At 26.3% G+C, this 57,671-nt stretch carries 51 protein-coding genes and 2 tRNA genes (1 of these 53 only partly in view); 10 read left to right on the forward strand and 43 right to left on the reverse strand.

What is annotated here, in order from left to right; translation table 11 throughout:
• From BM027_RS04495 to BM027_RS04540, 10 genes are all read right to left on the reverse strand, one after another.
• On the reverse strand, window positions 1-502 hold a 502-nt coding region (locus tag BM027_RS04495; RefSeq protein ID WP_175559943.1), incomplete at its 3' end, for a 4Fe-4S binding protein.
• A gap of 20 nt (window positions 503-522) precedes the next feature.
• On the reverse strand, window positions 523-774 hold the full coding sequence (locus tag BM027_RS04500; protein ID WP_090089172.1) for a hypothetical protein: 252 nt from the start codon (window positions 772-774) through the stop codon (window positions 523-525).
• A 398-nt stretch (window positions 775-1,172) separates the two neighbouring features.
• Window positions 1,173-2,435, reverse strand: a complete 1,263-nt coding sequence (locus tag BM027_RS04505) for an FAD-dependent oxidoreductase (RefSeq protein ID WP_139209533.1) — start codon at window positions 2,433-2,435, stop codon at window positions 1,173-1,175.
• A gap of 8 nt (window positions 2,436-2,443) precedes the next feature.
• Window positions 2,444-3,472, reverse strand: a complete 1,029-nt coding sequence (locus BM027_RS04510) for a helix-turn-helix domain-containing protein (RefSeq protein ID WP_090089175.1) — start codon at window positions 3,470-3,472, stop codon at window positions 2,444-2,446.
• 103 nt (window positions 3,473-3,575) lie between these two features.
• Window positions 3,576-4,505 (reverse strand): exonuclease domain-containing protein, encoded by a 930-nt coding sequence (locus BM027_RS04515; protein WP_090089176.1) that lies wholly within the window; start codon window positions 4,503-4,505, stop codon window positions 3,576-3,578.
• 137 nt (window positions 4,506-4,642) lie between these two features.
• Window positions 4,643-5,467 carry a phage replisome organizer N-terminal domain-containing protein gene (locus BM027_RS04520; protein WP_090089178.1) on the reverse strand — a complete coding sequence of 275 codons (825 nt, stop codon included), beginning with the start codon at window positions 5,465-5,467 and terminating at the stop codon, window positions 4,643-4,645.
• Window positions 5,468-5,689: 222 nt separating this feature from the next.
• The gene (locus BM027_RS04525) at window positions 5,690-10,078 is read right to left on the reverse strand and encodes a hypothetical protein (protein ID WP_090089180.1); all 4,389 of its coding nucleotides are present in this window, start codon (window positions 10,076-10,078) and stop codon (window positions 5,690-5,692) included.
• Window positions 10,071-10,775, reverse strand: coding sequence for a DUF6063 family protein (locus BM027_RS04530; protein WP_090089181.1), 705 nt, complete (start codon window positions 10,773-10,775; stop codon window positions 10,071-10,073). Before BM027_RS04530 ends, BM027_RS04525 begins: the two co-directional genes overlap by 8 nt.
• Window positions 10,775-12,397 carry a hypothetical protein gene (locus BM027_RS04535; RefSeq protein WP_090089183.1) on the reverse strand — a complete coding sequence of 541 codons (1,623 nt, stop codon included), beginning with the start codon at window positions 12,395-12,397 and terminating at the stop codon, window positions 10,775-10,777. Before BM027_RS04535 ends, BM027_RS04530 begins: the two co-directional genes overlap by 1 nt.
• 295 nt (window positions 12,398-12,692) lie before the next feature.
• Entirely contained in the window at window positions 12,693-13,700 is a 1,008-nt protein-coding gene (locus BM027_RS04540) for a Wadjet anti-phage system protein JetD domain-containing protein (RefSeq protein WP_090089185.1), read from the reverse strand.
• A 759-nt stretch (window positions 13,701-14,459) separates the two neighbouring features.
• Between BM027_RS04540 and BM027_RS04545 the strand changes: the two genes are divergently transcribed.
• On the forward strand, window positions 14,460-16,205 hold the full coding sequence (locus BM027_RS04545) for an ATP-dependent metallopeptidase FtsH/Yme1/Tma family protein (protein WP_090089187.1): 1,746 nt from the start codon (window positions 14,460-14,462) through the stop codon (window positions 16,203-16,205).
• 112 nt (window positions 16,206-16,317) lie between these two features.
• On the opposite strand, the gene BM027_RS04550 is transcribed toward BM027_RS04545, so the two are convergent.
• The 5 genes from BM027_RS04550 to BM027_RS04570 all read right to left on the reverse strand — a co-directional run bounded on the left by BM027_RS04550 (window position 16,318) and on the right by BM027_RS04570 (window position 20,622).
• Window positions 16,318-16,584, reverse strand: coding sequence for a hypothetical protein (locus BM027_RS04550; RefSeq protein WP_090089189.1), 267 nt, complete (start codon window positions 16,582-16,584; stop codon window positions 16,318-16,320).
• A 99-nt stretch (window positions 16,585-16,683) separates the two neighbouring features.
• On the reverse strand, window positions 16,684-18,507 hold the full coding sequence (locus BM027_RS04555) for an urease accessory protein UreH domain-containing protein (RefSeq protein ID WP_090089191.1): 1,824 nt from the start codon (window positions 18,505-18,507) through the stop codon (window positions 16,684-16,686).
• 309 nt (window positions 18,508-18,816) lie between these two features.
• Window positions 18,817-18,892 (reverse strand) — tRNA-Lys (locus tag BM027_RS04560).
• Between the two features lie 3 nt (window positions 18,893-18,895).
• Window positions 18,896-18,972, reverse strand: a tRNA-Arg gene (locus BM027_RS04565).
• 576 nt (window positions 18,973-19,548) lie between these two features.
• Window positions 19,549-20,622: a YdcF family protein gene (locus BM027_RS04570; protein ID WP_090089194.1), complete on the reverse strand. Its 1,074-nt coding sequence runs from the start codon at window positions 20,620-20,622 to the stop codon at window positions 19,549-19,551.
• Between the two features lie 372 nt (window positions 20,623-20,994).
• Here BM027_RS04570 and BM027_RS04575 point away from each other — a divergent pair, with 372 nt between their 5' ends.
• The gene (locus BM027_RS04575; protein ID WP_242943284.1) at window positions 20,995-21,708 is read left to right on the forward strand and encodes a GNAT family N-acetyltransferase; all 714 of its coding nucleotides are present in this window, start codon (window positions 20,995-20,997) and stop codon (window positions 21,706-21,708) included.
• A gap of 367 nt (window positions 21,709-22,075) precedes the next feature.
• Window positions 22,076-22,432: a hypothetical protein gene (locus BM027_RS04580; RefSeq protein WP_090089196.1), complete on the forward strand. Its 357-nt coding sequence runs from the start codon at window positions 22,076-22,078 to the stop codon at window positions 22,430-22,432.
• Window positions 22,433-22,558: 126 nt separating this feature from the next.
• Here the strand turns inward: BM027_RS04580 and BM027_RS04585 are convergent, their stop codons facing one another.
• Both BM027_RS04585 and BM027_RS04590 read right to left on the reverse strand, forming a co-directional pair.
• The gene (locus tag BM027_RS04585) at window positions 22,559-22,936 is read right to left on the reverse strand and encodes a hypothetical protein (RefSeq protein WP_090089199.1); all 378 of its coding nucleotides are present in this window, start codon (window positions 22,934-22,936) and stop codon (window positions 22,559-22,561) included.
• Window positions 22,937-23,363: 427 nt separating this feature from the next.
• Window positions 23,364-24,053 (reverse strand): DUF2786 domain-containing protein, encoded by a 690-nt coding sequence (locus BM027_RS04590; RefSeq protein WP_090089201.1) that lies wholly within the window; start codon window positions 24,051-24,053, stop codon window positions 23,364-23,366.
• Window positions 24,054-24,352: 299 nt separating this feature from the next.
• Here BM027_RS04590 and BM027_RS04595 point away from each other — a divergent pair, with 299 nt between their 5' ends.
• Window positions 24,353-24,634 (forward strand): autorepressor SdpR family transcription factor, encoded by a 282-nt coding sequence (locus BM027_RS04595; RefSeq protein WP_090089203.1) that lies wholly within the window; start codon window positions 24,353-24,355, stop codon window positions 24,632-24,634.
• Complete coding sequence (locus BM027_RS04600) at window positions 24,634-25,281, forward strand: SdpI family protein (protein WP_242943285.1); 648 nt, start codon at window positions 24,634-24,636, stop codon at window positions 25,279-25,281. Before BM027_RS04595 ends, BM027_RS04600 begins: the two co-directional genes overlap by 1 nt.
• Window positions 25,282-25,365: 84 nt before the next feature.
• On the opposite strand, the gene BM027_RS04605 is transcribed toward BM027_RS04600, so the two are convergent.
• From BM027_RS04605 to BM027_RS04690, 19 genes are all read right to left on the reverse strand, one after another.
• On the reverse strand, window positions 25,366-26,124 hold the full coding sequence (locus BM027_RS04605; RefSeq protein WP_090089283.1) for a YdcF family protein: 759 nt from the start codon (window positions 26,122-26,124) through the stop codon (window positions 25,366-25,368).
• Window positions 26,125-26,277: 153 nt separating this feature from the next.
• On the reverse strand, window positions 26,278-26,910 hold the full coding sequence (locus BM027_RS04610) for an ABC-2 transporter permease (protein WP_090089206.1): 633 nt from the start codon (window positions 26,908-26,910) through the stop codon (window positions 26,278-26,280).
• A 3-nt stretch (window positions 26,911-26,913) separates the two neighbouring features.
• Complete coding sequence (locus BM027_RS04615; protein ID WP_090089208.1) at window positions 26,914-27,771, reverse strand: ABC transporter ATP-binding protein; 858 nt, start codon at window positions 27,769-27,771, stop codon at window positions 26,914-26,916.
• A gap of 3 nt (window positions 27,772-27,774) precedes the next feature.
• Window positions 27,775-28,149 (reverse strand): GntR family transcriptional regulator, encoded by a 375-nt coding sequence (locus tag BM027_RS04620; protein WP_090089210.1) that lies wholly within the window; start codon window positions 28,147-28,149, stop codon window positions 27,775-27,777.
• A gap of 192 nt (window positions 28,150-28,341) precedes the next feature.
• On the reverse strand, window positions 28,342-29,082 hold the full coding sequence (locus tag BM027_RS04625; RefSeq protein WP_090089212.1) for a tetratricopeptide repeat protein: 741 nt from the start codon (window positions 29,080-29,082) through the stop codon (window positions 28,342-28,344).
• A 564-nt stretch (window positions 29,083-29,646) separates the two neighbouring features.
• Window positions 29,647-29,955, reverse strand: coding sequence for a nucleoside triphosphate pyrophosphohydrolase (locus BM027_RS04630; RefSeq protein ID WP_090089215.1), 309 nt, complete (start codon window positions 29,953-29,955; stop codon window positions 29,647-29,649).
• Between the two features lie 78 nt (window positions 29,956-30,033).
• Window positions 30,034-31,200 carry a S41 family peptidase gene (locus BM027_RS04635; RefSeq protein WP_090089217.1) on the reverse strand — a complete coding sequence of 389 codons (1,167 nt, stop codon included), beginning with the start codon at window positions 31,198-31,200 and terminating at the stop codon, window positions 30,034-30,036.
• Window positions 31,201-31,382: 182 nt separating this feature from the next.
• Entirely contained in the window at window positions 31,383-32,141 is a 759-nt protein-coding gene (locus tag BM027_RS04640; RefSeq protein WP_242943286.1) for a YdcF family protein, read from the reverse strand.
• A 169-nt stretch (window positions 32,142-32,310) separates the two neighbouring features.
• Entirely contained in the window at window positions 32,311-32,454 is a 144-nt protein-coding gene (locus BM027_RS18185; protein ID WP_175559940.1) for a hypothetical protein, read from the reverse strand.
• A 77-nt stretch (window positions 32,455-32,531) separates the two neighbouring features.
• Entirely contained in the window at window positions 32,532-33,248 is a 717-nt protein-coding gene (locus BM027_RS04645; protein ID WP_090089219.1) for a hypothetical protein, read from the reverse strand.
• A gap of 355 nt (window positions 33,249-33,603) precedes the next feature.
• A complete protein-coding gene (locus tag BM027_RS04650; RefSeq protein WP_090089221.1) occupies window positions 33,604-34,314 on the reverse strand; it encodes a DUF4145 domain-containing protein in 711 nt (236 codons plus the stop codon).
• 283 nt (window positions 34,315-34,597) lie between these two features.
• Window positions 34,598-35,128, reverse strand: coding sequence for a 2'-5' RNA ligase family protein (locus BM027_RS04655; protein ID WP_090089223.1), 531 nt, complete (start codon window positions 35,126-35,128; stop codon window positions 34,598-34,600).
• Window positions 35,129-35,458: 330 nt separating this feature from the next.
• On the reverse strand, window positions 35,459-36,940 hold the full coding sequence (locus BM027_RS04660) for a HAMP domain-containing sensor histidine kinase (protein WP_090089225.1): 1,482 nt from the start codon (window positions 36,938-36,940) through the stop codon (window positions 35,459-35,461).
• Window positions 36,937-37,614, reverse strand: a complete 678-nt coding sequence (locus BM027_RS04665; protein WP_090089227.1) for a response regulator transcription factor — start codon at window positions 37,612-37,614, stop codon at window positions 36,937-36,939. The genes BM027_RS04660 and BM027_RS04665 overlap by 4 nt, the downstream gene beginning before the upstream one ends.
• 286 nt (window positions 37,615-37,900) lie before the next feature.
• Complete coding sequence (locus BM027_RS04670; protein ID WP_090089229.1) at window positions 37,901-39,559, reverse strand: glycosyltransferase family 39 protein; 1,659 nt, start codon at window positions 39,557-39,559, stop codon at window positions 37,901-37,903.
• 117 nt (window positions 39,560-39,676) lie between these two features.
• Window positions 39,677-41,905 (reverse strand): glycosyltransferase family 39 protein, encoded by a 2,229-nt coding sequence (locus tag BM027_RS04675; protein ID WP_090089231.1) that lies wholly within the window; start codon window positions 41,903-41,905, stop codon window positions 39,677-39,679.
• A 417-nt stretch (window positions 41,906-42,322) separates the two neighbouring features.
• Window positions 42,323-43,273, reverse strand: coding sequence for a glycosyltransferase family 2 protein (locus tag BM027_RS04680; protein WP_090089233.1), 951 nt, complete (start codon window positions 43,271-43,273; stop codon window positions 42,323-42,325).
• A gap of 290 nt (window positions 43,274-43,563) precedes the next feature.
• Entirely contained in the window at window positions 43,564-44,409 is an 846-nt protein-coding gene (locus tag BM027_RS04685) for a hypothetical protein (RefSeq protein ID WP_090089236.1), read from the reverse strand.
• 478 nt (window positions 44,410-44,887) lie between these two features.
• A complete protein-coding gene (locus BM027_RS04690) occupies window positions 44,888-46,183 on the reverse strand; it encodes a hypothetical protein (protein WP_090089238.1) in 1,296 nt (431 codons plus the stop codon).
• Between the two features lie 380 nt (window positions 46,184-46,563).
• Between BM027_RS04690 and BM027_RS04695 the strand changes: the two genes are divergently transcribed.
• Window positions 46,564-47,352, forward strand: a complete 789-nt coding sequence (locus BM027_RS04695; RefSeq protein ID WP_090089239.1) for a histidinol-phosphatase HisJ family protein — start codon at window positions 46,564-46,566, stop codon at window positions 47,350-47,352.
• A 135-nt stretch (window positions 47,353-47,487) separates the two neighbouring features.
• Window positions 47,488-48,105: a DUF3267 domain-containing protein gene (locus tag BM027_RS04700; RefSeq protein ID WP_175559941.1), complete on the forward strand. Its 618-nt coding sequence runs from the start codon at window positions 47,488-47,490 to the stop codon at window positions 48,103-48,105.
• 234 nt (window positions 48,106-48,339) lie between these two features.
• Here the strand turns inward: BM027_RS04700 and BM027_RS04705 are convergent, their stop codons facing one another.
• Both BM027_RS04705 and BM027_RS04710 read right to left on the reverse strand, forming a co-directional pair.
• On the reverse strand, window positions 48,340-48,639 hold the full coding sequence (locus tag BM027_RS04705; RefSeq protein ID WP_090089243.1) for a cytochrome b5 domain-containing protein: 300 nt from the start codon (window positions 48,637-48,639) through the stop codon (window positions 48,340-48,342).
• A 224-nt stretch (window positions 48,640-48,863) separates the two neighbouring features.
• On the reverse strand, window positions 48,864-49,865 hold the full coding sequence (locus tag BM027_RS04710; protein WP_090089246.1) for a C40 family peptidase: 1,002 nt from the start codon (window positions 49,863-49,865) through the stop codon (window positions 48,864-48,866).
• Between the two features lie 602 nt (window positions 49,866-50,467).
• On the opposite strand from BM027_RS04710, the gene BM027_RS04715 reads away from it, so the two are divergent.
• Window positions 50,468-50,833, forward strand: coding sequence for a hypothetical protein (locus BM027_RS04715; protein WP_090089249.1), 366 nt, complete (start codon window positions 50,468-50,470; stop codon window positions 50,831-50,833).
• A gap of 134 nt (window positions 50,834-50,967) precedes the next feature.
• On the opposite strand, the gene BM027_RS04720 is transcribed toward BM027_RS04715, so the two are convergent.
• The 4 genes from BM027_RS04720 to BM027_RS04735 all read right to left on the reverse strand — a co-directional run bounded on the left by BM027_RS04720 (window position 50,968) and on the right by BM027_RS04735 (window position 55,407).
• The gene (locus tag BM027_RS04720) at window positions 50,968-51,807 is read right to left on the reverse strand and encodes an N-acetylmuramoyl-L-alanine amidase family protein (RefSeq protein WP_090089251.1); all 840 of its coding nucleotides are present in this window, start codon (window positions 51,805-51,807) and stop codon (window positions 50,968-50,970) included.
• The gene (locus tag BM027_RS04725) at window positions 51,808-53,403 is read right to left on the reverse strand and encodes a YARHG domain-containing protein (protein WP_090089254.1); all 1,596 of its coding nucleotides are present in this window, start codon (window positions 53,401-53,403) and stop codon (window positions 51,808-51,810) included. It abuts the gene before it with no gap.
• A gap of 109 nt (window positions 53,404-53,512) precedes the next feature.
• The gene (locus BM027_RS04730) at window positions 53,513-54,481 is read right to left on the reverse strand and encodes a zinc ribbon domain-containing protein (protein ID WP_090089256.1); all 969 of its coding nucleotides are present in this window, start codon (window positions 54,479-54,481) and stop codon (window positions 53,513-53,515) included.
• 74 nt (window positions 54,482-54,555) lie between these two features.
• Window positions 54,556-55,407 (reverse strand): zinc-ribbon domain-containing protein, encoded by an 852-nt coding sequence (locus BM027_RS04735; protein WP_090089257.1) that lies wholly within the window; start codon window positions 55,405-55,407, stop codon window positions 54,556-54,558.
• Window positions 55,408-55,914: 507 nt separating this feature from the next.
• Between BM027_RS04735 and BM027_RS04740 the strand changes: the two genes are divergently transcribed.
• A complete protein-coding gene (locus BM027_RS04740; RefSeq protein ID WP_090089259.1) occupies window positions 55,915-56,184 on the forward strand; it encodes a hypothetical protein in 270 nt (89 codons plus the stop codon).
• Between the two features lie 272 nt (window positions 56,185-56,456).
• Window positions 56,457-56,852 carry a thioesterase family protein gene (locus tag BM027_RS04745; RefSeq protein ID WP_090089261.1) on the forward strand — a complete coding sequence of 132 codons (396 nt, stop codon included), beginning with the start codon at window positions 56,457-56,459 and terminating at the stop codon, window positions 56,850-56,852.
• Between the two features lie 269 nt (window positions 56,853-57,121).
• Here BM027_RS04745 and BM027_RS04750 read toward each other — a convergent pair whose 3' ends face one another.
• Window positions 57,122-57,671: the 3' portion of a hypothetical protein gene (locus BM027_RS04750; RefSeq protein WP_090089263.1), read on the reverse strand. It continues 125 nt past the right edge of the window; 550 of the gene's 675 nt are visible here — the last part of the coding sequence; the start codon falls outside the window, past its right edge — the gene reads right to left on this strand; its stop codon occupies window positions 57,122-57,124.

Raw genomic sequence — 57,671 nt, forward strand, 5'->3', positions numbered from 1 at the left:
ATCCGGCTCCAACTATTGCAATTTTTTTATCATATTTTTCTTTAAAAACAGCTGGTTTTTTTTCAGCATTTTCCATTACATATCTTTTAAGTGCTCTAATAGCAATTGGCTTGTCTATCAATGTTCCTCGTTTACATGATTCTTCACAAGGATGACTACATATGCTTCCACAAATACTTGCTAATGGATTTAATTCATTTATTAATTCATAAGCACCTTGAATATCACCTTCTGAAATTAAATTTACATATCCTTCTGGAACAATTTCAAGTGGACAACCGATACTACAGGCAACTTGTTCTGCATAATCATGAGATTCAAGATGAAACTTAATGTTAGAACATGCATCTACACAATCAGGACATAGTCTACATATTAACCTTTGCATTTCATTTATTGAGTCAGTTGGGCAACTTCGTCTACATTTACCACAATTAATACACAATTTTGGGTCAATATAAGCAGAAGCTTTTTTATCAATGTTAAATGGTAATTTGGTCATTTTAAATACCCCCTTATTTCTTAAGCTTTTTGTTGCTTTAATGATTGTAGTAATGCGTTGTACTGATCTGATGGTAATACATCTTTAAGCATTCCTAGTGCAATTTGATTGTTTACAGTTGTAATGTTGTGACCTTTTAACCATTGTTCACATAAACGCATATAACCATATTTAAGAAGATCAGGCATTTTCATTAAAACTCCACCATAAATCATCTTACTAAATTCTTCCCATTTGATTTCTTCCTCTAGATATTTTTGTTCTGGATACATATAATCTCCCCCTAACATTTTCAAATCTTTATGGATATTTATTTGTTATTTTTTTAACTACATACTTTTAGCTTAATATTCAATTTAATCATTGTCAAATTTTAACAATCATTGATTTTACTAAGGGTTGACGTATCAATTTCAAATATTGTTTACACATATAATAATGAAATCAAACTATTTTAAGATATAGTTTTGTTGAAGTACTTAAAAACATCTTAAATATTCGGATAATTAAGTGTAAACAACTCTTGAATATAAAATTTTGTAATTTAAATACATTTCAGAAGTAAAGTCGCCTACTTCTCTAAATTGGTGATAAGTATTACAAAAAAAAACTTCAGTAAGGGGCTAAACTCCTTCTGAAGTCGTTAATATTACAGCACTTAAGGTGGTGATTAAAAAAATCTATCAACTAAGTCCTTAGCATATATTACGCAACTTTCTATATTAGAAAAATTCATTATCTCTCCGCTATAGTATATATTGTTTTTTCCTTGAAGTGCTTCTAATTTATCATAAAAACCTTCACTTAAAGTTTTTGCATCAACATGAGGGAAATGATCCCAACTAGACATCATATACAGACTAATATTTTTGCCACCCAGTTTTCTTAAATCATCTTCCACAATTTTTTTTGCTTCTCTATCGTCTATTCCATCTTTAGCATAACTGTAAACAGTAACTATATCGGCATTACATGTATCAAGCCATCTATAATACCATATGGTGATGTGACCGTTTCTGTCTTTTTTCAAGTTATCAGGGATATAACCACAAACCTTTGGAATTCCATTAACTTTATAGGCGTAAACTCTAAATTTTTCATATATTATTTTATTAAATAATTCTTTTTCTTCATTATAATTACTTACTAATTCTCCAAATTTTTTTAAAGATATTGTACATATAACTTTATCAAAAATATACTCTTCTTGATTTGTTTTAACAATAACCTTGTCATTTTCTAAAGGAGTAACACTTTCAACAGTTTGTGTTAATCTAACGTCATCAATAGTATCTGAAATTCTATAAATTAATTCTTGTATGCCTTCTGGACAAGTAATAATATGTGGTATTTCAATAAAAGACATAAGATTTTCGTAATTTAGAAGTTTTAAAACATATGCAGTGGCAACTTCTTCAATATCACCAAATCCAAAGGTCGTAAAACAATGAGAATATATTTTTTTTACCACTGTTAAGTCATTATTTTTACACCACTGACCAAAGGGCATACATAACTCCTTAGGTAAGTTTTTATATCCAGGTGCTTTTAAAAATTCATATTGTTTAAGCGTAGTTGATAATTTTTTAAACTGTTTGATAAAATCATATAACTGTTTTTTGGGAAGCTGTTGCACCTTTTTACCCTCTGCATTATAAAAACCTCTTGTAAGAAGTGGACATTTCTTTGATACACCAAACTTATCCATTAATTCATTAATATTAGAATACGAAGGTAATGCCATAAGTGCTCCCATCTCATAGGTTAGCCCTTTATATCTTATACTATTGCACTTCCCACCTATTCTATCGCTTTGCTCTAATAAAGTAATATTTTTATATCCATTTTCTTTAAGGTAATGTGAAATAAAAACGCCTGATATTCCACCACCAATTACACAAATATTATTATTAGTATTAATAGAATTCATCATAAAATCACCTACTCTAATCTCGTATATATCCAAAGTGGTAAGGTTTCATCATCTCCTATATAGTCTAATACAAGCTTTGCTGGAATGTTTCCTTTATGCATTCCTGTTGTTATTAACCTATTAAAATTATAATGTTTAAGGTAACTTTCTAGACATTTCTCAATATCAGCAAAAGAATATGCCTCATTTGATACTTTTATTGATTTATAAAACTCATCTGCTATAACTGTTAAAAATTCTTCCATAGGCATAAATACTGATTTATTACTTATGGGAAAAGTCCAATGTTTAATATCATTTTGATTTAAAAATTTATCGTATTTGTGCATTCCATTTTTCCAATTAGTAGTAAATTCTGTTCCGTTGTTTGTAACAATATTCTTCATAGGTAAATTCAAGGTTTTTGAGAGTGGCATAATTTTTGTTTCAATAAAATCTATTGCATTAATTGAATTTTTAGAATTATATAATTTTACTAAGCCCCATTTTGAATATACATCACATATAGTATATTGATATACTTCACCTAGATTTTTAAATTTACCTAAATAAGAAATGTTTTGTATTAGAAGATATCCAGGATATGCATTATTCTTATTAATTAAGTTGTAATCTAATTGCTTATTTTGTTTTTTAGAAGCTTTTTTTATGTTTTTATCTTTAGAATATAACTCACGGTCTGCTCTTTTATTTAGAGCATTTCGCTTTAAAACATTATAAATTCCAGTCTCTCCAACATCATATCCATTAGCTTTTAATTCATAATATATTCGTTTAGGTCCATCCTCGGGATATTTATTAACATGATTTAATATTGCATTTTCCGTATCTTTATTAACTTTATTAGGCATATTAGGTTTTTTATTAACCTTGTTAGCTAAACCGTCCATACCGTAAGTTTTATATTTATTATACCACCTATAATAAATAGTTCTTGAGATTCCAAAAAGCTGACAAGTTTTTGATACATTATTGGTTCTCAATGCATATTTAATAATGTTATATTTGTTTTTTGGATTTAAACCTTCAACATCCATATGGCAGTCCCCTTTAATTTATGTAATTATATTCATATTATAACATATTATGTATTATGATTATATAACAAATAAACGCTTAAGGATTTTTCCCTAGTTATTATTATTTTTCTTTACATTTTTTTAAGAATGCTTCTTCATTTAAAAACTTTATCTTTTGGCCTTTTTTCTTTAAATCTACCGCTTTATTAAGCTTATTACTCATTTCTTCTCTATGTAAATCTTTTATGTCTTTTGTATTAGTTACTATACATGTTGTTTTCTTGGTTACAGAACTTCCTACAGTTCCACTAAGTTTTCTAACTAATCTTATTGCTTCATCTCTCGTCATAGAAGCTAAACCACCTGTAAATACAACAACTTCATCTTCAAATGCAGTAAAATTAAAGCTTTCCATTACTTTTTCATTTTGTCTTGAAGGTTGTCTATTAGATTTTTCAAAAACTCTTCCTTTTAATCTAGATGGGTTGTACCCATTTTCATTTACACTGCCTAAAGTTACTCCAACTAATTTTGATATTTCATTAATATCCTTTGAGTTTAATTCTTCACATATGTTAAGTAAAATATTACCACATGCTATTGCATCTGCCAACGCATCATGATGCTTAAACTGATATCCTAAAAAATTATTTACTGTATTCAGCCTTGCATTGTCAAGGTTACTATAAAAATTTCTAGAAAGCTTCATTGTACATATATACTGAAAACTTGGCATTTCTATCTTATAAAGTTCCAATGTGTTTCTTAGCACAGATATATCAAAAGAAGCATTATGAGCTATTACTAAATTATTATTAAAATAATGTTTAATTTTTTCCCACACTTTATCAAACTCTAATTCATTCTGAACCATACGAGGCCTTATTCCATGAATTCCAATATTTATTGGCATAAATCTCATTTCCTTAGGCTTTATTAAGTGATGTACTTTTTCTATAATCTCGCCATTTTTTACAACAACAATTCCTATAGAACATGGACTATTTCTTTTTTCATTGGCAGTTTCAAAATCTATAGCTACAAAATTCATTCATTTTCTCCTACATTTTTTAGTTATAATAAATTATTATACACAATTATTAAGTAAAGTTGAAAGTTATTTATGGTGACTTCAAAAAATTCCATTTATTTTGATATCTTATAAATTTCTTAAAAAATGGCTCTGTTTTAAAAAATAAATGATTTAATCAATGTATCACCTTCAAGTTTTGGTTGATCACGCCACTCACAAACATCTATCATACATTCTTCATCATCTATTTTAATAATATCATTATTATACTTTTCCTTTTTCTTACCATTCTTACTTTTTCTTTTATTTATCTTCATATCTAACAGCAAGTTACTATCTAAATTTATATTATTATCCAATTTTTCTTTATCATATATATTCTTATTATTTAAAGAATTATTTTCACTTTGATTCTTTTTAAGTTCTATAATTTTTATTTCATTATCTAACTTTTCTTCACATTTAACCTCTTTTGCCTTAATATTTACATTAATTTTATTATGTTTTGTGCAATTATTCTTTAAATTATTTTCATTATTATCTTTAGATTCTTTTTCATTTTTTTCAAAATTTTGATTTTCTAACTCTTCATTTACTATACTTTCTTTATTATTAACCTCTACCTTATTACCTACATTTTCTGTTTTTTCTTTAACCTTAATATTTTGATGCTTTGTAAAATTTCTTACTTTATAAACATTATCTTCAGTAAATTCAACCATTTCTAAATCTTTTAATACATTTAAAGCTAATTCAACCTTTTCAACACTTCTATTGAATTCTATTGATAAAGTTTCTGCTGTATATGGAATATTTTTTGACATATATAAATCGCCTTCTAAATTAACCTTTCCAGCTAAAGTTACAATTCTAGTCCAAATATAATGAATAAGATCTCTTTCATCCATAGTGTCTATTATCTTAAACTTAGTATCCTCATACATATCAACTCTCAATTTAACATATTTTCTTTCTCTCATACTTAACACTCTCCCCTTAATATATACTTCACAGATATTTATGTAATTTTCTTACCTCTAATTAATATATATGCTTTAGGAATTAGTTTTTCATTAAAATTTATAATTTTTTTATTTATTTTAAAAATATTACTTGGAATTGCACATAAGAAAACATCAATACCTTTGTTTAGTATTGATGTTTCATTGTAAAGTATATATATTTACTATTATAATATAAAATTAAAATAATCTTATTTGTTCTTCTTCAATCTTAAGTCTTGATGATATCATAATTTCTTTTTCTTCTTCACCTTTGGCATGTTCACTTCTTAAATATTTAATTCCAGTTTTTATTTTTGATTGTACAAGATTAAGTACATATATATTATCAAACCTATTATATATAGAATCTCCTCCAAGTCCTGTTAAACATATAAGTTGGGTATTACTTTTCTTTGCAATATCTATAAGTGGTTTTAAAAGATGAGCAGAACTTGTTTGAGCAAATGGATTATCCATTATTAAAACTTTTCCTTCTTCTTTTCTATTAAACATGTCACTTTCATCTTTTCTCATATAAGATAATAAACTAGATAAGATTACAAAGGCTGAAAGGAATCCTTCTCCCCCTGAATTTGTTGATACTTCATTCCAGCTTATTTGTCTTTGCTTATCTTCTTCTATTTTGTAAAGCTTAATATTTATAGAGCTTATAGATACAACTTCGTCATAAAGTTTAGTTATATTTACTTTATTGCCTATTATTTCTTCTATGTTTTCATTTTTTTCTAATGTTAATATACATTGATTTCTTAGCTGCTCAACATAATCTTTTAATCTCATCTTATAAATTTCTTTGTTTTCTTCCCATTCTGATACACTTATATTAAGCATTTTCACTCTTTTATTGTCAATTGTTATAGTTGAATTATTATCAATTTTAGCTATATTTTCATGTATATCACTTATATATTCTAATAAACTTTCTAATATATTATCTTCTTCTTTTTCTATTAATTCTAAATCATAACCTATCTTTTCCATAAGCTTGTTATATGAATCTTCTAGCATTATTAATTGTTCTAGAAGCTCCTTAGGTTTAGATACAAGTGTTATAAGAGTATCTATTGGCTCTTTAAAGAAACTTTCTTCTTTAAATTCTTCTTTACCTGCAATAGTAAACATTATTCTGCCAAGTGCATTTTCTTTACTTCCTTCATCTTTCCTAAGGTTGTTTAAATCTCTTTTTAGTTTTCCTATAGTTTCATCTAAATTATTAAATTCTATTTTTACCTCTATTTCATCTTTAACTTTTAAATTATTATATTCACTTAAATTGCTTAGGCTGTTAGTTATCTTACTATTTAATTTTGTTAATTCTTCTTTTTCTTTTAAATTATCTTCAATTTTTATGTTTAATTTAGCTTCTTTCTCTTTATAATTCTTTTCAAATATTAAATTTTTATCCTTAGGTATGTCTTTGTTAAAGTCTTTTTTAAGCTTTTCATAATATCTGTTTAAATCATTATTTGTAACCTTTAAATCTGATTTTATTTCTCCTAATGAATCTTTCATGTTACTTAAGTTTTTTTCTTCTTTTGATAAATTTTCTTCTGTTTCACTTTCTTTATGCCTATCATAAGTTACAGTTGTGTATTCTTTTTCTTCTAGTTGATATTGGTTTACTTTGTAATTAAGATCCTCTTCAATTTCATTAAATTTTCCAGTCGAGATTTTTATTTTATTATTTAATTCCTCTTCTGAACTTTCTATATTTTTTCTTAAGACTTTGTACTCTGAAATCAAATCTTCTTTATCCTTTTGTATTAAAGAACCAGATTTATAAATTTCAAATTCTATTAAGTCTTCAGAAATCCTACTATTTTCATTTGTATAATATCTAATGCTTTCTTCGCATTCATTTAATTCGCTTTCAATATCCTTGTTTCTCTTATCCTCTTCTTCAATGGAATTCTTAGTTAACTTTATTCTTTCTTCTAATTTTTCAAGGCTACTTTTATTTTTCTTATATTTATCATACTCAAATTTTAAATTTAAGAAATCTTCTTCTTTTTTTATATTCTTTTCTATTTTCTTATCTAAATTTATAATTTCATTTTGAGTATTTTCTAAAGTTTCTTCTATTATATGAATATCTTTTTCTAACTTTATTTCTAAAGCTCTTAAATCTTCACTTTTCTTATTTAAGCCTTCAATTTCACTTTTTAGACCTTCATAAGATTCAAATGTTAAAGATGAATTTTGAATAAAGTTTTTCTTTTGTAAATAAAATTCTATATCCTCTTCTTTAGATTTAATCTCATTTATTACCTTGCTTAATTCTAATCTTTTTTCATTTATTAACTTTAATAATTCTTTTTCATTTAAAAGTTTATTGTTAAATGAGATAAGAAATTTCAGTTTTTTTAAGTTTAAAAGACCTTCATTTGTTTCACACAGTTTTTCTCCTAAATCTTCTCTCTTAATTATAGAAATTGGACTAGAAGTGAACACATCTAAAGATTCCTTTTCTAAAATCTCTATTTCTCTAGAATCCATTATTATTGAATATGGTATGAAAGGGTTATTTTCTATAAATTTCTCATTTTCTTTTACAGAATAACCATTTTTCTTAATCCATTCCATACCATAAACTATATTAATATCTTTCCTTTTAAGACATTCTTCAACTTCCTTTGGTAATTCTAATACCTTCCCTGTTTCAAGTTTTTCTAATTCAGAAGTTGTTTTATCACTTATTCTTCTTAGTCTTATCTCGTCTTGCTTTATCAAATTTATTTTTCTTTCAAACACTTCAATAATCTTGCTAGATTCAAAAAGTTTATCTTCTTCAAAATCAATGTATTTAATCACTTGAGTTCGTGTTTCTATTTCTTTATTAAACTTCTCTAAATCTGAATTCATATTTTCTAAATCATATTTTGTAATGCTTATTTCTTTAGAATTATTGGCTTTTTCTCTTTCTTTGCTCTTTAGCTCTTCTTTGCTCTTTAACAAGAGTTCTGCATTATTTTTTCTTTCTTTATCTAAATTGAAACTTTCTTCTTTTATATCCTTATCTAATTTAATTAACTTCTCTTCATCTAAAAAGCCTGAAATATTTCTAAATATATTTTCATCATATTCTTTATTAAATCTATTTTCTTCTTTATCAAAACTTTCAATAGCACCAAGTAAACTTCCTTCTTCTTTATTTAAGTTTACAATACTATTTCTATTGATTTTTAATGAATTTTCAATATTATTTTTTTCTTCTTTAAGAGATTTCCTTAAAGTAATTTTATTATTTTCTTCTTCCTTTGTTTTTGTAAGCTCTTTTCTTAATATTTCTTTTAATGTATAACCTAAGTCATTTATACGTGGGGTAAAATCTTGATTTTCTTTGTGTAATACTTCAAGTTCATTTTCAAAGCCTTGAAGTTCTTCTGATAAACTCTTATATTCTTTATGAAGCTTTGAACAGATTAGTATATTTTTTCTTCTTTTTAATTTATCAATACTATTCTTACTTTCTTCTATTAAAACTTCTTCTCTTTGTTTATTTTCATTTAGTTTATCTATCTCATTTTGCTTTTTATATATTTCAAGAGATTTTTTTTCATACTGTAACTCTTTAACTTGCTCTTTTAAATTATCTATTACCTCATCTAAATTCTTTTCTTCTAACTCCACATCATTTAAACTTTCTTTTAAATATACAATAACATTACTTATTTCATTTTCTAAAGCTTCTCTATTATCAATAGTTTTTATAAAATCATTGCTTGCAGAAAATATTTCTTTAGATAGTTCATTAAATAATTCTATTTTTTCTTTCTTATCTATATTGTTTTTATTTTCTTTATATTGTTTAATGTAGCTATCTAAAAGTTGTCTATAATTTTTAATTCTATCTTCATCTTTTCTAAGCTTATTTTCTATTGCTGGAAGAAACCACTCTTTAACTAGACCTTCACTATTTTTCGCATTTGCAAAAAGCTCTGAAAGTCCAGATTCCTTAAGATTTATCTTTTTGATTATAGTCTCCCATTCTTTATAGTTAATCTTATATTCAGCTAATTTACTAAAATATGCACTAGTAGTAGCTGAATTATTCATATCATAATAATTAAATTTAATATCCCTGTTTTTCTTTAAATCTTCAAAAAGTTTTTTGGAATTGGCAAAGCTTTTAATAGTTCTGCCGTTACTCTTTTCTTCAATAATAGGAATATTCTTTATGTCATTTTCATTTTTATCTTTATATTCATAAACGAAATTTATAATATCTAATTTTTCTTTAGAATCCTCATCTGAAATACTTTCTCTTTTTCTAACCATCATCCCAGTTAAAAGGTAGCCTGCACCATCTTCTAATTTCCATTCAATCAAAATATAAGTTGGAATTGAAGAAGTAAAATAGCTTTCAAATGTTCTGTCCTTTAAATTTCTATTTCTTCTATTTACAAAAGGTGCCATAATCATTTGAACAAGTACAGATTTTCCACCACCATTTCTAAGATTAAACATGGTATTTTCACCATCTAAATAAAAGCTCTCATCATCAATCTTCATGGTGTTATTATTATAATTTAAGTTTACTAATCTAATTTTATTTATTTTACTCATTTACTTCCTCTCCTAAAGCTCTCAAAACTCTATCATAGTTATTTTTATTTAATAAATTCCAATCCATAAAGTTATCTAATTTCTTTGTTGTTTTAATCATATCATCACTTTGTATGTAATAAATTAACCCTTGATCATCTAAAAATTTAAGAATTGTATTAACAAATCCTTCTTTTGTTGTCTTAGATATGCTTTTCTTATCACTACTTTTTAATGATTCAAATCTTTCAAGAATATTTTCAAAGGCTATCCCACCATTTTCCCCATTAGTTCTAGATACTCCATCATTTAATCTGTCACTTATTATATTAAGAAATTCTCCAATCTTTATATAGTCTCTTGATTTACTAGAAATTCCTTGTGAATTATAAAATGTTACAAGAAGAGTTAAAATTACAAATTGAGATAAATAATAATCTTTATCATTAGCACTAGATTTACAAAGTATTTTCCTTAGTTCCGCCTTAGAATATCCTAAAAAGTCATTTTCCTCTTTTGGTATAAGGTATACAACTCCCCCATACTTTTTAACAAATGATTCTGAAGCTTCACCTTGCTCCTTTACTAACTGTGTTATATTCTCATTTTCAGAGTAAGCCTTATATAATTCGCTTTCTCCTTCTTTTAATTCTCTATACTTTAATAGATAGTAAAATATCCTATTGCTCATTTTGATTTCATCTATTGAATAACCCATTATAATTTTAATCCTCCTTCTATAATCGTAAACGAAATATCTGAACATAGAAAATTTCTACTTACTCCATTATCATCCTTTAAACCTTCTAATTTAACATCACAATTATCTATGATTTTTCCCACTTTAATTTTTGATATTCTTTTAAGACTTCTATTTGTATCAAGTATTTCTAAAATGCTTTTGTTTAATTGAAATTCTATTTCTCCACTTTCAACAGTGTCTTTTCTTTCTTCTCTTATTTCTTCTATATCAATAATTCTATTTTTAAGCATTTCTATTATAACTTCCCTAAAGATCTGAATACTTGGGATCAAGCTATTCATTAGAACTTCACTTTCTTTAATTAAGGAATTTATTTCACCTAAAGAAATACTCCCTCTTTCACGTCCAAGCTCTAATATAATTTCTATTACCCCTTTATATTTTTCAAGCCTTTCAAGCTTTTTCTTATTTTCTTCTTCCAATAAATCACCTTCATCAAATGTAAGAAACTCATCATTTTCTAATGACTTTTCCTTTATACTCTTTTGATACTCTAATGATTTATTTATATTGTAAATTTTTTTTGGAGTCATTTTAAAAAGAGGTCTTAAAAATACTTCAATATTATCTAACTTCCCTGGATTATCTAAAATTTTATTATAAACCTCACTTTTAAAATTAAATCTTTCTATTAAAGCCATTTTTGATATATTTTCGAGCTCTCTTCCATAAATCTCTTTCAAATCAAAATGCTTTTTTAATATTCTTTGATCCTCGTCTATTGTTCTGCTTAAATAGTTTTCAATTATTTTTAAATTATTCAAGCTTTCCTTTTCTTCTTCATCTAGTTCTTTAAGGTGTATATCTTTTTCTATAAAATCATTTATTTTTTCTTGAATAAACTCTCTATGTGCTATATATTTTTTCTTACTGTCTTTTAAAAGTTCCAAATTTCCTTCCATCATATTCCTATAATCCTTAGTAGAATAACTTAATGGATTTTCTTTAATCTTTCTAATTGCTTCTTCCATACTTTGAACTCTAATTCTAAACTTGTTAAATATACTTTTAATATCATCGACTGCCTTATCATAAGATGCCTTGTCTAAATGCATTTTAAATACTATTTCATGAATTGTCATTTGTAAATTTTCTTCAATTTCCAAAGTAGATAAAAGGAGTGAATATCCATCATCAGTTAATGAATATGATACTCTTCTCACACCTTCTATATATTCCATTTTATTTTTAATAAAGCTTATGTTTAAACTTTCATATTCTCCTAATTTAAAATTGAAAGCTTTAAAATACATTGCTTTACCTTCATCACATAAAATCGTATTTACTATAAACTCTGAAAGTTCCTTGCAATCTTCATAAGTAATTTCTTTTTTAAAATGAAGAGAATTTACCTCATCAATAAAATTACCAATATAATCGATTGTACAGATTTCCTCTTTTAGTGATTGTTCCATTATGTAAAGTAATACTGAAAAAATCAAATTATCCTGTTCATAGCCTTCTTCAAATCCATACTTTTTCCATGTGCCTTTAGCTATACTATTTCTAAATAGCAAAGCATATGCTCCTATTTTTTTCATTCTTATATGCTGCACATCTAAAAAACTAAAATCCATTGCATCCTCCTGTATATTTACAATCTGCATAAATTTTATACTCTTAGGCCTATGAAAGAAAATAACAAGTCCCTTGTTAAAGTCTTCCAATGTCTATATATAATTTGCCTAAGGCACATGAAAGAAAATAACAAGTCCAAGATGCAATGTATATTTTGCGTCAGACAAGGAAGCAAAATTGTTTAATAACGAGCTATTAGGCCATTCTGATGACGCAGCATGACACGAAATAGACTAGCATATTGACTTGTTATTTTTTTGAATATGCCTAATATAAAATTCTTACAAACTTTTTCTATAAATCTGTAAGATTAAGTATTTCCTGTGGAATATATAAATCCTGTTCTAGGATTTCATTAATCTTTTTTCTATAGTTCATGTCAAATTCATTTAAGAATTTATCTTTTATATTTCTATTTTGGCCATCTTTAGTCTTAGATAATATTATTTTTTCTTTAATATATTTATCAATCATTTGTTCATATGCTTTTATAAAAGGTGCTATGTTATATTCATCATTAATTAAATTATATAGACCCTCATAAATAACTATTCCTTCATAATCTAAATCGCCAAAATACAAAATTTTATTTTCCTTATTTGAAACATATTCTTCAACTGAAATCTCAAAGTCCTTAAAAGCCTTGTTTATATTTTTACCACCGCCATATATCAATGTACTTATATTTTCTCCTAAAATTTCATTTCCTCCAGCTATCAAATATCTTCTCATAGTGTAGTATGTATCTTTATTTTCCAAAATTAATATATTCTGCGGAATTGTTTTAGATTTTGAATAATAAGCTAGTGGCTCTGATGTGTCATAATAATTTAAATACTCTAAATCTAATCCTAAATTCTTAAGTATTAATTTTCCTTCTTCTTTTTGGATAAACTTCTCTCTTCCCCATATCTGAAATGATCTTTCATTCATAGAAATGCTTGTTTTTAATAGTTCTTCCTTATTTATAATAAAATCATTTAATGCAAAAATATATTCTCTATGTTCCTTATATTTTTTTAAATGATTTTTATAATAAGATATTTCAAGTTTTGGCGAAATCTTAAAGCTTAGTTCATCTAAAAATTGACTATAATCTTCTTCCTCTTCTACAAGTCTATATTTCTTATATAACGTAGGAGTTTTTCCATTTCCTCCACTACTTTTAATCGGAATTATTTCTTTCTTATCCATAAGATTACTAATTAAATCATATAATTCTTCGTAAGATTTAACTTTGAAAATTCTTTCTATTTCTTCTATCTCTATAGTTTTTTTATTTAAATTTTTTAATTTAACCATTTCAAACTCCATAATTATTTTTTCAATACATATTTATTCAAATTAGAATAATTTTACTTTTAATTTATTAATATTATATCATATTTCTAATACTCTTATCTTCTATAAAAGATAGAGATAACAAATACCTAACAAATGACAAAAAGACTAGTTATTTAAGTTTGTAACTAGTCTTTAAATTTTGCACAAATACTTCAAACATTTGTTTATTATAGACTTTCATAAATTCATCTTATATTTTTAGCACCCAAATATATCTATTTGTTTTAATATATGTAGTACTCTTTATTGGTTTTATCGATATTTTTTACTATAAATTTACTTATTTATGCATTTTAATGTAAAAATTAAAGCTAGAAAATCATATTGAACTACTTAATCATTAAACTCTAACTTAATATCATCAATAGCTATCATTAAAGTGATATTCAACATACAAAAAATAAAATTTCATGTTGATTTACAATATTATAAACATAAAATTTTTTATTAATTCTCCAAAAATTACATTGGTAAAAACCATGAAAGAAAGTAGACTTCTAATTTTAAACCTGTATAATCAATATTAAGTTAGAGGCACATTCAAAAAAATAGCAGACCAGTATGCTTGTCTATTTTGTATCATACTGCGTCAGTAAGTTTCGCTGATAGCTCGCTATGACCCAAACTCACTTCCTTGCCTGACACAAAATATACGACGCATCTTTGGTCTATTATTTTCTTTCATGTGCCTTATCTTTTAAAATTTGGAGGTGCTTAATGAATAAAATTAAAAAATATTATATTATTATTCCTATAATAACTGCAATACTATCACTTATAGTTCTAGCAATGACATCTTTTAATACAACAATAGTCAATAAAAATTATTCTCTATTTACAGAGGATTTAAATTCTAATAATATATCTACAGTAATAATAGATACCTCTCCTAAAATGACCATATTACTAAATAATGGTGATAAATATTCTACAGATAATCCACATACAGATACTTTAAAAGAAAAATTATTACTAAATGGAATAGAAGTTAAAGATGAAACCACTCCCCCTCTTGCAAAAACTATTCCTTCTGTTATTTTGGGGTTATCACTTTTAACAATAGTGGCTATGTTTGCATATAAAGCTAAAGCTGGTGGTTCTTCTGTCGCATCTATGGACATGCAAGATTTTAGCAAAAATAAAAAAGCCGCTTTAGATTTTCACGCTGTAGCTGGTAATGAAGAAGCTAAAGAAAGTTTAATGGATATTGTTGATTTTCTTAAGAATCCTGAAAAATATCAAAAATATGGTGCAAGAATGCCTAAAGGGGTTATTCTTTATGGTGAACCTGGTACAGGTAAAACATTACTTGCAAAAGCAGTAGCTGGTGAAGCTGGCGTTCCATTTTACGCTCTTAGTGGTTCTGATTTCGTGCAAGTGTATGTTGGAGTTGGTGCCGCAAGAGTAAGAAATTTATTTAAAAAAGCAAAATCTCATGGAAAAGCTGTAATATTCATTGATGAGATTGATGCCATAGGTAAGGCAAGAGGTAATGGCAAAAATGGCTCTAGCAATGATGAGAAAGATCAAACATTAAATGCTCTTTTAACAGAAATGTCTGGTTTCGGACAAGATGAAGGTATAGTAGTAATTGCTGCTACAAATAGATTAGACATGCTAGATACAGCTCTTCTTAGACCAGGTAGATTTGATAGACATATAGAAGTATCATTGCCAGATGTTAATGCTAGAGAAAAGATTCTATCTCTACATTTAAAAAATAAACCTCATGAAAATCTTGATATAAAAGATATTGCAAAAAAAACTGTATTCTTTTCAGGCGCAAAATTAGAAAGTTTAATAAATGAAAGTGCTATTTTAGCTGCTAAAGATAATAGTAATTCTATTACTTCAGCTCATATAGAATATGCTTACTCCATAACTTTAGCTGGACATGAGAAAAAAGAAAGAAGTTATCTTAAAGAAGAAGACAAGCTTCTTACTTCATATCATGAGGCAGGACATGGATTGATTGGTATGTTACTACTTCCACAGGATAAGGTTTCTAAGATAACAATTATACCAACTACTAAAGGTGCTGGAGGTTATACATTAACTATTCCTGAGGATACTAGCTATCACAGAATTGATTATTTAAAGAATAAAATAAAAGTTTCACTTGGTGGTAGAGCTGCTGAAGAAATTATTTTTGGAAAAGATAAAATTTCTACTGGAGCACATGGAGATATCTCTCAAACTACTGATATTGCATTAAAAATGATTACTGAATATGGTATGGGAGAAACCTTGGGACTTATAAAACTTTCAAGTGTTGGGTCTCTATATAGTAGTTATGGAAATCCTGTTATTGAAGAATGTAAAGATCTTGTTAATAAACTATATGAGGAAACTCTAGAACTTTTAAGAGAAAATAGAGATTCTCTTGATAAAATAGCTTTAAGCTTGTTAGAAAAAGAAACTTTATATGAAGATGAACTAAAAAAAATAGCATATAATAAATAATAAAAGCTGTTTAAAGGGACAGTAGGTAATTTTGTGTAAAAAGAAAATTATTTACTGTCCCCTTGTTAAATACTATTAGAAAATTTCATATATTTAAAATTAATATAATTTTTTATTTTTCTATTTCTTTCTTCCTACTACAACAGTTTCCATGTTTCATGCCTTTAAACATCATAGGAATCATAAGTAACATCATCAAAGGACATATGAATGGTGCTATTCCAACTATTGTGGCTTTAAATCCTCCACCAATATTTATAAAAGGAAGCATCACTATAAGTATTAATGGTAATCCACAACAAAGTACCATCATTAGCATATGCTTTATTAGATTATGTTTTTTACATTCTTTATTTTTATTATTTCTGTGACAATTCATAATAATTTCCTCCCTATATCTTTATTATATTTAATGAGTAAGATCAATACCGCATCAACTTAATGGATATCGACTTTTAATTTCTCTAATACAACTTTATTAATTTATAATTTTTTTACGAACCTCTTCTAAGTTTACATTTTTTAATGAATCTGTAACTTCAATACCAGCTACAATTTCATTATCTTTTATAATAAGGTATGTTCCACTATTAGCTATATTAAATTCAACATTAACAACACTTTTTTTTCCATTAAAATTAGTTACGATATCATCATTATCACCATTTAATATCGTGAAATTTCCATCGGCATTATCAAATGAACTAAGATCTATAGAAAGATTTGTTTTTATTCCTTTTTCTAATACCACTACAAGTGGGTCAAACTCATAACCAGTTCCTTTTATATTTAGACTTTGAGTATCTCCTGAAATATTAGCTTTCTTAATTAATCTATCAGTAGAAACCTTACTTAAATCATTACCATATATACTTGGAGTTTGTGGTGCAGTACTTGCAGTCCCACCCCCACCACTACAGCAACTCATTCCACTACTTGGCTGTGGAAGCGATGAGTCTGCTTTTGATGTATCTACAGAATCAAGATTATCTGTGACTTTGATTACTCCTCTTATCATTCCCATTGAGCAGCTGAAATTTATATCTTTATCTTCTGGTGTAAATTCTATTATATTTTCACCAGACTTTAGGGTTTTCTGTATATTCAAGTATGGTACTACTATTGCATTATTGCAAGAAGTGATCTGACTTCCTGTAATTATCCACTTAACAGGCATTCCTTTTTGAACATAAAATACATTAGGTGTATAACCGTTGCTATCAGCAGTCATCTTTATTATTTGCACTCCATTTTCTATGGTTGGTTTAGATATATTGGATTGTGCAGCCTGAACTGCATTACCTGAAAGACTTTGAGTTAATGTATTAACACTAGGAACTCCAACCCCTGCAAGTGCAAGTCCTCTATTTCCCATTATTATTCCAAGCATTATTACTAAAAATCCACTAAACTTTAAAAGTTGCTTTGTATAGCCTTTGCTTAAAAAACCTGATATAGCTCCAAATCCTAACATTAAAGGAACTGTTCCCAAAGAAAATATGAACATTGATAATGCTCCATTTATTGCACTACCAGTACCTAATGCATAAAGCTGCATTGTTTGCAAAGGACCACAAGGCATTAATCCATTTAACATTCCGACTAAGAAAGGAATCTTAGGTTTCTTTTTTACTGAACATGAAGACCATGTCAATTTAATATTAAGCTTTCTAAAAATAGAGAACCCCGCCATGTTTAATCCCATTATTACCATAAATAATCCTGCAAATATCTGAAGCCCTGCTTTCACATTAAGTGATAATGATAGAACAGAACCTAAAGCTCCTACAACACCACCAATAATCGTATAAGAAGTCATTCTTCCCGCATTATATAAAATTGCAGGCATTAAAGTCTTAAATTTATTTTGCTTTTCCTTTAAAATATTGTTTTTAGATAAACTTTGTGTAAGCATTATTCCACCACACATACCAACGCAATGAATAGATGTAAGCATACCAACAACAAATAACACCATATAAGAAGCATTATTTAACTTAGCACTCATATCAAAACCTGATGTAGAATTACCTAGTAATAAAATAGCTGCAACTACAACAAAAAAGCCTGCTAATTTAATATTATTTGAACCTTTAGTACTGTAACCTGTTTTATTAATAGCTTCCGTTAACTGTTCTTTTGTACAAAGCCCACTATCATATTCAACAGTTACATTCTGAGCACTATAGCTAGCCATTGCATTTATAACTCCATTAACTTTCTTTAATGCTCTTTCTACTCTATTTTCACAAGAAGTACAAGTCATGTTATAAACTTTAATAATTTCTCTTTTAATACTCATAATACCCTCCACTAAATCACTGTGATTTATTTTATCAGCAATGTATTTTAATCGTAATTCATCATTTATATAAATGAGTATACTAAAAATTTATGAAGATTTTATGTATATATAACACGTATAAAAAAATAGCATAGAAATTTTTCCATGCCATTTTATTTGATAACATAATTTTCACTTATACATACAGTAAATTTAGTACTGATGTTTATAAATAGATTATTTTTTTATACTGCTACAATACAATTATTATTTATAAATAAAAAAAGTCTAAAGTAAAAATCTACATTCCTACTTTAGACTATATTTTGGTGGCTCACCCGGGAATCGAACCCGGGACACCATGATTAAAAGTCATGTGCTCTACCGACTGAGCTAGTGAACCAAATGGTGCGTTTTAAGGGATTCGAACCCCCGGCCCACGCCTTAGAAGGGCGTTGCTCTATCCAGCTGAGCTAAAAACGCATATTTATAATATACATTTCAATCAAATCAAAAACTTCATCACCTTGAAAATCTAGGTTATTATCAAATATAAAGTTTCTAAAACTTGACTGCTTTGCTATTGTAATATACATAATATATATTGTCAACACTATTTTTACAATTTAGTTATAAATATTCTGAAATAGTATAAATTTAGACATTAATAGCATCTTGAAGTACACGAAATTTAGCAAAAAGTAGGTTGTCTCAGAATTATCAAGTGAAGTAATAAGAAAGAAATAGAAATAACATTTATTAAAGAAGACTAGAAAAATTTCGCTAAGGCATATGAACAAAATAACAAGTCAAAGATGTGACGTATATTTTGAGTCAAACAAGGAAGTAACATTACTCAAAATAGACTAGCATACTGACTTGTTATTTTGTTGAATATGCCTAAAAGTTTCTAACATTTAAAGTTGTACCCATAAAAGATTGCTCCTAATATGCATTAGGACAATCATTTATAGAACAACTTCAAATGAAGAAACTCTAAGCTTATTTTTCAATGCTACTTCCACAAATGTTATTTCTATTTCTTTTTTTGAATATACATTAAAACATAAGTGATGAAAGATAAGGAAGCATAGCTAATATAAAACTAAAAATTAAAATCAAAATAATAATTATTGCATATCGCTTTTTATGCATAACTACTATAGCTATATATTCTCGAATCATAGCATTAGGTAAGAAATATAGAGCAGTTTTAGATCCTACACCTTGGCTTTTTATTCCTGCAAGCCTTGCATATATTCCTGCTCTAAACAAGTGATAATTATTTGTCACAAAAATACTTCTATAACTTTTAGTCATTAAATTATCTATTATATTTTTAGAGAACTTCATATTTTCTAAAGTACTAACTGATTTATCCTCTAAAATAGTATTTTTAATTGGTACCCCTTTATTTATAGCATATGACTGCATTGCCAAAGCTTCAGATACTTTTTCGTCTGGTCCTTGTCCACCAGAAAAGATTATTTTAGGTGGATTAGTAACTTTAGATTGTTTATTATAAAATTCAATTGCTTTATCTATACGGCTAGCAAGTAAAGGTGGCACTCTATCTCCTATTAATCCGCTGCCTAAAACAATAATAAAGTCTTGATTTAACTTTGGTCTATTAAGTTGATAAATAAATGATGACATTAAAAAATTAAACACATCAAATATATAGTACCCTCCTATAATATAAATACCACTTAAAAATGCATTAACATCTTGTGGTAAAAATCTATCAATATTAATCAAGTCTATTATTATATAGGCAATTAGTGCTATCCCTAAAAATAGAGTTAATAAATTAGACATAGATTTTTGTTCACGCCTCATAACAATTTTAGCATTTATAAATAATCCAATAATTAATACATAAAGTCCAAATGCTAATACACCAAAAATAATTAAATAAAAAATAAGACCAAAAAATTCTAGAAATAAATTGTTGGCAGTTACAGACATAAAACCAAGTGTTATTACTGTAAAAAACAAAAATAAATTAAACAAAAATCCTGTTGCAAGTCTTCTACGTTCATAAAAATAAGAAATAAGAAAAATAGCTAATGATATTATGCTTAATGATACGAGTATAACAATCTCGTATTTTCCTTGAAAATAAGTTAACATCTTTATGTTCTCCTCCTTTGTAAAAATCATCTTATAGTTATTATCTGTACATAAATATTTAGTTATTCATTTGAAAATTTGATACAAAGTATAACTCTAATATGTTTTAAAAATAAAAAAATATCAATATATATTTTCGTAAAATAAATGCTTAACTTTAATATATATTTAATTTTAACACTTAGTCGTATTAAATTAATAAAGTCAAATATATGTCTTATTCTAATTAATTGTAAATATATGTTATAATAAGTAAATATATCTATATACAATAGTAAAATTTCTCGAAGCATTCTTAATATAAACGTTCCTAACACAACTCTTTGGAATATCATAGTTGCTGATATTATCAATAAACAGGAGGAGAAAAATTTGAATCAAAAGACTGAAATAATAGAATTCTTAATTAAAGATGAGATTAATAACATTAATATTATTAACTTCATTGAAGATTATCCAATATACTATATAGAAAAAATAGATGATTCAGTTATAGTCAAAGGAACAAGTGATAAAAACTGGATTTATATAAGTTCTAAATCAGAAGAAGAACTTAAAATAATAAAAAGTAGATTAGACAATAATGATAAAAATTTTGCAGCAATTGAAGAATGGATGCTTCCTATTTTAACTAATAAGAATAAAATAAAATGGAGATTATCTACAATGAAATTGATATTATGCAATGATACATATATAGTTAAACCTAAACATAATGTGTCAGATTTAACAATTAATGATGCTGAGTTTATATATGAGAATTCAGATTATAAAGACTTTATATCTATTCAATATATAATTGATAGAATAACGAATGGAATAAGTTCATGTATACGTTATATGGATAAACCAATAGCATGGGCAATTACACAAGATGATGGAGCTATAGGATTTTTGCATGTTTTGCCTGAATATAGAAAGATGGGATATGCTCGAGATGTAACAATAGCTTTAATTAAGAAAGTTCGTGATAAAAATAAAATTCCATTCGTACATATTGAGGAAGAAAATGAAAAATCTATGAGGTTAGCAACTGGTTTAGGCTTTAAAAAAGATAAAGTAGTAAATTGGTTTGAAATAGAGTAATAATTAGCAAATTAAATATTAAAAAAAATGGCTATATTTTAAGACCGTGTTAATATTGTTACATATTGTTCAGCGTGCTAAAGAATTGGACTTAAGAACGTCTAAATGAGTATAGTCCCATTCCAGCTTGTTCCAAAAACAAGTTTTGGACAAGCAACTAATGTGACAATACTAAAGGAAACTCGACTCACATTCGTTCGCTGAGTAAGTTTGAGATACCAAATTAAAATTTGGACTCTCACTTAAGAGTTCTAAAAGTCGAATTCTAATGCAAACTTCACAAAAATGTAACAATATCAACACTATATTAAAACAGAGCGAAAAAAATAAATACTTTATAAGTATAATAAATTTATGGAGGTATATTGTGAAAAAAATAAAAATCTTTAAATTTATCTTTGCATTATTAATTGCTTATTTAAGTCTTGCAATAATTTCACTTATTGCAACATATTTTTTTAGTTTTACATTAAAAGATGCTTTTTTCATTATTGGATTAATGGCATTTATAATTGAATTGCTTTTAAATTTTTCTGGAAATTCAATGGGGTTATCTATCCAATCTTTTGGTAATCTTAACTCTCAATATGTAAGTCATGTTGATTTAAAAGCTAAGCAACATGAAAATGAAAATTATAAACCTGAGGTTAATATTAAGGCTATTCTTAATTCAACATTGTTCTTTTCAAGTATATTCATTTTAATTACATCATATTTTCTTTAAGGCATATGAGGGAATAAAAAAAAGGATGTTGCTTAAAATGATTTAAAAATCATTTTGCAACATCCTCTTCATGTTCTTTACAATATATATGTACACTTTAGTAGTCTAATATTCCTATTAACTTTACTAATTTGTAGTTTTTTTATTATCTATTATTATTCCAACAATTGAAACTATTAATCCTACAATCATTATATACATGCCAGATGCTGAAAGATTTACTGATGTTCCAAAAACATTAGTATTCTTACTTTTTATTAATGAAAACATAAAAATAATACCTACTGCTAATGAAGCAATTCCACCTTTAATGTTAAGAACCTTATTATTTAATATTATTATTACTGGATAAATGAATGCCAATAATACTATGTATCCTTGTTGTTGAAATCCATTTACACTTAGTATCCCAGCATCAACCCAAGGTAAAAATAATGAAACAATACTTATAATTCCTCCTATTAATATTAATTTCTGCCCTAATGATAATTTTGAAATATTCATTTTATCTACTCCTTCTAATTTATTTTGAAAATTAAGCTGTGTAAACTCATTTCACAACTTAATTTTGCTTTCTAATTGTATTATACAAAACTACTTGTCCGTTTTTAAGATATGTATATAACTTTTCGGTAAAACTTTTTATATTGTTACATTCATCTTTACTCACAAATTAAAAAGAAGTACCTATATTGTCATCAAATTTAATGTTTAGATTTTCATTTTCATCCTTACTTAACTCTTCTTTTTCACCATAATAAGTTATTTTTAATGTATTTAAAACACTATAATATACTAATGCTTCTCTATATTATCAAATTTCAATAAATATATCAAATTTTAATAAATATATGAAATTTAAAATATAATGGCTGATTAGTTTTTTCATTGAAAGTATCCTTGTCTAAACGCAAGAAAAGTTTAAGAATTTTCATATTAGGAATAATTGTTCTTCAGTTTGTTCTTCAGCAATTTTATCTGATATACTAAAATCTTTGCCATCTTCTTGTCCTTTATTATAAGCTTCTATATACCCTTTAAATTGAATTTTTGTATTTATAGATTTTGTGAATTTAATATTATTATGAGCTTCAACAACTTCTGAATCTTTAACAAGTACCATTCCCCATTCCTCATGAGCTTTTTTTTGCTTTTCAAACTTTTGTGTTAATCCATAAATAAATCCAAGTGCATAGTCATTTTCAAGTCCTTTAGTACTATATCCCTCCTTAGAATATTGGTATCTCAATTGCTTCACTCTACTATTTATACAATCTATTGCATACTCTAAAATTATGTTACATACAATTACATCTTCTTCTCTTCCAAAAAAAGTAATAGTATGAGTTCTCTTAGTTCTAAAATAATAATAACAGCCAAAATTATCTGATATTAATCTTGCTAACTCTGCCTTCCACTTTGCCTTGGTAAATGATACTGAACTAATTTTCTCTTTAATAGCACTATTATAAGCTCTAAATTCCTTTACTTCCTTTAACGATAATTTATGTTTTGCAAGTAACTCTTGAGCTTTTAATAAAGATAACTGAGCCTCATTTTCATTACTACTTTCACTTAGTGCTAATAACTTTTGAATTTTCTCAACTATTTTAGTATTCACTTCATACCTACTTTCTTCATCTCTTTTATTTAATTTATAATTTCATTTAATTTATAACTTTATTTGATCTTACATTTAATTGTTGAATAAAGTAAGACTTAATATGCCTTACAGGGTTCTAGCATTATATATCATATTATACTTTTCTTAAGCAAAAAAACAGTTGTTTTTTCAGTTGAATATAGATGTGTGACTTATTATAAAAAAGAGTTGATAAATTTATATATTTTATGTATATTAATATTAAATATTTAGATAATTGTCTAAATATCTAATAAACTAAAAGGAGTGAGTATTTATTGTTTAATGATGCTTTTAAAGCTCTTTCTGATAACACAAGAAGAAAAATTTTAGATTTACTAAAAGAAAAGGATATGACTGCTGGTGATATTGCAGATTATTTTCAAATCACTAAACCTAGTATATCTCATCATTTAAACATTCTTAAGCAAACTGGATTAGTGAGTGATGAAAGAAAAGGTCAGTTTATATACTATTCACTAAATACATCAGTTTTTGAGGATGTTGCAGGATGGTTCATATCATTTCTAAATAACACTAAAAAGGAGAATGATTACTAATGATGAAAAAGAAAAGTAATATTTATAATCTTACACTAATAATAATTGCGTTTTTAATAAGCATTTCTTTATATAATAAGTTACCGGATTTAATGCCTATGCATTGGAATATTTCTGGAGAAGTTAATAGATATGGTTCTAAGCTGTTTGCAGCATTTTTACCTCCTGTATTTATGATTGTAATATGGCTTGGTATGTTATATTCTCCAAAAATAGATCCAAAGAAAGCTAATTATTCTAAATTTAATGAAAGTTATACTATTATCTCAAATGCACTAGTAACGTTCTTTTTTGTTATACACATTGTTATTATAGCAACATCACTTAGTTACAATATTCCAATAAATAAAGTTATTCCATTTATGGTAGGCATCTTGTTTATTATAATAGGTAACTATCTTCCAAAATCTAAAAGTAACTTTTTCTATGGAATTAAAACTCCATGGACATTAACTAGTGAAGAAGTTTGGAAAAAAACTCATAGATTAGGCGGAAAACTATTTGTATTTTCAGGCTTAATTATAAGCGTAAGTTCATTATTGTTCAAAGGCAATATACAATTTATAATCTTACTAATTTCAGTATTTATTGTAGGAATCATTCCAATAATAGCAAGTTACTTTTATTCTAAAAATAATATCAAATAATGAATAAACCAAAGAGATGGTCTAAATTCAACTCAAAATTAGACCACCTCTTTTTACTTGCTCTATATCAAAAAAAACATAATTTTAATCAAACACTATACTTTTTATAAGTGCAAATGCTTCTCTAGTATACACTACTGGAATTAGATACCATACTGTATCACTTGAGTAGTTTTCAAAATTTTTATATCCATTTTTCTTTGCTAAAATACTACTTCTAATGGCATGAAAATCTGTAGTTACTATTTTAACATTAACTTCATCTATTGATTTAGCGCTATGGCCTTCGATTTTTTCTTTAGAATACCTAAAATTCTCATTAGTATTGCTAGATTGATCTTCAATTATTATTCTTTCCTTAGGAATACCTTTATTAATTAAATAAGTACTCATAGCCATGCCCTCTGAAATATATTCGTCCCCTCCTTGTCCACCTGAAACAACTATATATCCAGTATTGTTATACTCATTAATACACTTTAAAGCAGCATCTAATCTATCTTTGAGTATTAAACTTGGAGTTTTTCCATTAGTTAGTCCAGCACCTAATACAAGAATATAATCTGAATTTTCTTTTTTGTACTTGGGATAAGCTATTATAATTCCTTCAATTCCAATAAAGCATACTAATCCAATACACATTAATAATTTAAAAATTCTAGATAATTTATCATAGTTTCTAATTCTTTTTAGTTTCTCTTTTATGAAGTGATAAATTATAAATATTATTCCCACCATTGCAATTGGCATGCTAAACGCTATTTTAGTTGAACTTAGTATATTTATTGCAACTATATATATAAGCAATAATATTCCTAAAATTAAATCTATATTTTTCTTCAACACCTATTTCCCTCCTATTTCCTAATCATAACTTCAAAATTCTTCTTCTCATTCCATAAATCATAGTTTGGCTTATTCTCTTTTATATTTTAATATATACTATTCTAGTATTTTTCCTATAACCAATTCTAAAAAACACTAATGATTTTATGGTTAATTAACATCCTTTGTAGCATATAAATTTGAAGTTACGAAGTAAGATATTAAGGTAAGTGTAATAATTATTAATATTAGTAGTATTGTAGCCATAATAGGAGTAATACTAACATTTAATGTAGAAAACGATTTTGATATTGTTGAAGAAAAGCATATAGGACTTAATGCTATGAATATCATTATAAATCTTCCTTTTTCAAAACCAACAATAAGAGCAATAGGTAACACTATTATTGTAATTACTAATCCAATAAAAAATGTAGATAAAGTAAGTGATCCTAAAGTTAAATCTTTAAAATTTCCTATATTTAATGTTTTTAAAACAATAAATAGTGTGTTACTAAATAATATAGTTAACATTGTATTTATAACACCATAAATATATTTTGATAAAATAAACTCTTCAGGTTTTACAGGAAGAGAATAAATTAAATAACTAATCTTACTTTTATCTTCATAAACAGCTGTACTATAAATTAATCCCATTATTAACATTCCCGATGAGATAATTATCATAGTACTATCAAATATTGACATAACTATTGCAACTACTATAATTATAGATAAATATTTTTTCATCGAGTAAATAGAATAATATTGTAGTTTTATTAAATTAAACAAATTTTTCATAATTTAATTCCTCCCTCTTCTTGTATAAAAAAGTAGTATATCTTCTAAAGAGCACTTTTCATATACAGCCTCTTCTCCAAAAAGCTCATAAGCCTTTTTCTGATTATCCATAAGTCCTTCAAATCCGAAAGAATTTTCTCTAATTGAAATAAATTCTTTTTTAATACCTGGATCTAAGAATTCTTTTTTACTTTTAACTATTATATTGTTTTCCAACAAGATATCCTTCTCACCTTTTAAAATAATTTTTCCATCATTAATGATAACTATATAATCAGCTGATTTATCAAGATCTGATGTTATATGAGTAGAATAAAACACTGTAATTTCTTCTTTAACCATATTTTCTTGAAGAATTTCTATAAACTCATTTCTAATTAACGGATCTAAATTAGCAGTTGGTTCATCCATTATTAATATTTTAGGATGATGAGCAAATGCAAGAGTTAACTCAAATTGCTTTTGCTGACCTTTTGATAAATCCTTATATACTTTATTTTCATTTAATTTAAAATTCTCTATATATTTTTTATAAAGTTCTTCATCCCAATTAGAATAAAATGATGAAATAGATTTTTTAATATACTTTAGTTTATTTTCCTCTAGAAATCCGGAAACTTCGCCTATATAAGCCAAATCTTCTTTTGTTTTTTCATTCTTTAAATAATTTTCTCCCAAAACTTCAATTTCTCCACTATCAGGTTTAACTAATCCAAGTATTGATTTAATTGTAGTAGTTTTTCCTGCACCATTTTGACCTATAAATCCAGTTATATATCCATTTGGAATGTCCAATTCTTCTATATCTAAAATAAAATCTTTATAATTCTTTTTTAGGTTTCTAATTTTAATAGCAGTCATATATTAAACCTCCTCATAAATACTTTTAAAAATCTCAAGACATTCTTCTAACGTTAATCCTAGAGATTTAGCAGTACTTATTATATCTTCTAATTTACTCTCCATTTCTGCCATTGCAGCTTCTTTTAATCTTTCTGAACTAGCATCAGAAACAAAAGTTCCTTTTCCTACAACAGTTTTTATAAATCCTTCCTTTTCTAGTTCTTCATAAGCTCTTTTAGTTGTAATAATGCTTACTTTAATCTCTTTTGCCAGTGCCCTTATTGAGGGAAGAGGATCTTCTGGTTTTAAAGTACCATTAATTATTTGACTTTTAATTTGTGTTCCTATTTGTTCATATAAGGTTATAGGAGAAGAATTACTAATTAATATGTTCAAGTGTACACCTCCGTGTCTAAATGTGTATATATACTATATACACATAGTATCACTTTCTAAAAAAAGAGTCAAGATTAAAAATCCTATAATTTCTTATGCATTAAAAAAAGAGTCAAATAAATTGACTCTTTCAAATTCTAATTTAATTCTTTTCTTCTAACATCTTAGGCATATTTCTTACTTGAAACCTAACTAAAACTCCACAGGTTCAGATACAGCCCCCATATCTTTCAGTTCTTCAATCCCCTCTAGATATGCAGAATTTTCTGGTGCAACACGAGCTGCTTCTTCATAACAGTATAAAGCCTTATCACCATCTTCTAAGTGATAATAACAAGCTGCTAGTTTATTAAGTAACATATGATTATCTTTATTGATTCTTAGAGACATTTTATAATACTTTATAGCTAATTTGTAGTTAAGCTTAAACTTATCATCTTCATAAAATTCTAAGATATTTTCTTTATTCATATATATATTTCCTATACATTCATATACTGCACACATTAAAGAGCTATATTCATCCTTTTCTTCCTCTGAAAATTCTTTTTCACATTTTCTAAAATAATTTAATGCATTTTCAGTATCATTTAATTCTGCATAACAAAATCCTATATAAATAAAACTTAATTTATCATTGCTATGATTGTTATATTCTTTAAATGTTTCAATAGCTTCATTGTATTTTTTTATATCTCTATAAATAAGTCCTTTTACAAATAATGAATAGTAATTTTTAGAATTGAATTCCATTGCTTTATTTACAAAATATAATGCTTTATCCACTTTTCCTTTTTCTAAATCATCTATGGCAATGTTATTTAAAACTGATGATAATTCTTCTTCGCTTGATATTATTCCTCCTGTTATATTGATTTTGTTTTCTTTTAAAAAATTATTTATCTTATCTTGTATTTTTTCGTCTTTCTCCATTTTATTTACACCCACTTCTATCTTTTTATTTATTCATTCTTTATCAAATTTACACTTTTAATCTATTATATATATGTTCTAATTAAGTTAATACATTTATAAACTTTTATTTAATTTTTATAATAAATTACATCTTTAATTAACAATATCTACTTAGAATCATATATATCATAAATTTTCTGTATAAGTTCCTCACTATAGTAGTTAAATTATAGTATTTATAAGGCACATGAAAGAAAATAACAAGTCAAAGATGCGACGTATATTTTGTGCCAGACAAGGAGGTGAAATCATCTCATAGCAGGCTCTGGGATGGTTTCTCCGACACAGTATGACGCAAAATAGACTAGCATACTGACTTGTTATTTATTTTAATGTGCCTAAATGTTCTAAAATTTATATTAATAAACAAACTTTATTGGAACTTATATATAAACTTCATAATCAGATTCTAATATATCTTGTACATGTAGCAATTTCTTCATAGAATATGATATCCAATCTTTCTACATATTAATACTTCTTGTAGTTATTTCACATCATTTATTATATGTTTTTTATTTACTAATTAACAGATTTAAGCACAATTCCTTCTTTGAATCCGCCTCTTTCCTCTCTTTTCTTATCTCTAACCTTCAAAAGTTCTTCTTCACTGTATCCTAAAGCATCCGCTAATCCAAATAATACTTCCATAACATCTGCTAATTCTTCTAAATTCTTATCTTCTAAAAATTCATTAACTTCCTCATTTAACTTAACTTCTAAAAGTTTATACCTTTCTTCTTTTGGTGCAATTTCAATTTCACATTGCTTTCCATCTGCTTTTATAATATCTGGAATTTTATCTCTTACTAACTTGTCGTATGTCTTCATTAATTTTCACTCTTTTCCTTAAAGTTCTTAAATATAATATATAAATAGTTTACCATAATTTTCATATTTGAAAAAAATCTATTTATTTATTATTTCATATAATTTGTCCATAGCTTCAGAGCTTTTCACTTTATAATCTGGTATTTGTGCATTTTCATTATCTTTTGATATATCTGGTCTCATAAAATACTTATACGTTGTAGTGAAAAATAATTTTGTATTGGGAAGTTGATATTGTAATATATCGCCATATGAAGATGGTTTATTTCCACAAGGTTCTCCTATAACTTTACCTAAATTATTATCTTGGATAATAACTGAGAACATAGTAGCTGAACTAAAAGTTTTATTTGATGTTAATACATAGACATTTCCATCAAAAATTAAATCTTTATATTGATAATTCTTTTTTAGTTTATTTGAAAAAGTATAAACTTTATCTCCATATTTTACTTTTGTCCCAAAATCATTGTAACTTTCTACATTTAAATATCTTAAAAATTCATTCATAACATCTGAGTTTCCTCCTCCGTTATTTCTTAAATCAATTGCTACATTTTTTATATCTTTTTCTTTTATTTTCGTAAAAAACTCTTTAAGAGTATTTTTATATTCATCATTCATTTTACATGTATTTAGAGTAAGTATTACTAAATTCTTATCTTCATCAATTTCAAAGTCTACATCTTTAACATCACTTTTGTTTAATACTTCACTTATAATAAATTTTTCTTCTACTATTGTTTTATCTGTATATTCTATTTTAACTTCTTCATCACATGAGACACCAAGCCAGCCTAAAAATTCTGGATATTTTAAATAATTTGAAAAACAATGTCTTAAATAATACTCATTTTCATAAGAAAATTGATTTAAAAAACGATTATATAATTCATTAACATCAATTTCATTAATCTTTAAGACTTCTTTTTTTACTTTATTAACATCCTCACAATATAAATCTTTTTCTGTTTTTTTAAATTTAACATTGAGTTTTTTCTTGAAGTAATCTCCTTTTAATCCAATAGTCGTATGTGCATCTTGTAATTTACTTATTATTCTACTAGATGCAATCCAAACATCTAAAGTTATTGGATTTTGTGGAAGTTCATTCACTTCATATTCATATTGTTTTTTTACTCTTTCAATTAATTCTTTATTATCTGAAACATGCTTTTTCTCTATTTTTGTTAACATATACTTTAAATCGTCAACTGCTAATTTTCTATCTATCTTTTCATTCATCTTTAAAGTTAGCTTTATATTCTTTACATTATCAAAATGTGGATCTAAATAACATTTTGTAAAAATAATAAAAACTACAATTATACATCCAATTATGATTCATACTTTTCTTTTCATGTAATAACATCACCTCAAAACATATATTGAATTAACCTAACTTTTATTCCTGTTCTTATAATATATTAATCAAACACTATACTTTTTATAAGTGCAAATGCTTCTCTAGTATACATTACTGGAATTAGATACCATACTGTATCGCTTGAATAATTTTCAAAATTGGCATATCCATTTTTCTTGGCTAAAATACTACTTCTAAAAGCATGAAAATCTGAAGTTACTATTTTAACATTAACTTCATCTAGTGATTTACCACTATGCTCTTTAATTTTTTCTTTAGAATAGCTAAAATTCTCATTAGTATCTCTAGATTGATCTTCTATTATTACTTTTTCCTTAGGAACACCTTTATTAAGTAAATAAGTTCTCATAGCCATGGCTTCTGATATATATTCATCCTCTCCTTGTCCCCCTGAAACAACTATATATCCAGTATTATTATACTCATTAATACACTTTAAAGCAGCATCTAATCTTCCCTGTAATATTAAACTTGGAGTTTTTCCATTAGTTAGTCCAGCACCTAATACAAGAATATAATCTGAATTTTCTTTTTTATACTTAGGATACTCTATTATAATTCCTTCAATTCCAATAAAACATATTAATGCAATACATATTAATGATTTAAAAATTCTAGATAATTTATCATAGTTTCTAATTCTTTTTAGTCTTTCTTTTATAAAGTGATAAATTATAAATATTATTCCCACCATTGCAATTGGCAGGCTAAAAGATATTTTGGTTGAACTTAACATATCTATTATGACTATATGTATAAACAATAATATTCCTAAAATTAAATCTACATTTCTCTTCAATATCTATTTTCCTCCTATTTTCTAATCACAACCTCAAAAGCCTTCTTTTCATTACCACATCTATTGAATATTTTAACATATATTTAAAAACAAATACTTTAAAAAAGAGTTAATAAATTTATATACTATTCACTAAACACATCGGGTTTTGAGGATGTTGTAGGATAATTTATTCTTTAAATATTTCAATAGCTTCATTGTATTTATTACATTCAAAATTAATATAATAAATTTTATCATTTTGAATTACATAATTGGTTAAAAAATAATCAATGTTAGTATATTCTTTATTCTTTACTATTTTTTTATCCATTACTCATCATTCCCCTATCAATACTTATGAACTGTAATATTTGCGTACTAATTAACTATTATTATATTACTCTATTTCTAAAAAGACTCTTTTAATATAATTACTTTTTCTTCTTCAATAAAATTTCTTATAAATGAAATCATCTCTTCTTTATCTTCACCCTTAAGTCTATATTTGTAAGATGACTTTTCAGTTTGTACTTGTAAAGTAAATTTATTTTTGTCATATTCTAAAAAAGTTAGATTTTGAATCTTACTATATGGAACAATCTTGTTATAAGGAATAACTTTTTTAGGAAAGGAAAATGTACCAATAGAAATACCATTTTCATAAACATATAAATAATGATTTGCTATATAATCTAGTGGCAAATCAATTAATAATACAATAAGAACATAAATTTCTATAAAACTAAAATTTCCTTCAAGCGCTAGTGTTTGAAAAAGAAATATTATAAAAACAATAGAATTAATAGTTTCATTATGCTTTAATCTTATTGATTCACTTCTTAAATTGAAATATTTCTTTTTTACACATAAGGACATTGTATCTCTACTTAAAATAAATATCCCACACATAAAAAATAATACATAAGCCACATATTCAAAGATCTTAAATATTGATGCTAGATTACCAAATACTATAATTGCAATAATTAATAAAACACCTATAATACTATCCCTAAATTTAGTTTTACTTTTTTCTACTTCTGAACTTATCATTGTGGAAACAAATATGATTATAAGGAAACATAAAATTATAATAGGCATGTCATATTTAGAATCAGTGCACATTAATATCACCTCTCATTATACATCTTACCTTTAATGTATTAATTTTACAACTTGTACTACTGTAAAAAAATAAGGCTCTGTTTTAATGTAGCAATATCAACACGCTTTTAAACCAGAGCCAAAAAGAAAAATCTATTCAAAAAAGACTAGTTACTTAATTTTGTAACTAGCCATTCAAATTTTATATTTTTAGTCTAACTATTTAAAGCTTTAACAAAGTTCATCTATAATATTTTACTAAGCTAATGACTTTTTAATCTTGTCATTTAACCATGAGGTTCTGCTTCTCTTAATTAATAAGCAACCTTGACCTTATCATCTTTACTTATAATATCAAGAATATTATAAACTTTTCCTATCTTAAGGATACTTTTTCAAAACCTTTTGAAGACTCTTTAAGTCTAGTTAATTCTTGTACTACACACTTTTGATCTAATTCTTTATTATCTATGATACTTTCAATCATGAGGTCTTCAAAAATATCTTCTGATTTCTTTTTTTCATCAAAGCTAATGTCTTCCATATTAAAACTTTTATTTTCTTCTTTATCCCTTTGGTCATTCTCTTGAGTTTTTGCTATAAGATTCTCCATTTTTTCTATTAAACTAGATGTCATTTCTGAATCATTATCTGAAGCTTTATTTACTGATGACATTGGACTTTTATATGGAATTGCTTCAAATTTACAGTCAATATATGTTCCAACAAACCAGCATGTAATCTTATAAATATTCTTATGTATGTTTAATGCTGCTTCTAAATCTCCCTCAGCACTAGCATGAGTTGCCTTATTTCCAAGTATTCTAATTGTATTAAATGTTCTACTTATATCGTCATCAAAAATTCCATCATGTTTAAATTTTCTTAATCTTTCTGCCTGAGTCATCTTATTTAATAAACCGTAACCCTCTAACTTAGCAATTTCTTGAGTTAGATTTTCAACAAAAGTTCTTCCCTTAATTATTACACTATGCGGAGAAGTAAGTACTGAATGATTAATTTGTTTTATATAATTATTTAAATATCTATAGTTTTTGTCTAAATAGTCGAAAATATCTTTTTCCATTTACAAATCTTCCTTTCTGCTACTTTAACATTTATCTCGTGCAAAATAAGAATTGTAATTTTTCTTATTATTCCAAAATTCATATCATTACATTTATCTTATCATATATAGTTAATATTTGATAATGCATTGATTAGGTATTCAATGTTTTTATATATACTATTTCAGTATTCTTTATTATCAAATTTCAAGTATACCTCCTTTTAAAACCAGCATTATGCAAGCATATTTTGAAGAATATATATTCTAATATTCTTCAAAAAATATATGATTTATAATATAATTACTCTTTAAACTTAAACTCCCTATATAACTTCCAAGTTCCTTCATTCCAGTTATATATTGTAACATTATCAAAGGAACATTGAAATTCACAAGGATACTGATGAACATATTCCCACACCTTATGATACAAAAGTTTTATCCTTTTTGAAGCTAAAGTTACATGAAAAGTTTTATCTTTGCCATCTTTTTCTTCAAATTCAATATAAGGTACTATACTCATCCTATCTATTAGCCTATCATGAAGAGTTTTAGCTTCTTTAGACATGTTTATTTTCATATAAACTACCCTATCATCAAAATGATCATAGCCCTTTATCACAAAAGGTGCTACATTCTCATTTTTACTAAAATCTTCAAGAACATTATTTAATTCCGTAACTTCTCCATTATATTCAAACGGTGCTTTAATTGTAAAATGTGCTGGAAGCTTAGATGACCTTGCATTTAGATTTTCTATAAGCTCTCTTCTTAAATTATTATTAAAATCTCCAGCTTCCTCTTTTACTACACATACTACTACATATCTCATTGCTCTCATCCTTTATTTAATTTCGCTTTGTTTTAAAACATATCCTTTAATTTAAATAAATCTATTTTTACATTGTCTTCTGAATATATTTTTACCTTTATCTAAAAAATTATGTGAATACTTATTAATAATCTGAATTAAAGTAGTTTCTTTCAAATCATCTGTTACTTCTCTTGCAACTCAAAAACTATGGCACTTTTATATTTTAAATTTATATATCGGTTTATTAAATTCCATTAGATATCTCATTTATTTTTTCATCTTCATTAACTTTAATGTATTTTATATTAATATAAAGAAAAAGGATGCAAATTGCTTTTCCTGCATCCTTTAACTAAAATTCACTTTATCCACTTCAAACCAAAATGTTACTCCACCCTCAATGTTTTCAACACCATAACCATTATTATGAAGATCTTGAATAGCTTTCACTATAGAGAGCCCTAACCCATATCCGCCATAAGATCTTGTTCTGGCTTTGTCTACTTTATAAAAACTATTCCATATCTTTTCTAGTGATTCTTCGTTTATATGTTTTCCTGTATTAAATACATTTATTTTTATTTTGTCATTATTAACTATTTGGCTTATTTTAACAATTCTATTATTATCCACATGATTAATTGCATTATTAATATAATTTGTAAGTATCTGCTCAATTCTCACCATATCTCCAGATATTATACAGCTTTCACCAAGTTCAAATTTTATTTCAATGTTTTTTTCTGCAAAAATGGATTTATATTTATTAAGCACATATTCTATTAAAGAGGTTATATTAAATTCAGTTTTTTCAATATGAAAATAACCTGATTCAATTTGAGAAAGATTTAATAAATCCTTTACTAACTTATTCATCTTATCTGTTTCATTCATGATAACATCACAGTAAAACTTTCTATCCTCTTCATTTTCAGTAACATTACTAACAAGTCCTTCCGCATAGCCTTGTATTACTGCTAATGGAGTTCTTAATTCATGTGAAACACTAGATATAAACTCTTTCCTCATCTCATCTATTTTTCTTTCTTTTTCTATATCCTCCTCAAGCTTCTTGTTCTTTATATTTAATTCTGTAATTGCCCTATTAAGCTCACCAGATAAATAATTAACACTTTGACCAAGTTGCCCTACTTCATCTTTTCCTACTATTTTACATTTTTCATCGAAATTAAATTTAGCCATATTTCGAGCAATATTATTCACCTCTAATATTGGCTTAGTAAATTTTTTTGAAAACAAATAGGCCCATATGCTTCCTAATATTACAATTATAATTCCTGTGATAATAATAAATTTATCTGCAATATCCACACTTTCACTTATTGAAACTAAGGGAACTCTTATAGCAAGTATGTCTCCATTATTTAATTTTGTTACAAGAGTAAGAAAATCTATTTTTAACTGCACATCACTTCTAGTTTCAAAAGTATACTCACCCTCTGTATACTGGTTAAGCTTAATTTGATCTGGTGGTGGCTGCATATCAGGTTTAAATTTACTATTATCCATTACATTTTTTTCATTTGGTACTCTACGAAAAGATCTATAAAGTGGGTTTCCAGCCTTATCAATAATATCAATATTGCTTCCAGTTATATTAGCTGTTCTATCTAATTCATCTTGTATATCTTGTGCATTTCCTGTATATATATCTGTTAATTTTTTTGCATTTTGTATGAGTATGTTTTTCTTTTTATTTATATAATATTGCTCTAGGTATAAATTATTTAATATCCATAAAACAGAAATAAAGAATATTAGTAAAAAAGTTATGGAGACAAAAAGCTTTGATCTTATGGATTTGTTCATTTCTCTGCCTCAAATCTATATCCATAGCCACGTACAGTATGTATATAATCACTTTTTGAATCTAATTTTATTCTTAATCTGTTTATATGTGTATCCACTGTTCTTAAATCTCCATAATAATCATATCCCCACACTTTATCCAGTATTTGCTCTCTGCTTAATGCCTTGCCATAATTTTCAGCAAGATAAGTTAGTAACTCATATTCCTTAGGACTTAAATCAACGATGCAACCTTCCATAATAACTTGACGTGCATTATGATCTATTGTTAATCCAGCAAACTTCTTAAGTTCATTATCTGTGGGCATTGCTCTTCTTAGTACAGCATTTACCCTTGCTATTAATATATTGGGACTAAAAGGTTTTGAAATATACTCATCTGCTCCAATATCCAAGCCAAAAATTTCATCAAATTCTTCTCCTCTTGCAGTTAACATTATAATTGGAATCTTAGATTTTTTTCTTATTTCTCTACATACAGTGAAACCGTCATATTCTGGTAACATTACATCAAGAATTATTAGATCTATATCTTCTTCATCTGAAAACAAATCCATGGCTTTTCGTCCATCCTCTGCTTCAATAGTGCTATACCCTTCCCTTTTAAGAAAATCCGTTACAAGCTTTCTTATTAATGGTTCATCATCAACTACTAATATCTTTTTTCCATTCATGCTATCCCTCCGAAAAACTACTAATGCACCTATGTTAAATCATTATTTAGATTCTCCATTTACTTTAAATTCATTTCTGTCTTTAATATTTGACACTGTTTTAAAAGATAGTACATAAGATTTTCTTTTAAATCATCACGTTTTAAAACAATTCTTCTTTATTGCTGCTTTCAAGCTCATCTTCCAGCTCCACAGATTTGCCAAAATGATCTTCTATAGCTCTCTCATTTCTAGTTCCGCTACTGGGATCAGTGCTTTATTTACATTCAAAAAACATTTTTCCTTTTTATAAAGTTTGAATTTTTTTAAATGCATTGTCAAATAAAACTTTTACCAAATATCCAACCAATAATACATTTAACAACGAAGTTATCATAAGTAAGGTATTAAAGTTTGATGAATTTAAACTAAATAGGACAGCAGAAATATTAATATAACTAGTAATGCTAAATCCTATAGACAATATAAAAAATCTTCTATCCTTTAAGTATATAAAAGCTAAAATTGATAGTGCTACAGCAGGGAATAAATACCTTTCATGCATTCCAGCTGAAAAAGTAAATACTCCTGCAATTTGAAGCAATGCTATGGCAAAAGTAAATGCTTTATTCTTACCTTTTATGTAAATAAACCATGAAAATAATGTTGTTGCTACAATAAAAATCATTCCCCAAGTGTGATAATTAAATACGAATAAAGTATCTGTATTATTTTTATAGTTTGCTCCTATTAAACTATAAAAGTTAAATCCATTAACAGAAGCATATGGATACTCTGATATAGTATTTGCGTAAAGCTTAAAAATCCACAGTGGACTTTTTTGATTTAATGAAAATGGAAGTATAATAATAAGTGCAGTAATAACTCCTGAAACTACTGCCTTTATAAAAGCTTTTAAATTTCTTTCTCTTACGAGTTCAAAGAAAAGTATAGGAAGGAATATAATTCCTTGTGGCTTCATAAGTACAGCTACTGCAAACACTGAAGATGCAAAGGAAATTTTCTTTTCCGATAATAAAAATATTGCACTAACAATAAATAATGTAAATATTGAATCAACTTGTCCCCAAAAAGTAGAATCTATAAAAATAGCTGGATTGAAAATATAAAATGCAGCCATTAAAATACTAATTACCGAATTAAAATGTTTTCTTCCTAATTTGTATATAAAATAAGATGTAACAATATCAGCAATTATTGATGGTATCTTTAAAAGTAATGTAAAATATGAACTAAATGCAGATGTACTTGCAATCTTACCAATTAAAGCTAAAACGTATATATATAAAGGAGGGTAATCCGCTGACCTAGCGTTTGAATAAAATTGTGAAAGACTATTTGCAGCAATTGATGCCCAATTTTTGAACAAATTAACATCATTGTGTCCGTCCATAAGCGTTGATGCTGCAATCCTTAAAAGAAATCCTGCAACTAATAGTGTAAATATCAATATTTTTTCATCAGCAAAATTAATCTTTATATTTTTGCGTCTAAATAGGTAATAAATTCCAATACATAAAATTAAAAATATTGCTGAGTATGCGGTAAGTGCAGGAACATATTTAGTATTTGTATTTCCTCTTTGCATATTTCCATTTTGTCCTGATTGTTTATTTCCATTTTGTGAAGCCATACCTCCATTTTGTCCTTGTTGTCTATTCCCATCTTGTGGAGTCACACCTCCATTTTGATGTGCTTGCATATTTTGATTTGATTGAGCATTTCCATCTGAAGAAGGTATATTCTCAGGTGGCTTCTGATTATTTTGCATATTATTTGCATCATTATTAGAGCTATTTCCTTCTCCTCTAAATTTATTGTTTTGTGTATTAGTATTGTTACTCTTATAATTTGATACTGTATAAATACATAAAAATGCACATATCATTAATATAAAAATCAAACTTATTTTAAGTATATGTTTTTTAAAATCAATTTTCTGCATTTCTTACTCTCCCTTCACTAAAATTTAATGTATTAACATACTACAGTTAATTAAAAAATGGGTAAAATATTTAATTTGTTCAATGTAATATTTTACCCATTTTATATTTTTTTGTTTTTACTTTAAAGTATCAGCTGCATCTTTTAAATCATATAATTGTTCAGAATTTCTTCCTTCCTCTCCACCAAAATTTTGTCCTCTTGAACCTGAGTTTCTGTTACTACTTTTATCAGAATTTTGATTTTGTAGATTTGCAGTATTCTGCTTATCATCTTGTGGTTGATTATTTGATGTAGTAGTATCTTTCCATTCACTTTCTGGAACAGCTTTACCATTTTGAGTAGCCCAATTCATAATCTCACTATTAGCGCCGCCTCCCATACCTCCTGTTAGTACATATCTTACTTCTCCTTTTTTAACTAATTCCTTAAACTGATCTAAAGTAAGTATGTTATCAGAGCCTGAAAAACCTCCAATAGCCATTACAGATTCACCAGTTTGAATTATCATATCTTGAGAACTCCTAGCTGATGAAACAGCAAGTAAATATTTTTCATTTGTTTTATTACTTTTTAAAAATTCAATTAACTTTGTATTTCCACTACTAGTATTTGTCATATTTCCTCCACCAAAATCATCTTTCTGTGTATTAGAAAGGAGCTCTAATCCAGCGCAAGGAATAGTTTCATTTACCTTATGAGTTATCGCAGCACTTGCACCAATAAAAGGAGTTACTAGAATTCCTATTAAAGCAATTCCTACTAATGTTTTCTTTAGTTTTATATCTTTGATTTCTTTTAAACCATCATTGTTTTCAAAAGTACTCTTTTTACTTTTTATTGCACTTAGGATATTTAATATACCAAGTATAACTGAAGATACAAAACATAATATTAGAGCTGCTATAATTATATTTCTCATAATATTTGGCATGCTATAGTAGTAAGATAACATTAACATATGAGTTAAACCTTCTACCACAAAGGCTATCGGCAAAAGCCATGCTTTCCATCCACCTTCTTTATAAAACTGCCACATTGTTGAAATTCCTATTCCTGCTAATGCTGCAGCTGGAGGTGCCATCATTGTTAAATAATATGGATGAAACAATCCTGTTGTAAAACTAAAGTATACAAATTCAGGAACTAGCCATATAAACCATAATGATAGTGATAATTTTCTTTTATTGTCTAACTTGAATCTTAATTTTTCTTTTATTGCACCTGCTATAAATCCTAACAAAGCAAGTGGTAAAAACCAAATTATTTGATCTGATAAACTATTTTTAGAGAATAATCTTGTAACACCAGCTGGAGTTTGCCCTCCAAATGATCCCTGATTACCGCCGCCTGGACCTCCTTGTCCGCCTCCATTAGGTGGTTGCATGTTTCCACCACCTTGACCATTTTCACTAGGAGAACCTTGAGGCATTTGCTGCCCTTGATTATTGCTATTAGGAGCATTTTGAGTAATATCATCAATAGTATTTTGGGATTGTCTTTGTCCATCGCCTTGGTTATCATTGCCTAAACCTCTAGCGCCTTTATCTGATTTGTTACCAAGACCAAGTCTCTCCAAACCATTATGTCCAATTATAAGCTCCAAAACACTATTGTTTGTACTACTACCTACATAAGGTCTATTTTGTGCTGGCACTAAGTCTACAATTGCAGCCCAAGATAAGGACACCGCAAAAAGAACAACTGTACCTAAAACAAGATGTTTTATCTTCTTCTTAAAAGATATAGTTGAAGAAAGAAGATATGTTATATAGAAAGCAGGTCCAATCATATATGCCTCTAACATTTTTATATTAAATCCAATACCCACAAGTACTAAACTTATTATAAGATACTTAACTTTTCCTTTTTCTGCTGCTATAGAAAGAGCAACACAAGCAGAAAGTAGCGTAACAACAAGTAAGTTATCTATTGTATTATTTCTACTTGCAGCTACAAAAACTGGAGTTACTGCAAGGCATAATGCTGATATAAGCCCCGCTACAGTTCCAAATGATCTTTTAACAAGATAGTATATAAGCCAAACTGAAATTACTCCAGCAAGAGCTTCCGGTAAAAGTATACTCCATCCACTAAAACCAAATATTTTAGCAAATATAGCTTGTATCCAGAATCCTAATGGTGGTTTATCAATAGTTACAAACCCAGTAGGATCAAAAGATACAAAAAAGAAATTCTTAAGACTCATAGTCATACTTTTTACACCCGCAGCGTAATATCCATTTCCATATGCCTCTATACTTATATTTGCAAAATTTAGTATTGCAGATAATATTAAAACTAGTGATAATCCTAAAGTTTCTTTTGTAAATTTAAGTTTTTTCATTTTTGCCTCCCTATATAAAGTTCTTATCAATTGTTGTATTTAGGCACATAAACTAAAATAGCATTCCCAAAATGTGCCTTACGTTTCCCATAATCTCTTTTAAATCTGCCTTAACACCCATACCTAGTTGAAAACCCATAATTCGTTATTTAAATTAAAAATATAATTAGTTACCCTAATTACTAATTTCATATTTTTTATCAGCCCTATTATTATGCACATTCAAAAAAATAACAAATCAGTATGCTAGTCTATTTTGCGCCATACTGTGTCAGTAAAATCAGCTAATAGCCTGCTATAAGCTAATCTCACCTCCTTGTCTGACATAAAGTGAAACTTTTCATCTGGAGTTTTATACTCCAGATGAATTTAGTTGAACTTATCTTAAGACAAAATATACGTCGCATCTTTGACTTGTTATTTTCTTTCATATGCATAATTTGTTGTACTGTCAATTATATAAATAGGTCTTCCTTTACTTTCATCAAAAATTCTTCCAATATATTGACCCATTATACCCATACATCCTAGAGTTACACCAAACATCATCAAAGTAATGGATATAATCATTCCAAAGTTCATTAATTCAGTCTTATTTAACACGCCTTTTTCAATAGTAATACCCATCAAAATTATACCTATTAAAAAAGCTAAACCTCCAAAGTATCCAGCAATAACAAGTGGTTTATATGACAAAGATGTTATACCATCAAAAGCCAACTTAATCATTTTTTTAAGAGGATATTTAGTCTCGCCGGCAAATCTCTCTTCTCTTGAAAATTCTACACAGGTTTGTTTATATCCCACCCAACTTACAAGTCCTCTTACATACCTATTTTTTTCTGGAAGTGCTATTAGTGCATCACATACCTTTCTATCTATAAGTCTAAAATCTCCTGTATCTACTGGAACATCAACACTAGTTATACTCTTTAGCAATCTATAATACATCTTAGCAGTAAATTTTTTAAAGAAAGTCTCTCCCTCTCTTTTGGTTCTCTTCCTATAAACAACTTCATAACCTTCTTTCCATTTTTCAATCATCTTTAAAATAACTTCTGGAGGATCTTGAAGATCTGCATCTATTACAACCACCGCATCTCCCAATGATAAGTCCATTCCTGCTGTTATTGCTGCCTGATGACCAAAGTTTCGTGAAAAATTAATAAGTTTTATTTTTTCATCATTTTTGCATATTTTTTCAGCTTTTTCTTTTGTTTTATCCTTACTTCCATCATTTACGAATACAATTTCATAATTTTCATTAGTACAATCCATAACCTTTTTTAATATTTTATAGCTTTCTTCTATAACAATTTCTTCATTGTATAAAGGTACTATGACAGAATACACTACTTTATTAATCATTTTATTCACCTCAATTATCTATATCTTTTTAAAAATCTATAGAGTATTTTAATTCACTTATTAAATCTATATCTGTATTTTAATCTTGAATTGTCACAGTTTTGTTACAGTATAATCACAACTTACCTACAATTTAATTAACCTACCTATTGTCTAAATATTAGCAAACTAAAATAGACTAGTTACTTATTTGATTTATATTTTATTTAATTAGTTGCAAAAATTTGAGCTATATTATTGAATTTAACTTCAATAATATAGCTCACTCTTAGAATAATATGTAAAAGTTATTATATTAAACTTTCTATTAAAGAATTATCTATACTTATATTTTTTATGTTATCACTATTATTTCCCTTATGTTTTTTTATTATTATTTCTCCACTTTTACATTGGCTACAATATGAAAGCTCTACCTTAAAATATACATCACTATCGGATTTTTTCTTCTTAGTATTACCTAGTTCTTTTAAATCTAATGCATAATAATTTATATCTTCAAGCTTATTCATAACAGTATCATACTCTAATGGTGAAAAATTAAATAAGTGTTTTACAGTATGGTATCTTCTACATTTATCACAATATTTTAAATTAGATAAATTTATTACAAAATAAAATATTGCAAATATTATCATAAATATAATTTGTAAAAAATAAACTATATAATTTATTTGACCACTTGTTTTAACCTCTGCTGTTGTACCACTCTTAAATTTGATTGTAGAGTCTAAATTATCCAATAAGTACTTTTGATAATTTATAAAATTCATTTTAACTTCTGTACCATCATTATTAGTATAGATAAATTCACTAATAGGTGTTCCTTCAAACGTTCTACTAGTTGTATAATCATCTGATAAATATGTTGTACGATACTCCATATAATTTATTCCTAAAAATGTGATAATAGCTACTGATGCTACAATTAAGCAATGCCATTTCTTAAATTTTTTATTGCTTTTATTGAACGCTTTTGAACATGCCCACCCTAAAAACATACCTATTAATATTGATCCTGCAGGTATTACAACCCAAAAATTTAAATTTAAGATTGAAAAGTCTATAAAAGCAGTTGCAATATATTCTGTCGTTATAACAGACATTATGGATAAAATAATTAAAAATATATACATTATGATTCCCCCTTTTCGCAAGTAACATTATAGCATATTTAGAATAACATTTCTAAAAAGGGAAAATATATGTCTTTTAAGTTTATACTTTTTAAATTCTTCAAAATTAAAAACAACTGTTTTTAATTTTGGCTATGTTTTAAAACCGTGTTGATATTGTTACATATTGTTCAGTGGGCTAAAGAATTAAACTTAAGAACATCTAATGCCCACTTAACAAAAATGTAACAATATCAACACTATTCTAAAACATAGCCTTAAAATTTTATTTACATTTTTATTTAAATGCTTTTCATAAAAAATAAAGAATGTATAGTTTGTTTATTCAACTACACATTCTCTTGTAAACTTTCCATATATATTATTAAAAAATAGATGCTAACATCTGCACGCTCCAGGATAACGCTTTCTAAGTTTCAGATGAATACAAAAACTCTATTTATATTACAATATCAGAATTTACTTAAAAGTATTCTAATTATCTAGATACTTGTATTGCATCCCCTATTTTATATCTATCTATTTTACTTATCATGCTTTCAAAATCTATCTCTAATACTTTATCTTTTTCTACGTTATTTAATTCCACAACATATCCAAGATCGTCACTTGAATCTTTATAGAAGCTCATATGGCGACTACTATCATATATATTGTTATATCCTAACTTATCCTCACCGATATTATAATACGCAAACATATTACTTGCCATTAATAAACTTTCTTTTTCTGAATTTCCCTTGCAATATACTTTTACTGTATTATCATTTCTTTCTATATTGTATATTTCACCCTTACTTCCATCAGAAAATTTAAATACTTTTATATAATTTACGTTATTAGTTGTTTCCTTATTGACATTTCGTTTTTCATTATATCCATTTTTTTGATTATCTTCATATATTTTGTTTGCTTCATCAGAAGACATATCACAAACTACTGGTATAATACTTATATCTTTTGCATCTTTAATTCTTTCATAAGTTGCTGCTTCTGCTTCATAAATTCCGGTTATTAGTCTATCATTTCCTCCATTTCCTGAAGAATGGCTCCCAGCAGCTCTTGTTTTATACATTCTATCTCCAATTTTTAATATCATTGAAGAATATCGAGATTCTGCTGGATCATTCTCTCTTTCAGAATAATCTCTACGATATCCACTATATACAATTCTAGTTCCCCAAATATCAGACTGTAATTTATTTAATGTAAAATCAAACTCTGGTATTTTAGCAGATACTTCTTTTTCCATTGTATTTTTAAATGATTCTGAAAAATCTACATTTGCATCTATCCCTACATTAACTTTGTAAGTTGGAAATACTACATCTACTCTCAATTCCCCTTTTTCTGGGTATTCCTCTTCATCGCTATCTTCATCTATAGTTATTAATAGTGTATTGTCATTTATATACTCACTTGATTTACCTCCACCATTACAACAATTTTCTCCAAATGTTACTTGCACTATTGAATTTTCATATTTTTCTTTATCAAAAGGTTTTTCACTTTCAACTTTAACTATTACTTTTAATTTATGCTTTGTTGCTGTAACCTTATCTAGGGTTACTTTAAATCCATTTTGCACTACAGTTTTATTTATATTTATTGAATAATATTTACAATCAGTAAAATTTGCACCTTCACAATATACAGAATTAGCCTGTACATTATCATTAGCTGAAACTGGAATTTCTAGGACACCTATGGTTAACATAAAACCCATAATTCCAAGTACTGGACCTAACATTTTACTTATCTTTTTATTTACCATTAAACTCTCTCCCCCTTATAGATAGATAGTTAGTTAATTTATTTATCTTATCCCCATTATATATTTTACCATTTGCTATACATTATTACAAATAAATCCCAATTTATGTTTTTCTGCAGATTTAGGCCTATTTAAAAAAATAACGAGTGAATATGATAGTATCTTTGACTTGTTATTTTCTTTCATATGTCTTATAATTTATAAATTCTGCATCAATAATGGTGTACTTTCTTCCATAAACTATTAAAATTTTATGTTCTGTTTTAAAAGTACTTTTCTAAAATCTAAAATCTAAATAGCAAATTTTGCATTTTAACTTAGAACATATATAATAGTATAAGTGTACTAGCACCAATTGTATTTAGAAAGGATTACTTATTATGAGATACTTAAGTGATTACCACATACATTCAACTTATTCTTTTGATGGTAAACAAACCATTGAAGAAATTATAATTAAAGCTATTTCTATGAAGTTAAATGAAATATGCTTAACAGAACATATAAGCTTTAACCGTGAGGATAACATTTATAATTCTTTTGATTTTAAGGATTATGAAAATGAAATACAAATACTTTCTAAGAGGTATTCCGGACAAATCAATATAAAACAAGGTATAGAGATTGGAGAATATCATCTTTACAAAAATGATTTTGATAAGTATTTTAAAGAACATAATTTAGACTTTATCATAGGCTCAATACATAATCTTAATGGAAAAGGCTTAAGAAAAAATATTGCTGAAAACGGCATTACATATACATATGAAACTTACTTTAAGGAAATTTTGTATTTTGTACAAATGGGTGATTTTGATATACTTGGACATCTTGATATTGTTCAACGTTATGCTTTTAAAACTGGTGGAGTATATAATTTTGAGGATTATAAAGATTACATATATGATATTTTAAAAATTATAATTTCTAGAGGAAAAGGCATTGAAGTAAACACTTCTGGCTTATCAAATAATTTACTTTTTCCCAAATTAGAAATATTACATATGTATAAGGATTTAAATGGTGAAATTTTAACTGTAGGTTCTGATGCTCATACTACTAATAGAGTTGGTGAAAAAGTAAATTATGTATATGATATTTTAAAGGACATTGGCTTTAAACATATATTTACTTATAATAATAGGAAAATACAAGAACACTCTTTATAAAAAATATATATAAGAATATTTAGAAATAATAAGGCAACAAAATTTAAAAGATGTAAATAATTATAAAATGGTTTATTATAAATATAATCTATGTTATTGTATACTTTGATTTTATTATAATAAATGCTAAGGGAAGTGATTACTGTAAAAATACGAAATAAAATTCCTACACATAATGAAGAAAAAAATGCTCTGTTATTAAAGGATGGTTGGATTTTAATAAAGGAACCTAAAAATATCATCATGTCAATTATATTTTCAATTCCACTTATGATTATCTTAGGTTTAATATCTGTATGTATAATAAATTTGTTTTCTCCAATTACTTTAGAAAATTTTGGAATTAATCTTAACAATATTTCTATAACAATTAATATTGTAGATATAATCATTTTTATTATATTTATTTATATTCATGAACTTATTCATTTGATTTTTATACCAAACTTTTTAAATTCCGATAATACATTTTTAGGACTAACATGGTTTGGAGGTTATGCATATACAGAAGAAATCATAACAAAGAAGATATATATACTTATTGCAGTTATGCCTTTTCTATTAATTTCAGTAATAAGTATTTTAATTTTGGGACCAATGGGTTATTTAACTCCTATAATAAAGTTTATTTGTATATTTAATGCAGTTGGAAGTTCAGTTGATTTTTTTAATATTTTATTAGTTTCTATACAAGTACCTAATAAAAGTAAAATTGTTATGAATGGTCAGTTATCCTATTATAAAACCAATTGATATGTGTTCCAATGAATGATTAAACTTAAAAACAGATACATACATAATTATTATCAAAAAAATTAATAAAAAATAAAATTTTAGATGTAAGCCTAAAAGAAATGAAAACTTTAAATATGTTTCTTGAAATATCTAAGGAAAAAATAACTTTAATTTTAGAATAAAATATCCAAAAAAAATTCAGATGAAATTTCTTAATATTCTCATCTGAATTTTTTATGTTTTAATTGTATTTCATAATTGTTCTCTAAGTATCCCAACCTTAGGTAACTTACTAAGAATTTTATTCATCTCATGACAAGAGCGAAACTGCTTTGTTAAGTCTTTGCCGGCTTTAAGACCAAAGTGTGTTCCTCCACCCCAAATTGCTTTTTTACTTAAATCATAAACTATACCTTCTATTGCTACATAAGCAGGTTTTCCAGCACTTCCATCATACTGTGATAATTCTTTTAATGTAAACTCTTTGGGTTGCCTACAATAATTATCTCCTATAAGTTCTCTAATAGTTTTAACATCAAAATAAATAGACATATATTCCTCTCAAATATTTATATCCTTAAAGTTTATGAATTACATTGGTATAATATTATTTTTAAATTTAGTTATGTTTTAAAATACTGTGGATATTTTAGTATAAAAGCGAACTGGCATTGGAATTTGCTTTTGAACTTACTCGGCAAATTCATATGAGTCAAGTTTTCTATTTAATTTCTGTTCATGAACTTTATAGTAAAATATCAATATTTACTTAAAATTTAATTTTTATCTAAAATTCTTCCAATGTATTTCATATTTGAAGTTGAAAGTCGAGAAATTTTAACAACATCGCCAGTATGCGGTGCATGGATATACATATCATTTCCTATATACATTCCTACATGTGTTGAGTTAGAATCTTTGTTAAATACTAAATCTCCTGGTTTAATTTCTGCTATACTAATAGGCTTTGCAAAACTTTGTTGATCTTGTGATACTCTTGGTATATCTATATTTTGAGATTTAAACACATATTGCAAAAGTCCAGAGCAATCAAATCCATCTGGAGTCACTCCACCCCACAAATAATGAACGCCTAAGTATTTCTGTGTTTCTTTTATTAATGCCCTAGCTTCATCTGAAATATCAGTAGGTAATGTTATTGGAATAATACTGCTTGTACCATCACTTAATAATTCACTGTTTTCTTTTACATATTCTAATAATTGTTGTTTTTGATCTTCTAATTCCTTGATTTCTTTTTCAATTGATTCTTTATCTTTTTGTAATTCTTCATTTTCTTTTTCTATATTCTTTTTTATATCAGTAAGTTTTTCTTCTGATTGCTTTGCTTCTGAAACAAGCTTTTTATCGCTTTTACATATTTGAGAAATTAATTGAACCTTTTCTGCTGCTTCTACAAGATTGCCCGAAGAAAATAATGCATCTAAGTATTGCATTGGTGTTGTTTCAAATCCACCATCCATGTGTACTTTTCTTAATCTTTCTGCTAACAAGTTATCTTTTTCTTCTAAATTTGTTTGAGCTTTTGTCAATTCCTCTTCATTTTCTTTTATATCATTTTCTTTTTCAAGAATTTGTTCTTTGTACTTATTTAGCTTGTCCATATTGTATTCAATTTTACTATCATATTCTTGTACATTTTGTACAACTTGTTCAAGTGATAACTCATTAGGTGCTGCAAATGCTGGAAACGTATTACTTGTAATTATTAAAAATAATACAGTTGCTAACATGGTATATATAAATTTATTTTTCATTATATTCTCCTTTAGTCATTTATTGACTGTTCTAAACGTAATATCCATCATATTAAACATATAACTCAAAATAAACTAGAGTATACTAACTTGTAATCTTTTGAATATGTCTTATATGTATAATTACAAAGAGTATATTCATAATACTTATTTTATAATTATATTTTAGCTATCACCTCTCTAAATTTCTTATTAAAACTATTTATATTATAATACAAATCTATGTATTATTTTATACAACTTTATTAATAATTTATTAATAATGGAAAAAAAAATTCTTTGAAGTGTTTTTTATTACAAATATTTCCTATTTATAATCGGTTTCATGTACTAAAAGCAAATATAACTCTATATAAATAACACTCAAACAATAATTAAAATGGTGGACTGTGCTTATATGTGCCTAAGATTAATCATGGTTAAAGTAATTTGATAAATGTACGAGTATAAAAGGTATTGTTTACTCCTATTTTGTTATTATTAATGTTTTTACATAACGGATTAAAATATAAACACTAAATTAAAAAAGGTTATAAACATTAATGCACTCAAAATTTTGTGAACAAATAATAATATACTGTAAAAGAAAGGTGATATAAAAAATGAATTCAAAATGCAGTAAATGTGGATGTGAAGTAACTGGAAGTTTTTGCGAAAACTGTGGTGAACCCATTCCAACTTTTAGAAATGACTATACTCAAAAAATCACCCAAGCATTAGATAATCCGAAATATGGAAATATGTGGATTAGTGGATTGAAATTAATTGCTAAAGTAGAATTTGCAATAATTACTATTGCTAGTTTCATTTTAGGATTTATTGAAATGACACAAAGGGGGGGTAGTTTTTTAATAGGATTGCTTATAATTGCTTTAGGACTTGCCCTTGCTTTTATTTCCGTTGCTGTAATGATGGTATTCTTAAATATGGCCCAAGATATATCTGAAATAAATTCAAAATTGAAATAAATAGATATAAGAATTTAAAACATAAAGGTTCTGTTTTAATATCAACACGGTTTTAAAACAGAACAAATAAAAAATAACAGACCAGTATGCTTGTCTATTTTGCATCTTTGGGCTGTTATTTTCTTTCATGTGCCTTAATTTGTTTTTAAAGCCTCTAAGATTCCATTTGCTAAACCTTGAGCCAATTTGTTTTGATAATTATCATCATTTAATAGTTGATCTTCTGTTGAATTCGACATAAATCCCATTTCTGTAAGTACTACCGGAACTTTAGACCAATTAAAGCCTGTTAAGTCATTTCTTTCAACAACACCTCTATTAGTCATTCCTGTTGCATCTACCAAACAATTTAGTATAGTTTGTCCATATTGTTTACTTACATTGCTTATGTCTTTAGCATATCCTATTGGCGCTGGTGTTAGCATAGATGTTCCATGAGCACTTTGATTTTCTGCTGAATCACAATGTATTCTTATTTCTAAATCAGCATTATTCTTATTTCCAACTTCTGCTCTTTCTATATTTCCTGGACTTTCGATATCTTGTGTTTTTGTCATTATGACTGTAACATTATTTTGTTCTAATAAATTCTTTAATTTTACTGCTACATTCATAGCTACAACATATTCAGGAACATTTGTAGAAACCCCTTGTGCTCCACCTGGATCTTTTATTTTCATAATATTCGAGTCTGGAGATTGCTGTTCCTTTTCTCTATTTCCATTAGAAGAATGTCCTGGATCTATAACTACTATTTTTTTATTAACAGTAGTAGATATTTCCTCCTGTTTAGATGTAACATCTTGACTCTTACTTTCTTCAATTGTACTTTCTTCTACTTTTTGATTTTCATTAACTTCTTCTTGTGCATTATTTATTTCACTTTTCACTGATTCTTCTTTAATATTAGAAAAGCATCCTGATAAAGATATTAAAATCATTAAGGATAAAAACCATGGTAAAAATTTCTTCATTTATTTTTTCTCCAATTCTTGTATCATCGCATAATTGGCTTTCTCATATTGATTAAAACTAGAATCACTTCCATCATAACTAGAGTTAGGAACATACCAACTCTTTGCTGTAAAGTAATTTTTAAATTGTTCTTCATTAAATACATATCCATGACGAGCAAAGATTTCATTTCTAGCAAGTGCAAGATCATCTTTGCTTAAAGCTTTCAAATCATCTTTAGTAAGATATGCTTTATCACTATCTTTTAATATATAATCACCTGAATTTGTATTGGTAGTCTTACTACTATCGGTTTTTCCTTTAGTTACAGTTACCTCCGTTGGAGTTCTAGCATCTTCATAAACTTTGTACCATTTAGAAGTAGCTTTTTGGGATGAGGATACAAAACTTGTGCTTTTTGAAAGAATTTCATATATTCCATCATTATCTACATCCTCTGGCTTAGTGTAATTATTCCCCGATATTGTCCCCTTTAATCCTAACGTATTATTACCTACTCCAAATACGCAGGTAGCAAAACTATTTGTAGCACTTTCGTAATTTATAAATACTCCTTTTTTATCAGTATCATAATTATATACTCCCTGTATCTTTCCATTAAAAGCATTATTAACAGTTTTATTATCCACTAATTTATATTTACCATCTTTGACTTTATATAAATTTAATTTAATTTCTGAGTTGTAAGAATGTGAGTTTATACTTTTCAACTCTATTATTTCATCAAAAGAATCGTCATCAAAATTATCAAAGTATAATTTATCATTTTCCATAAGTAAATTTTTTGAGCTTCTTAAAGGATTACCTGTTATCTTTGAAATAACATTCAACATTACATCTTCGTAATGTTTATTAGATTTAAAATTTCCACCTAATTTATCTATTTCATTAAATTCTTTAAGTGCATCTTCATATTTTCCTTCACTACAAAGCTTATCTACTTTCCTATCTTTTATATCGCTTGCTATGCTTTGAAAATCTTTTTGAGATAACATGCTTGATATTTCCTGAAGCTTTTGTTCTGCTAAATTTACATCATTTCCCGATATTTCAATAAGTGTATTTTTAAGCAAATCTTTAGTCTCACTTGATTCTAAAGCTTTTACAGCCTTAGTTGCATATTCAAGTTTTTCTACTTCACTTACTGCGTTATTGCATTTTACAATATAGTATTGTCCCCTTATTTTATTAAAGAAAATACCTACTAGTATAAGTACAATTAAAACTACAACTATTAAAATCTTTGGTATAATTCCTGATAAAAATTTTTCACTACTTTTACTTTCGATATTTTTTTTATTTTTAGAAGTACTGTTAGGTACCTTACGCATCTTTGGCTCATAATATTCGTTGTTCTCTTTTTCACCTTTTATATCATTTTCTAATTTTGAAATATCTATAATTTGTGTTTTATCTATTTCGTCCTTTGAAATGTCTATAATTTGTGTTTTATCTATTTCATTCTTTGAAATATTTATAGATTGGGTTTCATTTTTCTTATCATTAATATCAGCATTTTGAATTGGATTCCCACATTTATTACAAAACTTTGTATCTTCTGAAATAGAATTACCACATTTAGTACAAAATTTCATTATTTATTTCCCCCCTTAATTCATGTTTTAAAGAAATTTAGGTACATGAAAGAAATTAATATCCCAAATATGCATCGTATATTTGGTTTATTATTTTTTTGAATCTGCCTTATTTACTTCCTAAATTATCTGTTTTCTTTATAGCATATACCTTAAATCCTGAGTTGGTTTTATTTAAAATGTATGTAGTTCTAAAATCAGTATATTTAGACTCATTTTTTTTACCATAAGATATATTAAATTTTTCATAAATAGTAACCTGATATTGAGTCTCACTTATCTTTTTTATCTCTTCAATTTCATGATTTATTAGACTTTCATTTATTTTTTGTTCTGAAAAGCTTTTTAACATATCATTAAATTCATTTATTAAACTTCCACTTAAATCTATTGCATCTTTAATATAATAAGTATCTTTTGTATTAACCATTCTTATATAGTCATTCTCATATCTATCCATTGCATTTTTAATATCTATTTCATTATTATCATAAGTATTAACTACATTATTAGAATTAGAATTAACTGTTTTAGTATCATTTTTAGCCTTTTCTGGTACTGAATAACTTTTTTCTGCAAGTGTTTCCTTACCATCTTCTAAATAAGCTATCTTTACATTTCTTTCTCCAGTAGTAGCTTTTCCTGAAGATTTATAGCTAATTTTATACTGATTTTCTTCTGCTCCTATATCAAGTTTTAAATCTTTTTGGAAAACATCTTCTTCTTTTAACGTAAAGTTTTTCATTTCAAGATCTTTTGAATAATTATTAGCTTGTATAGTTAATATTACATTAGGATAATTATCTGTATCTACATACAATACATCTATACTTGTCTGAGAATTCTCTTTTTTAATAGAACTTATTTTTATAAATGTTACTGCTCCAATTATTCCAATTATTAATATAGCTATTATTGCGAAAAATATTATTTTATGATTGTTATTCTTTGTTTTATCTTTAATAGTGTTCATTTCATTAGCTTTTTTATTATTAACTAAGTGATTTGGAGATCCACAACTGCTACAAAATTTAGCATTTTCCTTTATAATTTCACCACATTTTTTACAATAATTCATAAATTATTCCTCCATAGCTATTGTTGAATTCATCAAAAATACAGCGATAAATTTTATCACTGTTAAATTTTAAACTATAATAAATGTTCTATTGAGTTAAAATTATTTATTATTGATGCCATAGAGTGTTCAAGTTCGTTTACTATACATATTGATAATATAGCTGAAATTAATACAAATAATATAGCCATCAAAATAAACACCTTATCATTTTTTTCATCACTAAATTGTTTAATTCCATTATATAAAGTAATAAATGATAATATATATCCTGAAAATAATATAAGTAATCCAAAAATGATGTTTATAAGTGTAGCTATGCTTGCTAAAGTTATAGCTAATACTAATGGAATGTATGATACAGTTGATATAAATAATATATCTATAGGTTTTATCTTATTTTTTAATATTACTGCATTAAGTAATGCTAAAACTATTCCTGTTACAATGATTATTACTAATAGTTGACCTGCTCCACTTAAAAATACATCCTTATTGTCAATCATATTATCAAACTTGCTTTTAAACTCAAACATTTTATTAGACATAAGAAGTTCTTTTTTAGCACTTATTGCATCTTGACCAGATATTATCCCCGCCTTAACTAAAATATCAGGTAATTTCTTAACTGTATTAAAAATATAATTAATGACTGCAGAGTTATATAGCATATTTAATATCCCATATATTATAGGTAGTCCCAAAAATAAAGCAACTGATGTTTTTACTAAATCCTTATCTTTTATATCACTAAAAAAAGATACTGGTTTAACAAAATACATTTTTAGTAGTTTCATTAAAACAGAATCTTTTACTTTAGGTGGCGTAAATGATACTGAAGTTTCTTTATGTCCTGATGGTGTTCCACAATTACCACAAAATGCATCTCCCTCTATTATTTTGTTTCCACAATTTTTACAAAACATTGTTATTCCCCCTAGTTTAATTTGTTTTATATGGTATATAATTTAAAACAAATAAATTATATCATTAAATTCATTAATATTACAATTTTTATAATTTTCAATCATTTTTCTCAAATATTAATGTATATTAAAAGTTTTTTGTCACTTTTGGGGAATTTTCAGTATTAAATTTTAAGTACAAAATTAAGATAATATCTAGTTTTTATAGTTACTTCTTTAATAATATTATTTTAATTATTTGTGATTATTTTTTAAAAAAAAATATTATAAATTCTATAACTTTTATAAATTATTAAGTATCTTTTAATACTTTAATATTATATGTCTAATATTAAAGACATTTTTATAAATATATTCAAAAATATGTATATATTTTTGCTAAATGGTAATTATTATAAAGATGTAAATTTCACAAAAATGATTTATATTATTACTATAGTAGTGAGGTTAAAAGAAAAGTCACTACATTAAATTATAATAAATAGTTTACAAGTTGGAGGGATTATTATGAATTATAAAACTATTAACAAATCTCAATTTAATTTAAGATCTTATTCTATTAGTAAAAATATTCCTCATAACAGAATTTCAAAAAATTCATTGAATCTGTCAAAGTACTTTAGTAAAGTATGGAAATTTATTTCTAGTGCAATATTTAACAACACAGAATATGCATATGATAGAAATGCTTTTAATTCTAAGTCTTGTAATAATAATTATACTATTCAAGATCCTACAGAAATAACATTAATATCATCAAGGAGAACATTTTTATAAGTCATATGAAATAAAATAACAGATTAAAGATACCAATGATATTTAAATGTAACTAAGACATTTTGAACAAAATAATAGTCAAAAATGCTTAATATATTAATATAAATTAAAAAAGTCCCTCAGAAATTTTTTCGTAAATTTCCGAGGGACTTTTGACATTAAACATTTACAACAGTCTACTCTTTTCTTTTATGTGCCTTATAGATTTTATAGTTTAACCCTATTATATATGTTATAATTTATCTATCACATTAAATGGGAGGATGACTGTAATGAATGAACCTAAAATTGGACAAATAGCTAAACGTGAGCTTATAGTTACAAAAGATATGTTAGCCGTTAATGTTAGAAGTGGAAGTGTAGAAGTTTTTGCTACTCCAATGGTTGCAGCAATTATGGAAGGTGCAGCTTCAGATTTAGCTCAAAGTTTCTTAGAAGATATTTATACTACTGTTGGAACAAAGATTACTATAGAACATTTATGTGCAACAGCAGAAGGAGTTAAAGTATTTGCAGAAGCAGAACTTACTTCAGTAGATGGACGTAAATATAGTTTTTCATTAAAGGCATTTGATAACAAGGGATTAATAGCTACTGGAGAACATGAGCGTGTATGTGTGAAAAAAGAAAGTTTCTTAAACAAAGCTAATGAACGTAAAAATTTATAAAGCATTGTAAAATAAATAACTAGTCAAATATTCTTAGTATTTTTTGAACTAGACAAGCAGGTAAAGGTAGTTAACTAACAAATTTAAAAATATTTTGCTAGCTTAAGATACTAAAATTGTTTAAGATATATGAAAGAAAATAACAAGTCAAAGATGCAATCTATAATTTTGTGTGAATCACTTACTCAGTGAGTGTGTACGAGTCGAACTTCCTTATGACGCAAAATAAACTAGTATACTGACTTGTTATTTTTTTGAATATGATTAATCTAATCTGATTGAACAATTTTATTTGCAATTAATCCTTTCTTTGGGTCATATCCAACAACACAATAGGAATTATCTTCATTTATATTATCTAAAGAAAGTACCTTTGAATTATCAGAAAGTAACATAAAGTTTCCTTCTGGTTCAGGGATAAAGACATTTTGGACTTGAGTTAAAGTTAATTTTAAAGATATTATCATTTCAATATAGTAGTGAGAAGAACTATTACATACTGAATCTTTAAGTATTTCTATACAATCTAAACTACAATGAATAGGTGTTGATTTCTCATAGAAACAAGCCTCAGAGTTAGGAGTTTTGCAAATCGGAATCTGATCAAAATTAATAGTTACATTTGCAGCTACAGGTATATCTACATTCATACTTTGCTCAGTAATTTTATCTAAATTATAAATTGAGTATTTTAAAGATTTATGTATATACCCATTTACTAATAATTTACCATTTGAATTTAGTTTAGAATTTTTTAGATAAACCTTATTATGATTAGTTTTAATACCTCTGCAATTTTTATTTAAATCAATTTTTTTC

The organism is Clostridium uliginosum (genome assembly GCF_900112485.1).
Lineage (GTDB): Bacteria > Bacillota > Clostridia > Clostridiales > Clostridiaceae > Clostridium > Clostridium uliginosum.

Coding starts and splice junctions, on each gene's coding strand:
- BM027_RS04555 (WP_090089191.1), bottom strand. CDS start 18,507: ATGAGTATTAAAAGAGAAATTATTAAAGTTTATAACATGACTTGTACT.
- BM027_RS04660 (WP_090089225.1), bottom strand. CDS start 36,940: ATGAACAAATCCATAAGATCAAAGCTTTTTGTCTCCATAACTTTTTTA.
- BM027_RS04505 (WP_139209533.1), bottom strand. CDS start 2,435: ATGATGAATTCTATTAATACTAATAATAATATTTGTGTAATTGGTGGT.
- BM027_RS04510 (WP_090089175.1), bottom strand. CDS start 3,472: ATGGATGTTGAAGGTTTAAATCCAAAAAACAAATATAACATTATTAAA.
- BM027_RS04530 (WP_090089181.1), bottom strand. CDS start 10,775: ATGGGTTATTCAATAGATGAAATCAAAATGAGCAATAGGATATTTTAC.
- BM027_RS04675 (WP_090089231.1), bottom strand. CDS start 41,905: ATGAAAAAACTTAAATTTACAAAAGAAACTTTAGGATTATCACTAGTT.
- BM027_RS04740 (WP_090089259.1), top strand. CDS start 55,915: ATGAATTATAAAACTATTAACAAATCTCAATTTAATTTAAGATCTTAT.
- BM027_RS04705 (WP_090089243.1), bottom strand. CDS start 48,639: ATGTCTATTTATTTTGATGTTAAAACTATTAGAGAACTTATAGGAGAT.
- BM027_RS04615 (WP_090089208.1), bottom strand. CDS start 27,771: ATGACTGCTATTAAAATTAGAAACCTAAAAAAGAATTATAAAGATTTT.
- BM027_RS04635 (WP_090089217.1), bottom strand. CDS start 31,200: ATGAATGAAAAGATAGATAGAAAATTAGCAGTTGACGATTTAAAGTAT.
- BM027_RS04570 (WP_090089194.1), bottom strand. CDS start 20,622: ATGTTAACTTATTTTCAAGGAAAATACGAGATTGTTATACTCGTATCA.
- BM027_RS04610 (WP_090089206.1), bottom strand. CDS start 26,910: ATGAAAAATTTGTTTAATTTAATAAAACTACAATATTATTCTATTTAC.
- BM027_RS18185 (WP_175559940.1), bottom strand. CDS start 32,454: ATGGATAAAAAAATAGTAAAGAATAAAGAATATACTAACATTGATTAT.
- BM027_RS04520 (WP_090089178.1), bottom strand. CDS start 5,467: ATGAGAGAAAGAAAATATGTTAAATTGAGAGTTGATATGTATGAGGAT.
- BM027_RS04630 (WP_090089215.1), bottom strand. CDS start 29,955: ATGAAGACATACGACAAGTTAGTAAGAGATAAAATTCCAGATATTATA.
- BM027_RS04655 (WP_090089223.1), bottom strand. CDS start 35,128: ATGAGATATGTAGTAGTATGTGTAGTAAAAGAGGAAGCTGGAGATTTT.
- BM027_RS04540 (WP_090089185.1), bottom strand. CDS start 13,700: ATGGTTAAATTAAAAAATTTAAATAAAAAAACTATAGAGATAGAAGAA.
- BM027_RS04745 (WP_090089261.1), top strand. CDS start 56,457: ATGAATGAACCTAAAATTGGACAAATAGCTAAACGTGAGCTTATAGTT.
- BM027_RS04650 (WP_090089221.1), bottom strand. CDS start 34,314: ATGGAAAAAGATATTTTCGACTATTTAGACAAAAACTATAGATATTTA.
- BM027_RS04645 (WP_090089219.1), bottom strand. CDS start 33,248: ATGTGCACTGATTCTAAATATGACATGCCTATTATAATTTTATGTTTC.
- BM027_RS04525 (WP_090089180.1), bottom strand. CDS start 10,078: ATGAGTAAAATAAATAAAATTAGATTAGTAAACTTAAATTATAATAAT.
- BM027_RS04710 (WP_090089246.1), bottom strand. CDS start 49,865: ATGAAAAATAAATTTATATATACCATGTTAGCAACTGTATTATTTTTA.
- BM027_RS04535 (WP_090089183.1), bottom strand. CDS start 12,397: ATGGATTTTAGTTTTTTAGATGTGCAGCATATAAGAATGAAAAAAATA.
- BM027_RS04545 (WP_090089187.1), top strand. CDS start 14,460: ATGAATAAAATTAAAAAATATTATATTATTATTCCTATAATAACTGCA.
- BM027_RS04585 (WP_090089199.1), bottom strand. CDS start 22,936: ATGAATATTTCAAAATTATCATTAGGGCAGAAATTAATATTAATAGGA.
- BM027_RS04680 (WP_090089233.1), bottom strand. CDS start 43,273: ATGATTAATAAAGTAGTGTATTCTGTCATAGTACCTTTATACAATGAA.
- BM027_RS04550 (WP_090089189.1), bottom strand. CDS start 16,584: ATGAATTGTCACAGAAATAATAAAAATAAAGAATGTAAAAAACATAAT.
- BM027_RS04665 (WP_090089227.1), bottom strand. CDS start 37,614: ATGAATGGAAAAAAGATATTAGTAGTTGATGATGAACCATTAATAAGA.
- BM027_RS04515 (WP_090089176.1), bottom strand. CDS start 4,505: ATGAATTTTGTAGCTATAGATTTTGAAACTGCCAATGAAAAAAGAAAT.
- BM027_RS04690 (WP_090089238.1), bottom strand. CDS start 46,183: ATGGTAAATAAAAAGATAAGTAAAATGTTAGGTCCAGTACTTGGAATT.
- BM027_RS04625 (WP_090089212.1), bottom strand. CDS start 29,082: ATGGAGAAAGACGAAAAAATACAAGATAAGATAAATAATTTTTTAAAA.
- BM027_RS04685 (WP_090089236.1), bottom strand. CDS start 44,409: ATGTATATATTTTTAATTATTTTATCCATAATGTCTGTTATAACGACA.
- BM027_RS04725 (WP_090089254.1), bottom strand. CDS start 53,403: ATGAAATTTTGTACTAAATGTGGTAATTCTATTTCAGAAGATACAAAG.
- BM027_RS04730 (WP_090089256.1), bottom strand. CDS start 54,481: ATGAATTATTGTAAAAAATGTGGTGAAATTATAAAGGAAAATGCTAAA.
- BM027_RS04670 (WP_090089229.1), bottom strand. CDS start 39,559: ATGCAGAAAATTGATTTTAAAAAACATATACTTAAAATAAGTTTGATT.
- BM027_RS04695 (WP_090089239.1), top strand. CDS start 46,564: ATGAGATACTTAAGTGATTACCACATACATTCAACTTATTCTTTTGAT.
- BM027_RS04735 (WP_090089257.1), bottom strand. CDS start 55,407: ATGTTTTGTAAAAATTGTGGAAACAAAATAATAGAGGGAGATGCATTT.
- BM027_RS04500 (WP_090089172.1), bottom strand. CDS start 774: ATGTATCCAGAACAAAAATATCTAGAGGAAGAAATCAAATGGGAAGAA.
- BM027_RS04720 (WP_090089251.1), bottom strand. CDS start 51,807: ATGAAGAAATTTTTACCATGGTTTTTATCCTTAATGATTTTAATATCT.
- BM027_RS04600 (WP_242943285.1), top strand. CDS start 24,634: ATGATGAAAAAGAAAAGTAATATTTATAATCTTACACTAATAATAATT.
- BM027_RS04715 (WP_090089249.1), top strand. CDS start 50,468: ATGAATTCAAAATGCAGTAAATGTGGATGTGAAGTAACTGGAAGTTTT.